Here is a 48,112-nt window from a genome sequence, read left to right on the forward strand (position 1 = left end):
CAGTGCATCCACGACAAGGCCGCGAAGACCGTGGTGGTCACCACCGACTGACCGGCCGGGCGGGGCCGCGACGCCCGGCGGCGGACAGGACCCAGCGTTGCTAGCGCTGCCGGGCGTACTCGTGTCCGGCCGGGGCCGGGGAGGTCGTTCCCGCCCTCGCCGCCGACCGGCCGGACACGGCGAGCGACAACACCGTCACCACGGTGCCGAGCGCCAGCGCGAACCCCTCCAGCACCACGACCTCCAGGACGCCCGAGGCGTCCGAAACGGCCAGCAGTGCCACCGTGGCGGCGACGACGGTGAACGAACCGAGGCAGTACTGGGCAGCGGACGGACGAGGCATGGCGGGGGGTCCTTCGCGCGTCGGGGGGAACGAGCGGGAATCGTGCCGGTCCCAGAAGTGCTGCCCGGCAAGGGAGTTCGGTAAGTCCAGGCTAACCCGCCGGACCGGGAGCACGGGGGGCGCACAGGCTCACCCCGGGGTCGTCCGCCCCTCGGTACGGTGAACCCGACCGCGCCCGCCCCACCCACCCGGGGGAACACCCGTGCCCATCCCCGCCGACTGGCCCACCACCGAAGCCCAGGCACTCGCCGAACAGGAACGCCTGCGCCCCCTCGTCCAGACCCACGACCCCGACGACGCCTACGGTTCCGGGGGCTCCGACGGTTCCGGCTCCAGCAGCGGGGTCGGGCGGCTCATCGCCGGCGTCGACGTCGCCTACGACGACGAACACGACCTCGTCGCCGCCGCAGCCGTCCTCCTCGACCACGACACCCTCGCCGTCGTCGAACAGTCCACCGCCGTCGGCCGCATCCCCTTCCCCTACACCCCCGGACTGCTCGCCTTCCGCGAACTCCCCGCCGTCCTCGACGCCCTCGCCGCCCTCACCCACACCCCCGACACCGTCGTCTGCGACGGCTACGGCCTCGCCCACCCCCGCCGCCTCGGCCTCGCCAGCCACCTCGGCGTCCTCACCGGCCTGCGCACCCTCGGCGTCGCCAAAACCCCGTTCACCTTCCACCACCACGACCCCGACACCCCCCGCGGCTCCACCACCCCGCTCACCGACCCCGCCACCGGCGAAGAAGTCGGCCGCGCCCTCCGCACCCGGCCCGGCGTCAAACCCGTCTACGTCTCCATCGGCCACCGCATCAGCCTCGACACCGCCGTCCGCACCACCCTCCAACTCGCCCCCCACTACCGGCTCCCCGAAACCACCCGGCACGCCGACTCCCTCTGCCGCCGCGCCCTCGCCGACGCCCTCCACACGAGGACGCCTGCGAACTGACCAGGTACCAGGCGGAATTCGGGCCCCGTGTGTTAGACATGAGACACCGGGGCCCAACCCCGGCAGCGACCCACGGACGCACGGGGGAGGCGCCGAAGTGGCAACAGGAACCGGCACGACCAGAGGCGCCGGCCAGGGCTACCGCGTCGAGGTCGAACAACTCCGCGCCTTCGCCGCCCAAGTCCGGCTCCTCCTCGCCGAATTCCAGCACCACGCCGACGGCACCGGCACCCACGGGCGCAGCGGCATCGGCAGAACCGCCTTCGGCACCTTCGCCGAAGCCACCGAGATCCACAACCGCTACAACACCATGCGCGACGGCCTGCGCGACGTCCTCAACCAACTCCAACAAGCCGTCGACGAAGCCCAGAAGAACGCCGAACTCACCGCCACCACCTACGAAGAACACGACCAGCACACCGCGAAGAAACTCGAACTCGGCGACGACGGCTGGTCCGTCGCCAACCCCTCCGCCGACAGCAAGGCCGCCTACGAGCACACCGTCGCCCCACCCGCCCCCTGACCCCCGGCCACCCCCGGCCGAGCCCGAACGGAGGCGAACCCCCCATGGCCTACACCGACTTCACCACCTACAGTCACGCCCAACTCCGCACCATGGCCCAGGCCCTCAACCCCGGCGAAGTCATGGCCGCCGGCGACCCCTGGCGCCACGCCGCCGACACCCTCAAGGCCATCCGCACCACCCTCACCCGCGCCAGCACCGAAGCCGCCGTCACCTGGGAAGGCGCCACCAGCGACGCCTTCCATACCCGCATGCTCCACCTCGCCGACAGCATCAACAACGCCGCCTCCTACGCCAACGACGCGGCCAACACCCTCCACAACATGTCCGAGGCCATCGCCAAGGCCAAACGCGACATGCCCGAGGAACCCAGCACCTGGGAAAAGGTCAAGGACACCGTCGGCGACGGCGTCTCCTCCGTCTTCGGCGGCGACGACGAACACATCCCCGTCGCCGACCGCCGAAAAGCCGAAGCCGCCACCGTCATGCAAACCCTCGCCATGCACTACCGCATCGCCACCCCTACCCTGAAGCCGCCGCCGAACCTGCCGGCGCTGCAGAAGTCGGATGAGACACGCGATGTGACACCACAGGATGATCCGGCCGGGGCGGCGGTGGCGAGCGCGATGATGTCGGGAACCTCGATGGGCGTCGCGGGAACATCAGGGCGGGTGACGACCAGCCCACTACCACAGAGTCCGAAGACCTCCGGACCGGAGATGCCAGCCCGCTCCACGTCGAGGAGTGCGTCTGTTCCGACCGATTCGGGGATCAGGGGTGGCACGGCGCAGACTCCGCCGAAGCCTCTGGGCTCGGTGAACTGCGGCCTGGGCACGGGCATCGCGGGCACGCCGGCGGTCGTCCCCAACAGGACCGTGGTCACCACCGTCGCCCCGGGAACTGAGGTGTCCGGGGCTGGTGTTGTGCCGCCTGGTGGCGCTGCGGGCAGCCTCCCGGGAAGCAACGGCGGGCAGGGGATCTCCAATCCCGCAGGCCCGGCGGCGGCTGGTCTACCTGTCGGTTCCGGCATCGGCGAGGCCGGGGTCGGATTCGGCGGTCGGAGACTCCCGGACGGCGCGTATCCGATGGGCGGCCCCGGACCGGGCGGGGGCATCGGGGGCCGAGGTGGCTCCGGTGCCCGGCCGATGGGTGGGTCTGCAGGACGACCTGGTGGGATCGTCGGTGGGGCCGCAGGGCCGGTCGAGGGAATGCGCGGCAAGCAGGCGTTCACGGAAGGCGGTTCCGGCCTGGGAGCTCGGAACCGGCCCTGGGGCGAACCCGGCGCTGGCGGCCCAGGCGGCATGGCCCCTGGCCTGCCGCTCACCGGCGCGCAACGGCACAAGGAGGACCGGGAGAAGGGGCGGCGGCCCGACTACCTCGTCGAGGACGAGGAGACCTGGGCGGCGGACAAGCCGGCCAATCCGAACGTGGTGGAATGAGCCCGGTCCTGAAACGGATGGGTGATCTGATCGCGTCCCGCAGATCGGTGATCTGCGGGACGCCTCGCTGAGTGGGGTGACCAGGCTTGACGAGCCGTCGGTTGGCGCGTGGTACAGCGGCCCTTGCCGCCGGGGCATTGATCTGGAGTGTCGCGGCACCAACGGCATCGGCGGATCAGATCAGAGACGAGCAGTGGGCTCTGAAGACCTTCGAGGCCGAGACGAAAGTCTGGACTGTCAACCAGGGCGAGGGGGTGATCGTCGGTGTGGTCGACAGTGGGGTCAACCAGGACCATCAGGACCTCACCGGACAGGTGCTTGCGGGGGGTGACTTCTCCGGTACGAACACGGACGGCCGTACCGACGGCGACGGCCATGGCACCGGGATGGCGAGCCTGATCGCAGGGCACGGGCACGGTGCGCAGGCGGGGATCATGGGCTTGGCGCCGAAGGCGAAGATCCTGCCGGTGAAGGTACGGACCGACGGCGAGAATCGGGATCTCCAGCAGAACGGCCTCGCCGAGGCGATCCGCTTTGCTGTGGATCACGGTGCGAAGGTCGTCAACATGTCGGTAGGGGGGACGTCGAGGTTCGACTCCCCGGCACGTGAAGCCGTCAACTACGCGGTCTCCAAGGACGTCGTGCTGGTTGCCGCCACCGGGAACAACGGCGACAGCCTGAGCGGTGTCCAGTACCCGGCGGCCTTCCCCGGAGTGGTGGCGGTCGGCGCGGTGGACCGGCAGGGGCGACTGTGGGAGAAGTCGAGCTACGGACCGGAGACCACACTGGTCGCCCCCGGGGCGGAGATCTACCGGGCCAGTGCGAAGACCTCTGCCGGCTACGGCGTGGGCAACGGCACCTCCGATGCCACCGCCTACGTCTCCGCCACCGCCGCGTTGATCCGGGCGAAGTATCCGGAGCTTTCGGCGGGGCAGGTGATCAATCGGATGATCAGGACTGCCACGCCGCCGCGGGACGGGTCGGCGGTGCCGGGGAGCAGGTACGGCTTCGGGGTGCTGGCGCCGGCGAAGGCGTTGGAGGCTGATCCGGTGGTGGACGGCGGGTCTCGGGTGAATCCGTTGGTGGGGCGGGGGGAGTCGCAGGGGGCTGCGGGGGGTGGGGTGACGGAGGAGCCGGGTGGCGAGGCCGTGGTGCCCGCGGCGGGGGCCGGTGGGGCCGGCGGGGGCGGCTGGTTCGGGGTCGGGGTTGCGGTGGGGGTGGCGTTGTGGGGGGTGCTGGTCGGCGGGGTGGTGGCGGTCGTGGTGTGGGTGGTGCGGGTGCGGCGGCGCAGGGGTGCGGGCGGCTGAGGGCGGCGGGCGGGGTGGCAGCATTTTGGTGGCGGTTGGCGTCCTTGCCGCTGGTGGGGTGGGTGGTGGGGTGGCCATGCTGGGGCCATGAGTGCTTCTGAGCGGGGTGTGGATCCGGTGGGTGTGGTCGTTCCGGACGGCAAGGACTGGACGTGGGTGTTGGAACGCCCGTGTCCGGATTGTGGGCTGGATGTTGCGGCGGTGGTGCGGGAGGACGTCGCGGGGATGGTTCGGGCCAATGCGGAGGCCTGGGTGGCGCTGTTGGCCGGGGCCGAGGAGGGTTTGCGTCGGCGGCCGCGGCCGGGGGTGTGGTCGGGGCTGGAGTACGCGTGCCATGTCCGGGACGTGTTCCGGCTGTTCCGGGTCCGGTTGGACCTGATGTTGGCCGAGGAAGCCCCGCTGTTCCCGAACTGGGACCAGGATGAGACGGCGGTCGCCGAGCGGTACGGGGAGCAGGTGCCGGCGGTGGTGGCCGGGGAGTTGGCGGCGGCCGCGGAGGTGCTGGCGGCGGCGTTCGGGCGGGTGGCGGGCGAGCAGTGGGGGCGGACCGGGGGCCGTAGTGACGGGGCGCGGTTCACGGTGGAGTCGTTCGCCCGTTATCTGATCCACGACCCGGTGCATCACCTGTTCGACGTGACGGGCGAGCGGGTCTGAGGGGGCTCACCAGCCGGAGGCCTCCCACAGCATGGTGCGCCGGAGTCGGCCGGCGACGCTGGCGGTGTCGGTGCCGATGACGTCGGCGATCTCGGGGGCGGCGAGGCCGACGACGTAGTGCAGGATCGCCAGGTCGTCGTCGGCGGGGTGGCGGTCCGGTGCGGCGGGCACGTGCCGGGTGTGGTCGGCGACGGTGCTGCGCAGGATCTGCCAGGCGTTCGCGGTGGGGTTGGAGCTGCCCAGCAACTCGCGCCATTGGACGGCGATTTCGGCGAACGCCTGTTGGACGGCGGTGGCCGCGCTGCTGTGCTCGGTCAGCCACACCCGGGCGTAGCTGAGGTACCGGGGGCGGTGGAGTTCGCAGAAGGCGGCGAACTCCAGTGGTACGTCCTCCGGTTCACCGGGCCTCGGGGGCGGCTCGGCGGAACTCGCGTGACGGTTGGTCATCTCGACTTCTCGGAAAGGGAGATGGATAGCTGACGGTCGATCATCTGCGCTCACTCTACGATATGCCCTCGGTGCGCTGGGTTACCAATCGGATTGAATGCCCGGAACCCGCCGCCGCTCGGCCGGTTCCGGTGTCGACCGGTGGGGCGCGGTGGTGCAGCGGTGGTGGGGCGGCCGGGCGGAGGATCGGTGGGGGAGGGTGGCGCAGTGGTGCGGGGGGTGTAGTTGCGAGCGCGTCGCGGCTGGTCAGGGGGTGCAGAAGGGCCGTGGTTGCAACACGGTTGATGTGCCACCGTAGGGCTTATGGAGGCTGGCGTCCACGCCCACGGCGCGAAGCTGCGGCCGCACAACCATCCGCGCAACCACACCTTCGGTCGCGCCCGTACCGGCGTGGCGCGACGGGCCGGATGGGCACCGCCGTGCATGCCTCCGCCGGGGGCGCGCAGCCCGGGTGCGGGCGGTGGATGCGGGCGGTGGATGCGGGCGGTGGGTGCGCTGCGCGCCGAGGCGGGTGTGGCGGGGGCGTGGCGGCAGGGGTGGTGGGTGGACGGTGCGCTCGCCGTGGCGGCGGCGCACCGGGTGGCCGAGGGGGCGGAGCAGGCGTTGATCCGGGTGGTCCCGCGCCTGCTGGCCGCCACCGTGTACGTCGGCCACGCCTCGGCGGCCTGGGGGCCGAGGCGCGGGCGGGGTGGTCTGCCGTCAGGGCTGCGGTCAGGGCTGCGGTCGGGCCTCCGTCGGGGAGAGGCGGTCGTCGACGGCGCTGCTCCGTTCGACCTGGGCGGGGAAGGATTCGATGGCCCGCCGCCGGGCGAGTTGGGCCGCTGCGGCCGCAGCCGCCGCAGCGGCTCCGGCGGCGGCTTCCTCGCGTTCGCACCGGTGTGCGGCGCCGGCGGGGTGCCCGGTGGAGTGCCCGGTGGTGGCGGGGTGTCCGCCGGCGGTTCGTCGGCGGCGGCCGAGCGCGGTGCGGGCGGCGTGTTCCTCGGCCGCCTGTCTCGCGGCCAGGTAGGCCTGGACGGCGGCCATGCCGTAGACCGGCTGGATGAGCTGGTGGCCTTTGAAGAAGGGTCTGGCCGGGGCGAACCCGGCGGCGACCACGAGGTCGCGGATCTCGGCTATCTCGGCCTCGCTGCGGGCGGTGAAGCGGACCTCCCAGCCCTTCTTGTACGTATGGCCCTGTTCGCCGCTGCGGCGGGCCGGGTCCGGGCGGCGGACGTATCCGGGCAGACGGCCAAGGCGGAGCTGGGCCGCGCGGAGGCCGGCGGTCTCGTCACGTGACATGACGCAAGCCTAGGCAATTCCCGGGGCGGGTTTGACGCCTGGAGGGTCTCCCGGCGTATGCCTTTGGTCACTCTGGGTCAGGCGGCCTGGTGGGCGATCGTTTTCGATCAGATATGACAACCTGACGACCGTCAATTACTCCGATTGAGTGAGGGTATGGGGACTTTAGTGCGAGCTGATCCCGGTTTCGCGACGGTTGGGTAACAGTGCGTCAGGTGGCCGGTGGCGGGTCGGGGCGGTTGGGGATGGTGTCCGCATGAGCTACCGGATTCCCACGCCGCCGCCGTCCCTGGAGGAGCTGGCGAAGCGTCAACAGAACGTCGTCACCGCGAGCCAGTTGCGCGCCCGGGGCGTGCCGGCCCGGGTCATCACCGAGCACTGCCGTAGCGGCGGGCCCTGGCGGCGGCTGCTGCCCCGGGTGTACCTGCTGCAGTCCGACGGGCCGACCCCGGAGCAGCGGATGTGGGCCGCCCTGCTGTACGCGGCGCAGAACGGTCGCGAGGAGGGTCGTCGCGAGGGCGCGGTGATCACCGGTGCGGCCGCGCTCGCGCTGTACGGCTTCGCCGCGGTGCCCCGGCTGCCGGCGGTGATCGGGGTGGACGTCCTGGTGCCCCGCCAGCGCCGGCTGAAGGACGCCGGGGAGGTGCGGATCCTGCGTACCGAACGGGAGTTGGTGGCCCGCTCGGTGCACGGCCTGGCCTGCGCACCGGTCGCCCGGGCGGTCGCGGACGCGCTGTGCGAGTGGACCGTGGAGGAGGGTGGCGCCCCGATGCCGGTGCGGGAGGTGCTGCGCGAAGCCGTCTCTCGGCCAGACGGCCCGTGCACCGTACGGGAGTTGGCGTCCGAGCTGACCGAGTCCGGGCTGACCGGCGAGCCCCGGGTGCGCGCCGCGCTGGACGAACTGCTCGCCGGTGAACGGGACTTCGTCCTGGACCGGGTCGGCGAACTGGTGGACGAGTGCCTGCTGCCCGTACCGCTGGTCGGCCCCGAGCTGCGGATGCGCGGCGGCACGTACATCGCCGTCCCGGACCTCTACTGGCCGGAGCAGGGCGTTGCCGTGGAGGTGGACTCGGACCTGCGCTGCGTCAGCGAGGGCGAGGCTGCCTGGGTGCGCGGCGGCCAGCACCGGATGGAATACCTGGGGATCCGGGTGGTGTACGTCTCCGGCGCCCGGCTCGCGGCCGACCGGGACGCGGTCGGCGCCGAACTGCGCGAGGCCCATCGGGTGGGCGGTTCGGACGTGGTGGAGTTGATGGTCGGTTAGCTCCGGATCGGATCCATCCGCACCCGGAGCCGTGGCTACCCCCGAACCGGAGTCGGAGCTACCCCCGAACCACCGGGGCGCCGACCAACTCGACCCCGGCGGCCCGCAGTTCGGCGAGCGCGGCGGCGGTGGTCGCCGGCGCGACCCCGGCAGTGAGGTCGAGCAGGACGCGGGTGGTGAAGCCGGCCCGGGCGGCGTCCAGGGCGGTGGCCCGGACGCAGTGGTCGGTGGCGATGCCGACCACGTCGATCTCGTCGACCTGCCGTTCGAGCAGCCACTCCACCAGGCCGCGGTTGTTCTCGTCCAGCCCCTCGAAGCCGCTGTACGCCGCCGAGTAGGCGCCCTTGTCGAAGACCGCCTCGACCGCGCCGGAGATGACGGAGGGGGCGAAGTTGGGGTGGAAGCCCACGCCTTCGGTGCCGGCCACGCAGTGCACCGGCCAGCTGGTGACGTAGTCGGGCTCGGTGGAGAAGTGGTCGCCCGGGTCGATGTGGTGGTCGCGGGTGGCGAGGATGTGCTGGTAGCCGGGGGAGGACTCGGCGATCAGGTCGGTGATGGCGGCGGCCACCTCGGCGCCGCCGGCGACGGCCAGGCTGCCGCCCTCGCAGAAGTCGTTCTGCACGTCGACGACGATCAGTGCCCGGTGCATGGCTCGCATCCTCGGATGTGGGGGGCGGCCGTGGTGGCGCGCCGGTGGGGGGAGCCCTCGGGAGTACTCGGCCCGCGGCGGGGCTCGGGGGTTCTCGGGGAGCTCCGGGGGAACTCTACGGTTGACTCTAGGGAGTGGCGTGCGGGGGCGGAAGGCCTGGGGCGGACCCCGGGCCGGCGCCCGGCGCGGACCGCCGAACCGCCGAACCGCCGGACCGCCGGACGGCCCCGGGCCGGCTCCCGGTCCGCGCCGGTCGGCCGGGGCGGGGTCAGAGCACGAGTTCGGTCGGCAGGACCGGGTCGCCCTTGGAGAGCTGGGTGGCCGACAGCGGCAGTGCGGCCCGGGCCCGGATGTGCCGTTCGCGCGCGGCGGTGAGCGGTTCGCGGCCGACGGCCTGGCCGGCCCGCACCAGCGGCACCTGCATCAGGTGCGGCTCCAGGTCGGCGGGGACCGCTCCGGTGCCGACCACCTCGGCCTCGGCGACGCCGTCGGCGTCGGGCCGGCGGGCGGCCCACTTGCGGCCGCCGATGCTGGTCTTGCCGCCGGCCGCGCGCTTGGCCACCGGCACCAGCGGTCCGTCCGCGCTCTCGGCGCGGGCGACCAGCTTGTAGACCATCGCGCAGGTCGGGTGGCCGCTGCCGGTGACCAGGCTGGTGCCGACGCCGTAGCCGTCCACCGGGGCGGCGGCGAGCGCGGCGATGGCGTACTCGTCGAGGTCGGAGGTGACGATGATCCGGGTCTTCGTGGCGCCGAGGTCGTCCAGCTGGCGGCGGACCCGGTGGGCCAGCAGGGTGAGGTCGCCGGAGTCGATCCGGACGGCGCCCAGTTCGGGGCCGGCCACCTCGACGGCGGTGCGGACGGCCTCGCGCAGGTCGAAGGTGTCGACCAGCAGCGTGGTGCCCTTGCCCATGGAGGCGATCTGCGCGCGGAAGGCGTCCCGCTCGCTGTCGTGGACGAGGGTGAAGGCGTGGGCGGCGGTGCCGGTGGTCGGGATGCCGTGGGTGAAGCCGGCCTCCAGGTCGGAGGTGGCGGCGAAGCCGGCCACGTACGCGGCCCGGGCGGCGGCGACGGCGGCCTGCTCGTGGGCGCGCCGGGCGCCCATCTCGATCACCGGGCGGCCGCCGGCGGAGGCGGTCATCCGGGAGGCGGCGGCCGCGATCGCGGAGTCGTGGTTGAGGATCGAGAGGATCACCGTCTCCAGGATCACCGCCTCGGCGAAGCTGCCCTCGACGGTGAGCAGCGGCGAGCCGGGGAAGTAGACCTCGCCCTCGGGGTAGCCGTGGATGTCGCCGGCGAAGCGGTAGTCGGCGAGGTAGCGCAGGGTGTCGTCGTCGACCACGCCCTGGCCGGCCAGCCAGTCGAGCTGCGGGGTGGTGAAGCGGAAGTCCTCGATGGCGTCGAGCACCCGGCCGGTGCCGGCCATGACGCCGTAGCGGCGGCCGCTGGGCAGGCGGCGGGTGAACACCTCGAACACGGAGCGGCGGTGCGCGGCCCCGCTGCGCAGGGCGGCCTGCAGCATGGTGAGCTCGTAGCGGTCGGTGAGGAGCGCGGTCGAACCGGCCGCGCGCACTGAAGTGGCGTCCATGCGGATGATGCTACTACCACTTAGCGTCAGAGTGACGATTTCTCGTGCTGCGAGCCGGGCCGGAATCGCCCGGGGGTCCCCCGGATGGCAGCATGGGGCTGAAGAGGCGTGGACGGACCGCGCAGCGAGGAGGACCCGGCGGTGAGTGTCGCGCCCGTGGAGATCGAGCGCCCGGAGGTCGAAGGACTGCCGGTGGTGGAGCCGGACACGCCCTGGGTGACCATCGTGCACAACGACCCGGTGAACCTGATGAGCTACGTCCAGTACGTCTTCCAGGCCTACTTCGGCTACCCGAAGGACAAGGCCAGGAAGCTGATGATGGAGGTGCACACCAAGGGCCGGACGGTGGTCTCCAGCGGCTCCCGCGAGGAGATGGAACGCGACGTCCAGGCGATGCACGGCTACGGCCTCTGGGCGACGCTGCAGCACGACTGACCGCAGCACGACCGACCGCAGCGCGGCGGCCGCGGCGCGAGTTGCCGCGGCCGCGGAGCCGGTACCCCACCCGAGACGACGAAGACGGGCTGACCGATAGACATGGCTGGGTTGTTCGAGAGTGCCGGCGGCGGGAGCGCGACGATCGCGCTGGACGAGCTGGAGGCCTCCATCCTGCGCTCCCTGGAGGTGGGGATCCTGCAGCTGATCGGGCCCGGCCCGGGCGGGGACGGCGGCGATCCGCTGGCCGCGCTGTTCGCCGAGGGCCCGACCGAGGCGCCGGCCAACCCGATGCTCGCCCGGCTCTTCCCGGACGCCTACGGCGACCCTGCCGGGCCGGAGGACCAGGAGAGCCGGGCCGCCTCGGGCGAGTTCCGCCGCTACACCGAGGTGGACCTGCGGACCCGCAAGCGTGAGGACGCCCTGCACGTCGTCCGGATGCTCGACCGGCTCGGCGGCGAGGGCGGGGTGCTCAAGCTGGACCCCGCGGACGGCCTGCGCTGGCTGGGCGCGCTCAACGACCTGCGGCTGACCCTGGGCGTCCAGCTGGAGGTCAGCGAGGACGACGAGGAGCTCTACGAGCTGCCGGACGAGGACGACCGCAAGCCGCTGGTGATGGCGTACGTCTGGCTGGGGGCGCTCCAGGAGACGCTCCTGGAGGCGATCGCGGACTGATCCTGCCCGCTTCCGGGCAGGCCCCGGTCGATTCGTCCAATATGTGGACGGATGGCCGGGGCATTTCTCTTTAAATCGGGCAAACCCTAGCAGGTCATGCTCAAATAACGCTCAGATGAACACCGCTATCCGAACCCTGCGTGGTACGACTTCTCCACCCCACGAGACCCACCCAGGACGGTGCACCATGGCCGAGCAGCTCTACGACGACGTGGTCGACGCGAAACCGGACGAGGAGGGCTATCACCGGGGGCTGGGAAGCCGCCAGATCCAGATGATCGCGATCGGCGGCGCCATCGGCACCGGCCTCTTCCTCGGCGCGGGAACCGCGATCTCCCGGTCCGGCCCGAGCCTGATCCTCTCCTACGCCGTCGCCGGCGTGGCGATCTTCGTGATCATGCGCGCCCTCGGCGAACTCCTCACCTACCGCCCGGTCTCCGGCAGCTTCGCCGAGTACGCACGCGAGTTCCTCGGCCCCTTCGCCGGCTACGTGACCGGCTGGACGTACTGGCTGTTCTGGGTGGTCACCGGCATGGCGGAGACCACCGCCGCCGCCGTGTACGTGAGGTTCTGGGCGCCCGACATCCCGCAGTGGGCCAGTGCGCTGACCTTCCTGGTGATCCTCTACGCGGCCAACCTGATCTCGGTGAAGCTGTTCGGCGAGATCGAGTTCTGGTTCTCGATGGTCAAGGTCACCGCCATCATCGGCATGATCCTGATCGGCATCGGGGTGCTCACCCTCGGCTTCAGCAAGGCCGGTGACACCGCGTCGATCACCCACCTGTGGCAGGACGGCGGCTTCTTCCCCAAGGGCATCGGCGCCACCGTGATGACGCTGCAGATCGTCATGTTCGCCTACCTGGGCGTCGAACTCGTCGGCGTCACCGCCGGGGAGAGCGAGAACCCCGAGAAGACCCTGCCGCGCGCCATCAACACCCTGCCCTGGCGCATCATGCTGTTCTACATCGGCGCGCTGGTGATCATCCTCTCGCTCGTGCCGTGGACCGAGTTCCAGCCCGGCGTCAGCCCGTTCGTGGCCGCCTTCGGCAAGATCGGCATCCCGGCCGCGGCCGGCATCATCAACTTCGTGGTGCTCACCGCCGCGCTCTCCTCCTGCAACTCCGGCATGTACTCCACCGGCCGCATGCTGCGCGACCTCGCCCTGCGCGGCCAGGCCCCGGGGCAGCTCACCAAGCTCAACTCCCACCGCACCCCGGCCTTCGCGATCACCCTCTCCTGCCTGCTGATGGGCGTCGGCGTGGTGCTCAACTACCTCGTCCCGGCCAAGGCGTTCGAGTACATCACCTCCGTCGCGACCGTCTGCGGCCTGTGGACCTGGGCGATGATCCTGATCTGCCAGATCCGCTACCGCAAGGCCTGGCGGGCCGGCCACCTGCCGCCGCCCACCTTCAAGGCGCCCGGCGGCGCCTGGACCAGCTGGACCGCGCTCGCCTTCCTCGCCCTGGTCGTGGTGCTGATCGCGTTCGACTCGGTCAACCGGATCTCGCTGTACGTCTTCCCGGGCTGGGCCGTCCTGCTGGTGATCGGCTACCAGGTGCTCAAGCGCCGCAACCCGCGGGCCGCCCACGGCGTCGCCCACGACCACCTGCACGTGCGCAACGGCGGCTGAACCGCCGGCGCCGGGCCGCCACGCCCAGGTGGCGGACACCCGGTGACCGCGCTCCGGACGCCCCGGCGGACACCCGCCGGGGCGTGGCTATCCTGACCGCATGCTGACCATCACCCGAGAACTCCGCGACCGGATCGTGGCCCACGCCCGCGCCGACCACCCGGACGAGGCCTGCGGCGTGGTCGCCGGACCGGCCGGCAGCGGACGGCCCGAACGGTTCATCCCGATGCTCAACGCGGCCCGCTCGCCCACCTTCTACGAGTTCGACTCGGGCGACCTGCTCAAGCTCTACCGCGAGATGGACGACCGCGACGAGGAGCCGGTGATCGTCTACCACTCGCACACCGCCACCGAGGCCTACCCCTCGCGCACCGACGTGAGCTACGCCTCCGAGCCGTTCGCCCACTACGTCCTGGTCTCCACCGCCGACGGCAACGGCGAGGACGACCCGTTCCAGTTCCGCTCGTTCCGCATCGTGGACGGCGAGATCACAGAGGAAGACGTCCAGGTCGTCGAGGCCCACCCGGCCTGACCAGCACCCACCTGGGCGCGGCCCGCCGACCGCCCGCGAGCGGTCGGCGGGCCCGTGTCGTCTCAGCCCGAGAAACGGGAGCATCCGGATCCCGAGACGGGCATGGAGGAGCGGGCCCGGGAATCTATACGATGAGCCCATGCGTTCCGTCGATGTGAGCAACCAGGCCCCGGGCACCCGCCTCGTGGCGCGCCTGCACGTCGACCTGTGCCGGCTCGCCAGTGCGATCTGTCCCGGCACGCCCGCGCGTTCGCGCTGAGCCGCCCCGCCCCACCCGGGCCCACCGCCTGCCGGCGACGCCGAGCCCCGGGACCACCCTCCCCGCCGCGCCCGTCGCGGCCCACCTCACGACTCGCACAGGAGCGCACCCATGGCCATCGAGGTCCGCATCCCGACCATCCTCCGCACCTACACCGACGGCGCCAAGGCCGTCGAGGGCACCGGCAGCAACCTCGGGGAACTCTTCGCCGACCTCGACGCCCGCCACCCGGGCATCGCCGCCCGCCTGGTCGAGGGCGGCGAGCTGCGCCGCTTCGTCAACGTCTACCTGAACGACGAGGACGTCCGCTTCCTGGAGGGCATCTCCACCGCCCTCGCCGACGGCGACAGCGTCACCATCCTGCCCGCCGTGGCCGGCGGAGCCCGCTGACCTCCCGCCCTCCCGCCCGCCCCGCGGCGGGCGGGAGGGCGCCCTTCCGCACCCTCACCGCCGTGGCCGGAGGCCTCCCTTGCGTTACGACAGCCCGCTCGAAGCCGTCGGCAACACCCCGCTGGTCCGCCTGCCGCGGCTGTCCGCGGCCGTCCCCGGCAACACCGACGGACAGGTGACGCTCTGGGCCAAGCTGGAGGACCGCAACCCCACCGGCTCGATCAAGGACCGCCCGGCGCTGCACATGATCGAGCGCGCCGAGGCCGACGGCCGGCTCACCCCCGGCTGCACCATCCTGGAACCCACCAGCGGCAACACCGGCATCTCGCTCGCCATGGCCGCCAAGCTCAAGGGCTACCGGATGGTCTGCGTGATGCCCGAGAACACCAGCGAGGAACGGCGCGAACTGCTCCGCATGTGGGGCGCCGAGATCATCCCCTCGCCGGCCGCCGGCGGCTCCAACACCGCCGTCCGGATCGCCAAGGAGATCGCCGCCGAGCACCCGGACTGGGTCATGCTCTACCAGTACGGCAACCCCGACAACGCGGGCGCCCACTACGCCACCACCGGCCCCGAGATCCTCGCCGACCTGCCGACCGTCACCCACTTCGTGGCCGGCCTCGGCACCACCGGCACCCTGATGGGCGTCGGCCGCTACCTGCGCGAGAAGGTCCCCGGCGTGCGGATCGTCGCCGCCGAACCCCGCTACGACGACCTCGTGTACGGGCTGCGCAACCTCGACGAGGGCTTCGTCCCCGAGCTGTACGACGCCGCGGTGCTCACCACCCGCTTCTCGGTCGGCTCCGCGGACGCCGTCCGCCGCACCCGCGAACTCCTCCAGCAGGAGGGCATCTTCGCGGGCGTCTCGACCGGCGCGATCCTGCACGCCGCGCTCGGCGTCGGCCGCAAGGCCGCGGCGGCCGGGGAGCGCGCCGACATCGTGTTCGTGGTCGCCGACGGCGGCTGGAAGTACCTGTCCACCGGCATCTACACCGCGGAGACCACCGAGGCGGCCGTCGAGGCGCTGCAGGGGCAGCTCTGGGCCTGAGAAAAGCCCTAGCGGTGCTGGAGGGCCGGCTTCAGACCTGAGACCCTAGCCGCGTTGCAGGGCCTGCTGCGCGCGGGACCAGACCTGCCGGTCCACCGTGCCGGCCCGGCGGCGGAAGGCCGACAGCGGCACCTCGCGCAGCTCGTCGGTCTCCAGCCAGCTGGTGCGGCCCTGCCGGTCGCCCACCGAGGCGGGCGGCAGCGGCAGCACGCCCGGGCGTTCGGTGTGGTGCTTGCTGGTGATCTTCGCGACGGTGGCGGTGCGGCCGTGCACCCGCAGCACCAGGCACGGGCGGTCCTTCGACCCCGGCCAGTCCTCGAACGGGACCTCCGCCCACCAGATCTCCTGCGGCTGCGGCCCCGGGCGGCCCTTGGCCGCCGGGCGCGGGCGCGGAGCCGTCGGCCCGGCCGGTCGCGGCGCCGGGCGGGTGCGCCGGACCAGCGCCCGCACGACGGCGGCCAGCAGCGCGACGCCCGCCACCGCCAGGACCACCCAGACCCCGGTCGAACTGTTCATGGCGCGAACCGTACCGGGCCCATGGCGGCCCCCACCACCGTGAGTGCCGGGACGGCCGGGCATTTGTCCGCAGCGTGCTCCCGGTTCGTCACGGAATGACCACGGTGCCCGTTCTGTGGTGAAGAGTCGCCAACGCCCGGACAGGCTGCCTCACGTACGCCCGCCCCGCCCCTCCGGAGGTGCCTCGTGGGGAGAAGCTCCGAGCTGTGGTCCTACGCCGAGATCGCCCGCCACATCAACGTGCAGGCCGAGACCGTCCGCAACTACCGGCGGCACGGTCTGCTGCCCGCCCCGGACGTCCTCGACGGCAGCGGCCACCCCCGCTGGTACCCCGACACGATCAAGGCCTGGGCCCGCAACCGCCCCCGCCACCGCTGACCCGACGGCACCCGAACGGACGGCACCGCCCCCGCCCCGGCGTTCTGGTGATTCCAGCCACAGCCCGGCACGGGGACGGGGGCAAAGTGCCGCTCCGCCCTTACTCTCGACACGCGAAGCAGTGCTACCGGCCGGTTTCACCGGCCCGGCCTGCCGTTTTCCAGCAGCAGCCAGGACGTGTCGGGGCGGAGGGGCTCGGATGAAACTGACCGTGGTGGGGTGCTCGGGGAGCTTCCCGTCCGCCGAATCGCCCTGCTCCAGTTACCTCGTCGAGGCCGACGGCTACCGCGTCGTGCTCGACCTCGGCAACGGCGCCCTCGGCGCCCTGCAGAAGTACGTGGACATCTACGAGGTCGACGCCGTCCTGCTCAGCCACCTGCACGCCGACCACTGCGTCGACCTGTGCGCCTACTGGGTCGCCCGCAACTACCGCGCCGAGGGCTGCCCCGACCCGATGCCCGTCTACGGCCCGGCCGGCACCGCCGAACGGCTCGCCCGCGCCTACGACATGCCGGAGAACCCGGGGATGAAGGAGGTCTTCGACTTCCACACCCTCACCCCCGGGGCCTTCGACCTCGGCCCGTTCCGGATCGAGGTGGCCCAGGTCAACCACCCCGTCGACGCCTTCGCCTTCCGCCTCGAACACGACGGCCGCGCGCTCGTCTACTCCGGCGACACCGGCGAGAGCGCCGAACTCGTCGAACTCGCCCGCGACGCCGACCTCTTCCTCTGCGAGGCCGCCTACATCGACGGCCGGGACACCTACCAGGCCGTCCACCTCAACGGCCGGGAAGCCGGCGAGCACGCCGCCGCCGCCCACGTCCGCCGGCTCGTCCTGACCCACATCCCCCCGTGGACCGACGCCGAGCACAACCGCCGCGACGCCGCTGCCGCGTACCCGGGCCCCGTCGAGGTCGCCCGGGCCGGCGCGGTGTACCGGATCTGAGCGGGCGCTGACCGGCCCGGTCGTTTCAGCGCCGGTCGTCTCAGCGTCGGCCGTCTCAGCGCCGGCCGGGGAGCGGCAGGCCGAGGTGGTCGCGCAGGGTCGTGCCGCTGTAGTCGGTGCGGAACACCCCGCGTTCCTGGAGCAGCGGCACCACGCGGTCGACGAACGCGTCCAGGCCGCCCGGGGTCAGGTGGGGGACGAGGATGAAGCCGTCGGCCGCGTCGTTCTGCACGAAGAAGTCGATCCGCTCGGCGACCGTCGCGGGGGAGCCGATGAAGGACTGCCGGCCGGTCACCTCGATCACCAGCTCGCGGCTGGTGAGCTTCTTCTCGGCGGCCAGCGCCCGCCAGCGGGCGGCGACGGCCAGTGGGTCGCCGATCCGGACCCGGCCCTGGGCCAGGGCGCTGTCCGGGTCGGGGTCGACGGCGGGCAGCGGACCGTCCGGGTCGTGGTCGGACAGGTCGATGCCCCAGACCTGTTCCAGGAAGGCGATCGTGGTCTGCGGCCCGACCTGGGACCGGCGGACCTCGGCGGCGAGTTCGGCGGCCTCGGCGTCGGTGTCGCCGAGGGCGAAGGTGACGCCGGGCATGATCTTCAGCTCGTCCGGCTTGCGGCCGTACGCGGCGAGCCGGCGCTTGACGTCCGCGTGGAAGGCCTGGCCGTCGGCGAGGGTGGAGTGCCGGCTGAAGACGATGTCGGCGGTTGCGGCGGCGAACTCCCGGCCCTCGTCGGAGTCCCCGGCCTGGATGACCACCGGGTGGCCCTGCGGCGGGCGGGGCAGCGAGAGCCGCCCCTCGACCTCGAACTGCGGGCCGCGGTGCCGGACGGTCTCCGCTCCGCCGTCCCAGAAATCCCGGGCGAGCTGCACGAATTCGGTGGCCCGGGTGTAGCGGTCGGCGCGGTCGAGGTAGCCGCCGCGGCGGAAGTTCTCCCCGGTGAAGGCGTCCGAGGAGGTGACCACGTTCCAGGCGGCGCGCCCGCCGGAGAGGTGGTCCAACGAGGCGAAGCGGCGGGCCAGTTCGTACGGTTCGTTGAAGGTGGCGTTGACGGTGCCGGCCAGCCCGAGGCGGGTGGTGACGGCGGCCAGCGCGTTCAGCACGGTGATCGACTCGGGGCGGCCGACCACGTCCAGGTCGTGGATGCGGCCCTTGTTCTCGCGCAGCCGCAGGCCCTCGGCGAGGAAGAAGAAGTCGAACTTCCCGCGCTCGGCGGTCTCGGCGAGGTGGCGGAAGGAGTCGAACTCGATGTGGCTGCCGGAGTCCGGGTCGCTCCACACCGTGGTGTTGTTGACGCCGGGGAAGTGCGCGGCGAGGTGGATCTGCTTGAGCGGGCGGTCCGTCATCGGGTCACCTCGGCGAGAGCGGCAGCGGACGGGATGGTGGACGGGGTGTTGGTGGCGGCGGCGGTGGCGTAGCGGCTGGCCGGGCGGGCCAGGCCGAGGTGGTCGCGCAGGGTGCGGCCGGCCGCGTACCCGGCGCGGAACAGCCCCTGGGCGCGCAGCACCGGGACGACCCGTTCGGCGAGGGCGGCCAGGTCCCGTTCGGGCTCGGCGGGGACGAGGTGGAAGCCGTCGACGCCGGTGCCGATCGCGGCGAGATCGGCGAGCAGGCGGTCGGCCGCGGCGTCGTCGGGCAGGGCGGCGTCGGTCCGGGCGAGGATGCGCAGGTGCTCGCCGGCGCGCAGCCGCAGTTCGGTGGCGGCGGCCAGCCGGGCGGCGTGGCCGGGGGCGTCCAGCAGCACGACGTCGGCGTACCGGATCGCCGTCGCGACCCGGGCGCGCCCGCCGGGGGAGGCGTACGGGGCGAGGTCGACGGCGGCCACCGGGACGGCGACGACCGGGCGGCCCTGCGGTGGGCGCGGGGTGATCGACGGTCCGCGGACGGAGAAGTGCGGACCCTCGAAGTCGACGTAGTGCAGCTTGTCGCGGTCGACGAACCGCCCGGTGGCGGTGTCGCGGATCTCCGCGTCGTCCTCCCAGCTGTCCCAGAGCCGGGCGGCGACCTCGACGGCGTCGGCGGCCTCGGCCCAGAGCGCGTCCGCGGGGGCGGTCGGGCGGCGGCCGAAGGCCCTGGCCTCGGCCTCGGTGGCGGAGACGCCGACCAGCCAGCCGGCCCGGCCCCGGCTCACCCAGTCCAGGGTGTTGACCGAGATCGAGGTGTGGAACGGCTCGGTGTGGGTGGTGGTGACGGTGGGCACCAGTCCGACCCGCTCGGTCAACGGCGCGATCCGGGCGAGGGTGGCGAGGGCGTCGGGGCGGCTCGGCTCGGGGGTGAAGGAGTCGTCGAGGGTGACGAAGTCGAGGGTGGCCCGCTCGGCGAGGCGGGCGAGGGCGGCGTAGTGCCCGGCGTCGACGTGGCCGGGGCTGTCCAGGGCGGCGGAGAGGTGCAGTTGGCGGGGCATGCTGAGGCCTGACTTTCCTCGTGCGGACGCGTGCGGGCGACGCCGGCGAACCCGCACAGGGTGTGTGCGGGTGCGTACGGCCGCGCGCGGGTGCGCGGTGACGGCCCGGAGGCGGGCGGGGCCCGTTCGGGCGGGAGGGGAGGAACGGCGCCGGGCGGGAGGTCAGCCGGGCGGCGGGGGGAACGGTCGGCTCAGCCGCGACACGCCGCGGACCACACGCGACCGAAGTCGATGTGGCTGCGGGTCACCAGCGGGCAGGACGCGTTCACGGCTTCAGTTGACCAGTGCCTCCGCCGGTTCGTCAACCGCCGTTCCCGCCGACCCGGGGCGGGACGCACGACGGCCCCGCCGGGATGCACGACGACCCCGCCCCGCCGCTGGGGGAGCAGCGGCGGGGCGGGGTCGTGGAGTGCGGACGGACGGGGCCTCAGGCCTTGGTCACGTCCTCGATCTCGTCCTCGTCCTCGCGACCGGGGGTCTTGAGGTTGAACTTGGTGATCGCGAAGCGGAAGAGGAGGTAGTACAGCGCGGCGAAGACCAGGCCGATCGGGATGATCATCCAGGGCTTGGTGGCCAGGTTCCAGTTGAGCAGGTAGTCGATCAGGCCGGCCGAGAAGCCGAAGCCGTCGTGCACCCCGAGGCCCCAGGTGACGGCCATCGAGAGGCCGGTGAGCAGGGCGTGGATCAGGTACAGCACCGGCGCGATGAACATGAACGAGAACTCGATCGGCTCGGTGACACCGGTCACGAAGCTGGTCAGCGCGACGGAGATCATCATGCCGGTGACGGCCTTGCGGCGGTCGGGGCGGGCGGTGTGGGCGATCGCCAGCGCGGCGGCCGGGAGGCCGAACATCATGATCGGGAAGAAGCCGGACATGAACTGACCGGCGGTCGGGTCACCGTGGAAGAAGCGCGGGATGTCGCCGGTCCAGGTGTGGCCGGAGGCGTCGGTGAAGCTGCCGACCTGCTGCTGGAAGAAGGTGTTGAGGAACTGGTGCATGCCGACCGGGATCAGACCGCGGTTGGCGACACCGTAGATGCCCGCACCGCCGGCGCCGAGGCCGGTCAGCCAGTCGCTGGCGTGGGTCAGGCCGGTGCCGATCGGGCCCCAGGCCAGACCCATGAGGACGCCGAGCAGGGTGCCGACGAACGCCATGATGATCGGCACGAGGCGGCGGCCGTTGAAGAAGCCGAGCCAGTCGATGAGCTGCTTGCGGTGGTACTTCTGCCAGATCACGGCGCTGAGCAGGCCGACCACGATGCCGCCGAAGACCCCGGGGTTCTGGGGCTTTCCTTCCGGCAGCGCCGCGGTGATGGTCCCGTCCACCGGGAAGACGGTCAGCACGTTGTGGAAGACCAGGTAGCCGACCAGGGCGGCCAGCGCGGTCGAGCCGTCGGCCTTCTTGGCGAAGCCGATGGCGACACCGACGCAGAACAGCAGCGCCAGGTTCTTGAAGACCGCGTCACCGGCGGTGGCGAAGACCTCGGCGACCTTCCCCCAGCCGAGCCCGTCCTTGCCGAAGACATCGGGCTGGCCCAGCCGGACCAGGATGCCCGCGGCCGGGAGGACGGCGACCGGCAGCTGGAGGCTGCGGCCGATCTTCTGCAGGCCCTGGAGCAGGTTCTGGCCGAATTTCTTGGCGGGGCTTGGCGTGGCCGGAGCCGAGGCGGGCGTCGGTGCCTGCGCTGACTGACTCATTGGGGTGGGTTCCTAACGGCATGGCGGTCGGGGGAGGGGCACAGGGGGCCGAACCGCGAACTGGTCTACACCACGTGTGGTGTAGACCAGTTTTGTAGCACGGGTGGAGAAGGGGGGGAACCCCGGAAAGCGCCCCTGCCGGGAAGCGCTATGAAATCGAAACCTAGTTGCGGAACGACGATCATGATTACCCGCCGTGATTGGGATTTTGGCTATTTGCGCAACAAAAAGGCCCGGCCCCGCCCGGCGGCCCCGTCGAGGCCTCGTCAGGGGTCCGTCGCGGGCCCGGCGGTGCGCGAACGGGGGCCGGGTCGGCGGGGTTCACGGGCGGACGCGGCGAGGCCCGGGCGGAGGCGGCCCCCGGAGCCCGGGTGCCCGCCCGCCGGGGTCCGGGCCGGGCGCGGCGGGCGGCGGGGAAGGGGCCCGCCGGGGTGTCGGACATCACGAACGACCGTCGGCCGGGAGGAGTCCGGGCCCCACCCCGTCCGGCTTCGGCCAATCCGCGGCTTTCCGACCCCCCGCGGCGCATGGTCGGGGCCGGCGCGGAAACGGCGGCGGCCGATTGCCGGCCACCGCCCGCGCCGGGCGGCGGCGGCCTTTCCCCACCCCCGGCGAGCCCCCGTCCGGCGGCCCGGCGGCCGGGCGGTGCGGGCCGCCCCGGCCCCGCCTGACACGGCCGACGGCCCGCCGGGGAATCCCCGGGGCGCATATCGGAATTGTTTTACCGCCCGGGCATTTGGTCCTTTCCGGAAATGCCGAAGGCCTTCGGGCCGTCGGGTCCGGAGGCCATTGCGGGTGCTGCCCGGTGACGCTCGGTTTCAGAGCTTGGTGACGTCCTCGACCTCGCTCTCGTCCTCCCGCCCGGGTGTTTTCAGATTGAATTTGACGATGATGAACCGGAAGAGCGCGTAGTACACGGCGGCGAAGCAGAGCCCGATCGGGATGATCAGCCACGGCTTGGTGGCCAGCCCCCAGTTGATGACGTAGTCGATCAGGCCGGCCGAGAAGCTGAAGCCGTCGTGCACCCCGAGCCCCCAGGTGACGGCCATCGAGGCGCCGGTCAGCAGCGCGTGCACGCCGTACAGGGCCGGGGCGACGTAGGCGAAGGAGTACTCGAGCGGTTCGGTGACGCCCGTCACGAAGGAGGTCAGGCCGACCGAGAGCATCAGGCCGTAGATCTCCTTGCGGCGGTGCGGTTTTGCCGAGTGCGCGATCGCCAGTGCGGCGGCGGGCAGCGCGAACATCATGATCGGGAAGAATCCGGACTGGAACTGGCCGGCCGTCGGGTCGCCCGCCAGGAAGCGCGGGATGTCGCCGTGCGCGATGGTGCCGTCCGGCTTGATGAACTCGCCGAACTGGAACCAGACGAATGTGTTCAGCAACTGGTGCATGCCGATCAGCAGCAGCGCGCGGTTGAACAGGCCGAAGATGCCGGCGCCGCCCGCGCCCAGGTCGGCCAGGGTCTGGCTGAAGTCGTTGAGCCCGCGGCCGATCGGCGGCCAGACCCAGAGCGCCACGCAGGCGGTGGCCAGGCCCACCACCGCGGTGATCATCGGCACCAGGCGGCGGCCGTTGAAGAAGCCCAGCCAGTCGACCAGCCTGGTGCGGTGGAAGCGGACCCAGAGCCAGGCGGACATCAGGCCGATCAGGATGCCGCCCAGGACGCCCGGGTTCTGGTACGTCGCGGCCGCCGCCTTGGCCGAGCTGTAGTCCACGCACTGGCCGGTCCAGGAGTCGGTGACCAGGACCGTCCCGCTCTTGCAGCTCTCCGGGAACGCGTGCAGGACCTTGTAGTAGACGAGGAAGCCCACCACGGCGGCCAGCGCGGTGGAACCGTCCGCCTTCTTCGCCATGCCGATCGCCACCCCGACGCAGAACAGCATCGGCAGGCCGAACGAGGAGTCCAGCAGGGCGCCGCCGGCCGCGGCGAAGACCTTGGCGACGTCGGTCCAGCCGAGGCCGTCCTGGCCGAAGACGTCGGGCTGGCCGAGCCGGTTGAGGATGCCGGCCGCGGGGAGCACCGCCACCGGGAGCTGCAGGGAGCGGCCCATCTTCTGGAGGCCGCCGTAGAAGGTGTGCCACCACACGCGCTGCGGGGCCGTGGCGCCTGCCGAACTCATCCTTCGCCCTCCGGGAGCAGTTGCCGGCCGGTGGCCCCCGGCGGGACCCCCGGGCGGGGATCCGGAACACCCGGGGTCCTTTCTGCGTTCATCGGAGTACACATATATTGGTGTAGACCACTTTGGGACGCAGGCCGCACGCCGGGCGCGAGCCCGCTGCTCGTCATCCTCTGGTGGCGGCCGGGACCGTGCGCGCCGGAATGGGCCAAAAGTGGACTAACGTGGCAGATCGGACCGGAGCAGGTGATGCTGGTCGCGCTGCCCGGCGGCGCGACCGCGGCTGAACCCGCGTCAGCACCGGTACCGACCACGCCGGCCACCGGTCGGCGGACACCCCAGCACAGCGCAGGACGGCACCCGGCAGAGCGGCCGGCGGGCCGAGACAGAGGGAGAAATCAGATGGCCAGCAAGGCTGAGAAGATCGTCGCCGGTCTGGGCGGCATCGACAACATCGAAGAGGTCGAGGGCTGCATCACCCGCCTTCGCACCGAGGTCAAGGACGCCTCCCTGGTCAACGAGGCCGCCCTCAAGGCCGCCGGCGCCCACGGCGTCGTCAAGATGGGCACCGCCATCCAGGTCGTCATCGGCACCGACGCCGACCCGATCGCCGCTGACATCGAGGACATGATGTGAGCTGAGCCACCGGGCTCACCCCACCCCCGGCCCGCCGCCCCACCCGGGAACGGCGGGCCGAGGCGCACCCGGAACACCCGCTCCGAGCGACTACGCTCAGTGCCTATGTCACGCATCGACGGCCGCACCCCCGACCAGCTCCGCCCCATCACCATCGAACGGGGCTGGAGCAAGCACGCCGAAGGATCCGTCCTCATCTCCTACGGCGACACCAAGGTGCTGTGCACCGCCAGCGTCACCGAGGGCGTCCCCCGCTGGCGCAAGGGCAGCGGCGAAGGCTGGGTCACCGCCGAGTACTCCATGCTCCCGCGCGCCACCAACACCCGCGGCGACCGCGAGGCCATCAAGGGCCGCATCGGCGGCCGCACCCACGAGATCAGCCGGCTCATCGGCCGCTCGCTGCGCGCCGTCGTCGACCACCGCGCCCTCGCCGAGAACACCATCGTCCTCGACTGCGACGTCCTCCAGGCCGACGGCGGCACCCGCACCGCCGCCATCACCGGCGCCTACGTCGCCCTCGCCGACGCCGTCGCCTGGGCCCGCGACCGCAAGCTCCTGCGCGCCAAGGGCCAGCCCATCACCGGCGGCGTCAGCGCCGTCAGCGTCGGCATCATCGACGGCGTCCCGATGCTCGACCTCCAGTACGAGGAGGACGTCCGCGCCGAGACCGACATGAACATCGTCTGCACCGCCGACGGTCGCTTCGTCGAGGTCCAGGGCACCGCCGAGGGCGCCCCCTTCGACCGCGCCCTGCTCGACCGCCTGCTCGACCTCGGCACCCTGGGCTGCGCCGAGCTCGACGAGATCCAGCGCAAGGCCCTGGAGGCCTGAACCGGTTCGGCCCACGGCGCCGTGGACCCGGATGTACCCGCCGCCGTACGGGCCGCTGTACACGCCGGGCCCGAAGCCCGTACGGTTCCCGCAGCACCCCTGCTGCGGGAACCGCGCACCCCCCGGCGCGCGTCCCGTCCCACGGAACCCGCGCGCCCCACAGGAGGACCGGATGCCGTCCAGCATCGCCCGCCCCGCCGCCCTCGCCGTGGCCGGCCTGATCGCCATCCTCCCGCTCAGCATGGTCAGTTGCTCCGCAGCCCAGAAGGCGATCGACTGCGGCAACACGGCGGTCAGGATCACCGGCGACCTCGCCGACGTCACCAGCGCCTACGGCAACGCGAGCAACGACTCGGCGGCCGCCGCGAAGGCGCTGGAGAAGCTCAGGACCGACCTCAACCAGGTCGGCAGGAACTCCAAGAACACCGACGTCGCCAAGGCCGTCGCCGACCTGCAGAAGCAGGCCGACAAGGTCCAGCAGGCCGTCGACAAGAAGGAGGTCCCCGACCTCAAGCCGCTCGGCGACGCGGCCGGCAACCTCACCTCGGTCTGCACCGGCTGACGCCGGAACGGCTGCCGATAGGGTGGGCGATATGTCCACCCGATTGATCCTCGCCACCCGTAACCAGCACAAGGTCGCCGAACTCCGCGCCATCCTCGGCGAGGCCGGCCTGGACGTCGAGCTCGTCGGCGCCGACGCCTACCCCGAGATCCCGGACGTCCCGGAGACCGGCGTCACCTTCGCCGAGAACGCGCTCCTCAAGGCACACGCCCTCGCCCGCGCCACCGGCCTGCCCGCCGTCGCCGACGACTCCGGCCTCTGCGTGGACGTCCTGAACGGCGCCCCCGGCATCTTCTCCGCCCGCTGGGCCGGCAAGCACGGCGACGACCGCGCCAACCTCGACCTGCTGCTCGCCCAGCTCTCCGACATCTCCGACCCGCACCGCGGCGCCCACTTCTTCTGCGCCGCCGCCCTCGCCCTCCCCGACGGCACCGAGCGCGTCGTCGAGGGCCGCCTCCTCGGCACCCTGCGCACCGCCCCCTCCGGCGACGGCGGCTTCGGCTACGACCCGATCCTCCAGCCCCTCGGCGAGACCCGCACCTGCGCCGAACTCACCCCCGCCGAGAAGAACGCCATCAGCCACCGCGGCCAGGCCTTCCGCGGCCTCGCCCCGGTCGTCAAGGACCTCCTGGGCTGAGAAAATCGAAGGGCCCGACCGGAATCATTCCGGTCGGGCCCTTCGATTTGAAGGTTATCCTGGTGCGGCCGAAGGGATTCGAACCCTCAAGCCCTCACGGGCCAACGGACCTAAACCGTCTGCGTCGCCTCTGCGCCACGGCCGCCTGTCCTGCTGACCATCATGTTACTGGGCCCGCGAATTGGTCGACACCTTCCTTCGGCCAAGCCGCTAGGCAGCGTGCTTCCTCGACTTCCGTTTGCAGTAGGTCGGAGTGATGGCGTGGCAGTTCGGGCAGAGCAGCCGCAGGTTGTCCGGCCGGTTGTCCGACCAGTCCCCATTGATGTGGTCCACCTCCAGCGTCATCGGGTGCCCGCGCCACTCGGGGCCGGTGCTGCAGCCCTCGCACTCTTGCGGCCTGCCGAGTTCGTTCAGCGCGCTACGGATTCGCGAGCCGGGGAGCCGTTTGGCCCCCCAGGGGCGCTGAGCGAGGAGTTGTTCGGCGGGGATTCTGGTGGGGGCATGCTTGCCGCGGCCGTGGGCCTGCCCGGTGAAGTGTGAGGTGTCGATGCCGAGTGCCTTGATGCGGCGCCCGATGTGGGCCTGGGTGCCACCGGCCTGACGCTGGTCGAGGTAGCGCACGACTCCGGCCACGCTGTGCGAGGCCACGACGGCCTCCTGGAGGAGTTCCCGGGTGTAGACGGTTCCGGGCGACGGGAAGTGGGACGTGTCGATGCCGTACGCCTTGGCCTTCCGCCGCAGGTAGGAGCGGTTGTACTGGTTGGGTTCGCGGTCGAGTGCGATCAGCATCTCGTCGAGCGTGGTTGCGGCAGCAGCGACCTCGGCCAGCACCTCCTTCGAGTACTGGCGCTGCCTGTAGGCGCGGCATCCCTCCTGGGCGAAGTGCGAGGTGTCGATGCCGTAGTGCCGGAGTCGTCGGCTCAGGTAGCTGTGCGTGCCGCCCGCCATCGGCACGCCGAGCTTTCGCATCATGTCGTTGACGTTGCTGGACTCGGCCGCGAGCGACGCGAGCAGTTCGCGGGTGTACTTGACCGGCATGGTTGTTCCCCTTCGGGCAGTGGTTCGCCCGTCCCCCGGTGTGCGAACGATCGTTGGGGGATTTGGTTACGGGTGACGGGGTTTCGGCCAGGGGGTGACTTGTTGTCGTCGGTGGGGTGACCGGCGGGGTTGGGGGTTTGATTACCAATTGGTACAGACCTATTGACCTATGTGGTTCAGACCACATAGCTTCGGCGCCAATTGCAATCCCCCACGTGCGTGCTCCCCCACAGGCACGCGCCGACACTCTCTCCCGGAGGACCGAGTGTTGATCCGAAACACGGCGGAGCGGCGTCCCACCGCCGCACTCCGCCGCAAGAGCCCGGCTGCCCGGGCGGGCGCGGTCACGCTGGCGGCGGCCGGTCTGGCCGGTCTGCTGCTGTCGACGCTGGGCGCGGTGCCCTCGCAGGCGTCCGCGACCGTCGACAACGGGGCCTGTCGCCCCGACGGCCTGTACCAGACGCCCGGCGTGGACGTCCCGTACTGCTCGGTCTACGACACCGGCGGCCGCGAGAAGATGGGCGCGGACCACCAGCGCCGCATCATCGGCTACTTCACCGGCTGGCGCACCGGCAAGAACGGCGACCAGCCCTACCTGGTGAACGACATCCCCTGGGACAAGGTCACCCACCTCAACTACGCGTTCGGCCACGTCGGCGGTGACAACAAGCTCTCCGTCGGCACCGACGGCCCGACCAACGAGGCCACCGGGATCTCCTTCCCGGGCGTGCCCGGCGCCGAGTTGGACCCGACGCTGCCCTACAAGGGCCACTTCAATCTGCTGACGAAGTTCAAGAAGCAGTACCCGAACGTCAAGACCCTGATCTCGGTGGGCGGTTGGACCGAGACCGGCGGCTACTTCGGGGACGACGGCAAGCGCGTCAACTCCGGCGGCTTCTACTCGATGACCGTCAACCCAGACGGCAGCGTCAACCAGGCCGGCATCGACACCTTCGCCGCCTCGTCCGTCGACTTCATCCGCAAGTACGGTTTCAACGGCGTCGACGTCGACTACGAGTACCCGACCTCGATGAAGGACGCCGGCAACCCGCTGGACTGGCAGCTCGCCAACTCCAAGCGCGGCTCGCTGGCGAAGGGCTACGCGGCGCTGATGAAGACGCTGCGCGAGAACCTGGACCGGGCCGGCGCCGCCGACGGCAGGCACTACCTGCTGTCGGTCGCGGCCCCGTCGTCCGGCTACCTGCTGCGCGGCATGGAGACCTTCCAGGTGGCGCAGTACCTGGACTACGTCAACATCATGTCGTACGACCTGCACGGCGCCTGGAACAAGTACGTCGGCCCGAACGCCTCGCTGTTCGACGACGGCAAGGACGGCGAGCTGGCTGCGGCCAACGTGTACGGCACCGGCCAGTACGGCGGCATCGGCTATCTGAACGCCGACTGGTCGTACCACTACTTCCGCGGTGCGATGCCGGGCGGCCGGATCAACGTCGGCCTGCCGTACTACACCCGGGGCTTCAAGAACGTCACGGGCGGCACCAACGGCCTGTGGGGCACCGCGGCGGCGACCACCTGCCCGGTCGGCTCCGGCCTGACCTCCTGCGGTGACGGCGCGGTCGGCATCGACAACATCTGGAACGACAAGGACGACGCGGGCAAGGAGTCCCCGGCCGGGTCGAACCCGATGTGGCACGCGAAGAACCTGGAGAAGGGCATCCTGCCCGACTACCTGGCCAAGTACGGCGTGAAGGACACCGCGCTGCAGGGCACCTACGCCCGCAACTACAGCAGCAGCCTGGTGGCGCCGTGGCTGTGGAACGACGCCAAGAAGGTGTTCCTCTCCACCGAGGACGAGCAGTCGGTGGGTGCCAAGGCGGACTACATCGTCAACCAGGGCGCCGGCGGCGCGATGATCTGGGAGCTCGCGGGCGACTACAAGTGGGACGCGGGCGCCAACGGCGGCAAGGGCGAGTACGTGCCGGGTTCGACGCTGACCTCGCTGATGTACGACAAGTTCAAGGCGGCCACGCCGTACGGCGCGACCCGTTCGACGGTCCCGCTGCCGCAGCAGACCCTGCCGATCGACGTGTCGTTCACCAACTTCGCGCTGGGTGACTCGAACTACCCGATCAACCCGAAGATCCACATCGTCAACAACTCGACGACGACCCTGCCGGGCGGCACCGAGTTCCAGTTCGACTACAGCAACTCGGCTCCGGGCAACGCCAAGGACCAGTCCGGCTTCGGCCTCCAGGTCATCCGGCAGGACAACCCCGGTCCGGGCAACGTGGGCGGCCTGAAGGGCACCTACAACCGGGTGTCGGTCAAGCTGCCGGGCTGGCAGTCGCTGGCGCCGGGCGCCTCGGTGGACCTGGACTTCGTCTACTACCTGCCGGTCTCGACCCCGTCGAACTGGACGGTCAACGTGAACGGCACGCTGTACGGGCTCAAGGGCGACCTGACCCGGGGCACGGTGGACGGTGGCACGCCTACCCCGACCCCGACGCCTACCCCGACGCCTACCGCGACCGCTACTGCTTCGCCGACGGCGACCGCCTCCCCGACGGCGACGGCCTCGCCGACCGCGACGGCCACCGCGACCGCCACTCCGACGACGGGGGCCTGCACGGCCGCCCCGAGCTGGGACGCGGGCACCACCTACGCGGCCACCACCAAGGTGTCGTGGAAGGGCCACTACTACCAGAACAAGTGGTGGACCAAGGGCGACGACCCAGCGGCCAGCGGCTCGTGGGGCGTCTGGAGCGACCTCGGGGCCTGCTGACGGCGCCCTGAGGTGAGAGACGGCGGTGGCGGTGCACCCGGTCGGGGGGTGTGCCGCCACCGCTTCGTTCAGCGAGGTGCCAGACGAGCGGGGCGCCGGGCGCCGGGGCGTCAGGCCGTCGAGCGTCAGGCGGTCTCGACCTTGAGGTCGCGCAGCAGCTTGGCGACGTGCCCGGTGGCCTTCACGTTGTACAGCGCGCGCTCGACCTTGCCCTGCTCGTCCACGATCACGGTGGAGCGGATCACGCCGACGTAGGTGCGGCCGTAGTTCTGCTTCTCGCCGTAGGCGCCGTAGGCCTCCAGCACCTGGTGGTCCGGGTCGGACACCAGGGTGACCTTGAGGTTCTCGGCCTCGCGGAACTTGCCGAGCTTCTCCGGCTTGTCCGGGGAGACGCCGATGACGTCGTAGCCGGCGCCGGCGAGGACCTCCAGGTTGTCGGTGAAGTCGCAGGCCTGCTTGGTGCAGCCGGGGGTGAGCGCGGCCGGGTAGAAGTAGACGATGACCTTGCGGCCCAGGTGGTCGGCGAGGGACACCTGGTTGCCGTCGGCGTCGGACAGGCTGAAGGCGGGCGCGGTGTCGCCGGGCTGGAGACGCTCACTCACGGGTAAATCTCCTGTTGCTGGGGCGGGCGGTCATAGCACGGCAAACTTACCTCCGATGGTGGGTGGGGTCGCGCGGCCCTGCTCGGCAACTGACAGACTGGGTCAGTCGCACAGGACAACATCAGCAAGTGAATGGGGTGGCCCGAGTGGGCAAGGCGAGCACGAAGGACAAGTCGGCGCGGACGACCGCCCAGATCGAGGCGGACATCTCCCGGACCCGCACCCAGCTGGCGGCCACCCTGGACGAGCTGGCCGTGCGCGTCCACCCGAGCACGATCAGCGCCCAGGTGAAGGCGAAGGCCGTGGCCGCCGTCGAGGAGAAGGCCGGCCGGGCGTACGTGGCCGCCAACGGCGTGGTGGAGAAGGTGCGGGCGCAGTTCGTGGACGAGAAGGGGCAGCCGCGTACGGAGCGGATCGTCCCGGCCGCGCTGGTCGGCGTGGGCGTGCTGCTGTTGGTGGCTTCCGCCCGGAAGCGCCGCAAGGGCTGAACGGGCGCGGGGTGAGGGCCGGGCGCGGGAGGCGTCCGGCCTTCGGTGTGCCCGGGCCCGGGAGGTGTGACCGGCTCCGGGGGGTGTGCCCGGGCCCGGGTGCGTGACCGGCCCCGCGGGTGCCGCGGCTTCCCGCATGCCGGGCCAGCGTCACGCCGCGCGCCCGGGGGCGGTACCTTCGGGATCGTGAGTACGAACGACGAACCGACCCCGCAGGCCTCCTCCGCCGCACCCGAGTACGAGGCGGCGCGGCACGACCGGCTGGGCGAGAAGCTGCCGATCCGGATGCTGCACGACCGCGTGCTGGTGCGGATCGAGGGCAGTGAGGGTGAGCGCCGCTCGACCGGCGGCATCCTGATCCCCGCGACCGCGGAGCTGTCCAAGCGCTGCACCTGGGCGGAGGCCGTCGCGGTGGGCCAGAGCGTCCGCTCGGTGGAGCCGGGTGACCGCGTCCTGTACGACCCGGAGGACAAGCTGGAGGTCGAGGTCCGCGGCGCCACCTACGTGCTGCTGCGCGAGCGTGACCTGCACGCGGTGGCGGCGACCCGCTTCGGCGACACGGAGGGCTCGACCGGGCTCTACCTCTGAACCTCTGAGCACGGGCGTGGCGTGAGCCGGTCGGGGCGGTGCCCCGGCCGGCTCCTTGCGTCCGGGCCTGCCGGTGGCGGGCGTTAGGCCGGGGCCTGTCGGTGGTGGGCGCTAGGGTCCCGGCATGACGAGGCGTGTGCCGGTGATCGGCGAGGGTGAGCGGCGGGCCCGGGTGGGGCGGCGGCAGTTGCTGGCGCCGTCGGTGCGGGTGGCGCGGGTGGAGCAGGTGGCGGACGCGCTGGTGGGGCTGCACGCGTCGGACCCGGCGACGGTGTACCTGTCGGCGTGCGCGCGGCTGCTGGAGCCGTCGGCGACGGAGGTGGACCGGGCGCTGTACGAGGACGTCACGCTGGTGAAGCTGCTGTCGATGCGGCGGACGCTGTTCGCGGTGACGGAGGGCTTTGCGCCGCACGTGAGTTCGTCGACGGCGCGGGCGATCGCGGCGAGGGAGCGGGCGACGCTGCTCAAGCACCTGCGGGACCACGCGGACGGCTGGGACGAGGCACGGCTGGCCGGGGCGGAGCGCGCGGTGCTGGCCGCCGTGGCCCGGCGCGGCGAGGCGACGACCAAGGAACTCGGGGACGACGTACCGGAGTTGCGCGAGACGATGCTGATGTCGGCGGGCAAGCCGTACGAGAGCCGGCAGAGCGTGGGCAGTCGGCTGCTGCGGGTGCTGGCCGCGGACGGGCACGTGCGGCGGGGCCGTCCGCGCGGGTCGTGGCTGAGCAACGTCTATCCGTGGGCGCCGGTGCCGCAGTGGCCGGAGGCGCCGGTGCGGGAGGCGAAGGCGGAGGTGGTGCGGCGCTGGCTGGCCGGGTACGGCCCGGCGACCGTCGAGGACGTGAAGTGGTGGACGGGCTGGACACTGGGGGACACCCGCCGGGCGTTGGCGGACGTGGGCGCCGAGGACGTGGAGCTGGCGGGCGGGGCGGCGGCGCTGGTGCTGCCGGGGGACGCCGGGCCGGTGGCGGAGCCGGAGCCGTGGGCGGCGCTGCTGCCGGCGCTGGATCCGACGGTGATGGGCTGGCGGGGGCGGGACTGGTACCTGCGGCCGGAGGACGTGCCGGCGCTGTTCGACCGGGCGGGCAACGCCGGGCCGACGGTGTGGTGGTGCGGCCGGGTGGTGGGCGGCTGGGCGCAGCGGCCGGACGGCGAGGTGGTGTGGCGGCTGTTCGGTGATGTGGGGGCGGAGGCCGGGGCGGCGATCGCGGCGGAGGCGGCGCGTCTGGCGGGCTGGCTGGGGGAGGTGCGGGTGACGCCGCGGTTCCGGTCGCCGTTGGAGCGGGAGTTGGCGGCGGGGTAGGTCACCGGCCGGCGGGGCGGTTCACCGCTCGGCGGGCGGTTCACCGGCCGATGGCGTGGTTCAGCGGCGGGTGAAGCGGCTCACTGGGCCGGCGGGGTGGCGCGCTGGGCCGGTGGTGTCGCGCTCGTCGCCGGGTTGGTGGCGGCGCCGGTGGTGCTGGGTGGCGTGGCCGGGTGGGTGGGCCGGGTCTGGGTGGGTCGGGGGGTGGGGCTGGACTGCTCCTGGGTGGTGGTGGGCTGGGGTGCCTGCGGGCTGGGCTGTTCCTGGGTGGTGGTGGGCTGCGGGGCGGGCGCGCTGGGGGCGTGGGTGGGGGTGTGGGTGGGGGTGTCGGGCACGGGGGTGCTGCTGGGGGGTTCCTCGCTGCTGCTGCTGCTGCCGCCGGTGGTGGGGGTGGTGGCGGTGGGGCTGGGGGTGGTGGTGGCGCTGCTGCTGGGGCTGAAGCTGGGAGCGGGGGTGTCGCGGCCGGTCTGGAGGTCGAACTGCTGGGTGGTGGTGCCGTCGAGGGCGGCGCTCATGTAGGCGGTCCAGATCCGGGTGGGGAAGGTGCCGCCGTTGATCCGGGCGAGTCCGGCGGTGCCGGCCAGTGGTTCCTTGGCGTGGGTCTTCGGGTTCTCGCGGAACAGGCCGACGGTGGTGGCGAGTTCGGGGGTGTAGCCGGCGAACCAGGCGGAGAGGTTGGAGTCGGTGGTGCCGGTCTTGCCGGCGGCGGGGCGGCCGAGGTCGAGGGCGGCGGCGCCGGTGCCGCGGGGGCCGATGACGTCGCGCAGGACGTCGGTGACGGTGTCGGCGTAGGGCCGGTCGATGGCGTCGACGGGGGTGTGGTCGGGCATCTTGGGGGCGTCGACGGCGCCGCCGGTGTGGACGCGTGCGAGTTTGAGGACGGACCAGGGGGCGTTCGCCTGGCCGTGGTTGGCGAGGGTGGCGTAGGCGCCGGCCAGGTCGAGGGCGCTGGGGGTGGCGGTGCCGAGGGTCATCGAGGTGTTGGCCGGGTCCATGCCGCGGACGCTGTCGGGGATGCCGAGTTTGACGGCGGTGTCGCGGACGCGGGCGAGGCCGGCGTCGACGCCCTCCTGCGCGTACACGGAGTTGACGGACTTCACCATGGCGTAGCGCAGGGTGATGTTGCCGTAGTCGACGTCGTCCTCGTTGGGCGGCGCGTAGGGGGTGGGGCCGCCGGTGACGGGGCGTTCGCTGGTGCCGTCGTAGCGGGTGTCGGGGGTGATCGGTCGGCCGTCGAGGGTGTGCTGGGCGATGAGGCCGGCGGCGAGGTCGACGGGTTTGAAGGTGGAGCCGATCTGGTTGTCCTGGCGCAGGGCGTCGTTGTAGGGCTGTTTGGCGTAGTCGGGGCCGCCGTAGACGGCGACGACGCGGCCGGTGGCGGCTTCGACGGAGGCGCCGGCGACCCGGACGTCGGTGTCGGTGGCGGGGCGGCGCTGGGGGTCGAGTTCGTCGGTGAGTTCGTCCTGGACGGCCTTGTGGAAGGCGTCCTGCTTGGGCTTGTCGAAGGTGGTGGTGATGCGCCAGCCGCCGGCCTTGAGGGTGGCGGTGTCGATGATGCCGGCGGAGACGAGGTAGTCGTCGGCGACGCCGACGAGGTAGCCGGCCTGGCCGGAGAGGCCGGTGGCGGGCTGGGGGTCGATCGGTTCGGGGAAGGTGGTGGCGGTGCGTTCGGCGTCGGTGAGGAAGCCGAGTTGGACCATGCCGTCGAGGGTGTAGTGCCAGCGGGCGATGGCCTTCTCGCGGTTGGCGGGGGTGGCGGTCTTGACGTCGTAGCTGCTGGGGGCCTGGAGGAGGGAGGCGAGGTAGGCGCCCTGGGCGAGGGTGAGGGCGGAGACGTCGACGCCGTAGTAGGCATGGGCGGCGCTCTGGATGCCGTAGGCGCCGCGGCCGAAGTAGCTGCTGTTGAGGTAGCCGGCGAGGATCTCGGGCTTGTCGCGTTGCTGGTCGACCTTGAGGGCGATGAAGAGTTCGCGGCCCTTGCGTTCGATGGTCTTGTCCTGCGTCAGGTAGTAGTTCTTGACGTACTGCTGGGTGATGGTGGAGCCGCCTTGGGTGCCCTTGCCGGTGAGGGTGTTCCAGCCGGCCCGGAGCATGCCTTTGAGGTCGATGCCGCGGTTGCGGTAGAAGGTGCGGTCCTCGGCGGAGACGACGGCGTGCTGGGTTTGCGGGGGGATCTGGTCGATGGTGACGTCGGTGCGGTTGACGGCGCCGGTGCGGGCGATCTCGGTGGTGTCGTCGGCGTAGAGGTAGATGTTGTTCTGGGCGACGGCGTGGGCGTTGGGGTCGGGCACCGGGACGATGACGTAGAGCACGGCGAAGGCGCCGGCGGTGAGCAGGAGCGCGGCGGTGAGGGCGCCGAGCGTGATGCGCCAGGTGGGCAGGAGCCGGCGCCAGCGGGGGAGGGCTCGGCGGGCCGCGCGGCGGGCGGCTCGTTTGGCCTGGCGTCGGGTGCTCAAGGTCATGCCGCGATTATGTGCTATTTGATGGCCGATCAGGGGGTGGTCGGGGGGTTGGCGTGCTCGGGGAAATCGGGTGCGGCGGCTGGTCCTCGGCGCTACGGTGAAAGGTGCAAACCAGGTAGCGCCTCGCATGGCGCACTCGCATAGCGCACCCGCACAGCGCACCCAGTTCCGTCAGCTCCGCGCGTTCGGCCCGGTACCCCCGGGTTCGGCCGGTCGGAGCCGCTGGGGTGTGCGCGGACGTCGGCGGGCATCCGTCTGCCCGTATTTGTCGACAAGGAGACAATATGCTGAATCTCGCACCCGCGGAGACGCGGACCGCACGCCCTCCTGATCCCACCGGACCCCTGCCCGTCCTCGGGCTCTACGCGGCCGTCGCCCGCGGCGCCTTCCGCCGCTACTCCACCTACCGGGCCGCCACCCTGGCCGGCACCTTCACCAACACCGTCTTCGGCATCATCCTGGCCTCCTCCTTCCTCGCCCTCTGGCAGGCCCGCCCCGGCCTCGGCGGCTACGACCAGAGCCAGGCCGTCACCTACATCTGGGTCAGCCAGGCCCTGCTGGTCACCGTCGCGGTGTGGGGCGGCGGCTTCCAGGACGACCTCCAGGACCGCTTCCGCAGCGGGGACATCGCCGTCGACCTCTACCGCCCGGTCGACTTCCAGGGCTGGTGGCTGGCCACCGACCTCGGCCGGGCCGCCTTCCAACTGCTGGTCCGCGGCACCGTGCCGCTGCTCGTCGGCGCCCTGGTGTTCCGCACCCGGATGCCCGAGCAGCCGCTGACCTGGGCGGTCTTCCTGCTCTCGGTGCTGCTCGCGCTGGTGGTCAGCTTCGGGCTGCGCTTCCTGGCCTCGATCACCGGCTTCTGGCTGCACGACTCGGACGGGGTGCGCTCGGTGATGCTGGTGGTCTCGATGTTCTTCTCCGGGATGCTGCTGCCGATCGTGCTCTTCCCCGGCCTGCTCGGCGACCTCGCCGCGGTGCTGCCCTGGGCGGCGCTGGTGAAGGTGCCGACCGACGTCTTCCTGGAGCGCTCGACCGGCGCCGGCCTGCTCGGCGCGCTCGGCTTCCAGCTCGCCTGGGCCGTCGCCCTGCTCGCCGCGGGCCGGGGCGCCCAGTGGCTGGCGACCCGCAAGGTGGTGGTGCAGGGTGGCTGAGCCGATCGTGCCCCGCACCGCGTGGGCGGTCCGCTCCTGGTGGCTGTGCGCCCGGATGTGGATGCGCTCGATGATGGCCTACCGGGCCTCCTTCGCCCTGAACCTGGTGGCCAGCCTGGCCACGCACTCGCTGGACTTCGTCGTCCTGGTGCTGATGTTCCGGCACACCGACCAGCTGGGCGGCTGGCGCCTGCCGGAGATCGCGTTCCTCTACGGCACCGCGACCTTCGCCCTCGGCGTGGCCAACCTGCTGGTCGGCTCGGTCGAGGGCCTCGGCGTGCGGATCGTCAACGGATCGCTGGACACCATGCTGATCCGGCCGGCGCCCGCACTCGCCCAACTGTGCGCCGAACGCTTCTCGCTGCGCCGGCTCGGCCGCCCGATCCAGGCCCTGGCCGTGCTCGCCTGGTCACTGGCCGCCCTGGACGTCCACTGGACCTGGGACCGCGTGCTGCTGGTGCCCGCCCTGCTGGTCTGCGGCAGCGTCATCTTCGGCGCGATCTACGTCGGCGGCGCGACCGTGCAGTTCTGGTGGGGCGAGTCCAAGGAGATCCAGAACTCCTTCACCTACGGCGGCGCGACCCTGCTGCACTACCCGCCGACCATCTTCGCCAAGGAACTGGTGGCCGGCGTGGTCTTCGGCGTCCCGCTGGCCTTCGTCAACTGGCTGCCCGCCCTGCACGTCCTCGGCCGGCCCGACCCGCTCGGCCTGCCCACCGCCTTCCAGTACGCCTCCCCGCTCGCCGCCGCGCTCTGCGTCGCCGCCGCCGGGCTCGCCTGGCGGGCCGGGCTGCGCGCCTACCGCGGCACCGGCAGCTGAACCTACCGGGGCACCGGTAGCTGAACCCCCCTCCTACGCAAGGAATCCCCATGGCACTGATCGAACTCGAGGACGTCCGCCGCACCTTCACCGTGCGGGCCCGCACCGGCCGCTTCAGCCGGGTCAAGCGCGAGGTGCGCGCGGTGGACGGGCTGAGCTTCACCGTCGAGGCCGGCGAGTGCGTCGGCTACATCGGCCCCAACGGCGCCGGCAAGTCCACCACCATCAAGATGCTCACCGGCATCCTCGTGCCCAGCGGCGGGCGGCTGCGCGTCGCCGGAGTGGACCCGGCCCGCGAACGCGTCGCGCTGGCCCGCCGGATCGGCGTCGTCTTCGGCCAGCGCACCACGCTCTGGTGGGACCTCCCGCTGTGCGACTCCTTCGAACTCGCCCGCCGGATCTACCGCATCCCCGACCGCCGATATCGCGAGAACCTCGCCCGCTGCGTCGAACTGCTCGACCTGGAAGGGCTGCTGGACACCCCCGTCCGCCAGCTCTCGCTCGGCCAGCGGATGCGCGGCGACCTCGCTGCGGCGCTGCTGCACGACCCGCAGGTGCTCTACCTGGACGAGCCGACCATCGGCCTGGACGTGGTCAGCAAGGGGAAGGTGCGCGAGTTCCTGCGCGAGGTGAACCGGGACCGGGGCACCACCGTGCTGCTCACCACGCACGACCTGACCGACATCGAGCAGCTCTGCGGCCGGGTGATGGTGATCGACCACGGCCGGGTCGTCTACGACGGCGGGCTGGACGGCCTGCACGCCACCGGGCGCAGCGAGCGCACCCTGGTGGTCGACCTGGCCGAGGCCCGGCCCGCGATCGAGGTGGCCGGCGCCCGGGTGGTGAAGGTCGAGGGGCCCCGGCAGTGGCTGGCCTTCCCGGCGCAGCAGAGCGCCGCGCCGATCGTGGCGGCGGTGGCCGCGCGCTATCCGCTGGTGGACCTGTCGGTGCGCGAGCCGGCGATCGAGGACGTGATCGCGCGGATGTACACGGAGGTGGCGATCGGCTGACCCTCCCGAACGCTGAACGTGTGTTCGGTCGCTGTCACCCGTCCGGGGAGGGCACGTGACTCCCCGGCGGGCAGCCGAGTTGACGTTGCATCGCTCGGCGAACAGCACACCGGAGGGCAGCGCTTCTCGATGACCGGACCCGATGTGACCGTGGTGGTCGCGGTCTACAACACCATGCCCTACCTCACCGCCTGCCTGGACTCGCTGGTCGGGCAGACCCTGGCGCCCGGGCGGCTGGAGGTGGTGGTCGTCGACGACGGCTCCACGGACGGCGGCGAGGCCGTCCTGGACGACTACGCCGCCCGCCACCCCGGGCTGTTCCGGGTGGTGCACCAGCCCAACTCGGGCGGCCCGGCGGCCCCCACCAACCGGGGCCTGGCGCTGACCCGAGGCCGCTACGTGCTGTTCCTCGGCGCGGACGACTGGCTCGGCGCCGAGGCGCTGGAGCGGCTGGTCACGGCGGCCGACGCCTGGGGTTCGGACGTGCTGGTGCCCAAGCAGGTCGGGGTGAACGGGCGGCTGGTGCCGCAGGGGATCTTCCACGCCAACGCCGAGTCCGTCGGCTTCACCGACTCGGCGCTGGCCTGGGCGCTGTCCGACACCAAGCTGTTCCGGATGGACCTCGTCCGGCGCCACGGGCTGCGCCGCGACGAGGAGTTGAAGGTCTTCTCGGACCAGCCGTTCACTCTGGAGGCCTGCCTGCGGGCCGGCCGGGTGTCCGTCCTCGCCGACTACGACTGCTACTTCCTGGTGCTGCGTGAGGACTTGGGCAACGTCACCCAGCGGGCCGGGGTGCTGGACCGGTTGCGCGGGATCGCGGCATTGCAGCAGGTCGCCGCCGATCTGGCCGAGCCCGGCGGGGAGTTGGACGCGATCCGGGCCCGCAGTTTCGCCTGGGACGTGCCGCGGCTGCTCCAGGACGACTTCCTGTTGCTCGACGACGCCGTGCAGGAGCAGGTCTGCGCCGAGGTCGGCCGGCTGATCGAGCGCTTCGACGCCCGAGCGGTCTACCCGCGGCTGCCCGTCGCCGAGCGGCTGCGGCTCGAACTCGCCGCCGCCGTCCGGCCGGAGGCGCTGCGGGACCTGATCCGGTACGAGGCCGCGCACGGCGACCCGCCGGTGGTCGTCGACGGGCGGCGGCACTACGCGGGCTACCCGGCGTTCCGGGACGCCCGGCTGGGCCTGCCGGACGAGTTGTTCCTGCTGGGCGAGGAGCCGGTGCGGCTGCCGGTGGAGGTCCCGCCGCTCAACCTGGCCCAGCAGGTGTGGCGCGGCGCCGTGCCGGCCCAGCTGCGGCGCGGGCTGCGGCGCTACCCGGTGTGGCGCCGGCTCGCCAACACGGTGAACGGGGGCCGGGGGTGAGCGGGGCCCCGGAGGCCGGGGCCGCCGGAGGCCGGGCGCCCCGGAGGAGAGGGGACGCGGGGATGAACGGAACGCGAGGATGAACGGGGTGCGGGGATGAGCCGGGCGATGGACGTCTGCGTGGTCGGGCTGGGCAAGCTGGGCCTGCCGCTGGCCGTGCAGTTCGCGCTGAAGGGGCACCGGGTGACGGGGGCGGACATCGCCCCCGGGGTCGTCCACAGCGTCAACCAGGGCGTGCCGCCGTTCCCCCGGGAGGCGGGTTTGGACGAGGCGCTGAAGCGGGTGGTCGCCGAGGGGCGGCTGCGGGCCACCACCGACACCACGGCCGCCGTCGCCGCCGCCGAGGCCGTGGTGCTGGTCGTCCCGCTGGTCACCGCCGCCGACGGCACCCCGGACTTCGGCCTGCTCGACGCGGCCACCGACGCCGTCGCCGCCGGGCTGCGCCGGGGCACCCTGGTCAGCTACGAGACCACCCTGCCGGTCGGCGTCACCCGGGGCCGCTGGGCGCCCCGGCTGGCGGCCGGCTCCGGGCTGGCCGCCGGGGCGGACTTCGCGCTGGTGTTCAGCCCGGAGCGGGTCCGCACCGGGCGGGTCTTCGCCGACCTGCGGCGCTACCCCAAGCTGGTCGGCGGCGTGGACGCCGCCTCGACCCGGCGCGGCGCCGAGTTCTACCGGGCCGCGCTGGACTTCGACCCGCGCCCCGACCTGCCCCGGCCCAACGGCGTCTGGGAGCTGGCCTCGGTGGAGGCGGCGGAGTTCGCCAAGCTCGCCGAGACCACCTACCGGGACGTCAACATCGCGCTCGCCAACCAGTTCGCCCGGTACGCCGACCGGGTCGGGGTGGACTTCGCGGAGATCGCCGACGCGTGCAACTCGCAGCCGTACAGCCACCTGCACCGGCCCGGCATCGCGGTCGGCGGGCACTGCATCCCGGTGTACCCGCGGCTGTACCTGTGGAACGACCCGGGTGCGACGGTCGTGCGGGCCGCCCGGGAGGCCAACCTGGAGATGCCCGGGTACGCGGTCGGGTTGCTGGACGGCGCGCTGGCGGGCGGGATCGCCGGGCAGGGCGTGCTGGTGCTCGGGGCGGCGTACCGGGGCGGGGTCAAGGAGACGGCGTACTCCGGGGTGTTCCCGCTGGTCGAGGCGGTGCGGGCGGCGGGGGCGCGGCCGTACGTCAGCGATCCGCTGTACGGGGGCGGGGAACTGGCGGCGCTCGGGCTGCCCCCGTACGAGGGGGAGCCGGTGGTGGCGGCGGTGCTCCAGGCGGACCACCCGGAGTACCGGGGGCTGGCACCGGAGGACCTGCCGGGGGTGCGGGTGCTGCTGGACGGGCGGCGGTGCACGGATCCGGCGGTGTGGGCGGTCGAGGGGGTGCGGCGGATCGTGCTGGGCGGGGCCTGATCGTGCTGGGCCTGATCGTGCTGGGCGGGGCCTGAGGGGGCTGCGGTTCAGGGCCCGAGGACGCGTGGTGCGGGGCGTGCGGGGCGTGCGGCTCGCCGCGTCGGCGGGCACGGCGTACCGCACGCGGCGTGAGTGGGCGGGCACAGGGCGTGCGCCTGGCTGTGCGCGAGGCGTGCCCGGGCGCGCAACCAGGCGCGTGATCGCGGGGCGCGCTCTCACCCGCGCCGGGCAGCGGGCAGACTGGCGGGGTGAGTGACGAAGCCTTCAGCGGTACGGGCCCCGGGGTCCGGTTCACCGCCGCCGACGAGCAGAAGAGACATGGCGTCCGCCGGATGAAGACCATCGCGACCGGCCTGCTGGCCTTCGCGAGCCTGGTCTTCGCCCTCGCCACCTGGGCCAAGGCGGCCGGCGCCGGCTCCTGGGCCGGGTACGTGGCGGCGGCCGCCGAGGCGGGCATGGTCGGCGCGCTGGCCGACTGGTTCGCCGTGACGGCGCTGTTCCGCCGCCCGTTGGGCCTGCCGATCCCGCACACCGCGATCATCCCGACCAAGAAGGACGCCTTCGGGCGCTCGCTCGGCGACTTCGTCGGCGACAACTTCCTCTCCGGTCACGTGGTGCGCGGCCGCCTCGCGTCGCTGGGCATCGCCCGGCGGCTGGGGGAGTGGCTGGCCGCGCCGGGCAGCGCCGAGCGGGTCACCAAGGAGGCCTCGGCGGCGCTGCGCGGGGTGCTCGCGGTGCTCCGGGACGACGACGTGCAGGCGGTCGTCGCCGAGGCGGTGACCAGGCGGGCGGCGGCCACCTCGGTGGCCGAGCCGATGGGCCGGATGCTGGGCAAGGTGGTCGCGGACGGCGGGCACCACGGCGTGGTCGACCTGGTGGCCGTCCGGGCGCACGGCTGGCTGACGGCCAACCACGAGGAGGTGGTCCAGCGGGTCACCCAGAAGACCCCGGGCTGGACGCCCAAGTTCCTCGACAACCAGGTCGGCGAGCGGGTCTACAAGGAGCTGATGCGGTTCGTCACCGACATCCGGGACGACCCGGACCACCCGGCCCGCGGCGCCATCGACAACTTCCTCGCCGACTTCGCGACCGAACTGCAGACCGACCCGGAGACCATCGCCCGGGTGGAGCGGGCCAAGGTGGAACTGCTGGCCCGGCCCGAGGTGCAGGACCTGATCGCCTCCACCTGGGCGGCCGTCCGCACCCTGGTGGTGAACGCGGCCGAGGACGAGGACAGCGAACTGCGCCGGCGCATCCGCGAGGGCGTGAGCAGTTTCGGCGCGCGCCTGGCCACCGACGCCAAGCTCCAGGCCAAGGTGGACGGCTGGCTGCAGGACGCCGCCCAGTACCTGGTCGACACCTACCGCGCCGAGATCACCTCGCTGATCTCCGAGACGGTGGCGGGCTGGGACGCCGACGACGCCTCCCGCAAGATCGAGGCCAACGTGGGCCGCGACCTGCAGTTCATCCGGATCAACGGCACCGTGGTCGGCGCCATGGCCGGGCTGCTCATCCACACCGTCGCGACCGCCCTCGGAGGCTGACCCCGGGGCGGCCTATCCTTGCCAGCACCTGTCGGTACGCGCGTAGAGGAAGTAGGGAACCACCGTGGTCCAGCCGGACGGAAGTCGGATCGGAAACCCCAGTGGCCAGGGGGGCATCGAGGCGTTCATCGCCGGGATGCCCAAGGCGGAGCTGCACGTCCACCACGTGGGCTCGGCCTCGCCGCGCGTCGTCGCCGAGCTGGCGGCCCGCCACCGCGGCCGCTCGAAGGTGCCGGTCGACCCGGCGGCGCTCGCCGAGTACTTCACCTTCACCGACTTCGCGCACTTCATCGACGTCTACCTGAGCGTCGTGGACCTGATCCGCGACGCCGAGGACGTCCGCGCGCTCACCTACGGCGTGGCCGAGGACATGGCGCGCCAGAACATCCGGTACGCCGAACTGACCATCACCCCGTACTCCTCGGTCAAGCGGGGCATCCCGGACGTCGCCTTCATGGAGGCGATCGAGGACGCCCGGCTGCGCGCCGAGAAGGAGCTCGGGGTCGTACTGCGCTGGTGCTTCGACATCCCCGGCGAGGCCGGCCTGGAGGCCGCCGAGGAGACCGCCCGGCTCGCCGTCGACCTGGCCCCCGAGGGCCTGGTCAGCTTCGGCCTCGGCGGCCCGGAGATCGGCGTGCCGCGCCCGCAGTTCAAGCCCTACTTCGACCGGGCGCGGGCGGCCGGCCTGCGCAGCGTCCCGCACGCGGGCGAGACCACCGGGCCGGAGACGGTCTGGGACGCGATCCGGGTGCTCGGCGCCGAGCGCATCGGGCACGGCACGCAGTCGGTGAAGGACCCGGCGCTGCTGGACCACCTGGGCGAGCACCGGATCCCGCTGGAGGTCTGCCCGACCTCCAACATCGCCACCCGGGCGGTGGAGCGGATCGAGGAGCACCCGATCAAGCGGATGGTGGACGCCGGGCTGCTGGTCACCATCAACAGCGACGACCCGCCGATGTTCGGCACCGACCTCAACGCCGAGTACGCCGTCGCGGCGCGGCTGCTGGGCCTGGACGAGTCCGGGGTGGCGGCGCTGGCGCGCAACGCGGTCGAGGCGTCCTTCCTGGACGTGGCGGGCAAGGCGCGGCTGGCGGGCGAGATCGACGCGTACCTGGCGGGCTGGAAGGCCTGATTCCCGGCGTCCGCCCTGGTGGACGCCCTGTGAAGTGCCCCGTGAACCGCCCCGCCGGCAGCTGCCGGCGGGGCGGTTTTCTGTCCCCATTCGGACATGGTGCCAAAGTGGCGCCATTAATGGCTCGACATGGCACCACTGCTGTGCCATGCTGAAGCCATGGACCTCACGCCGTACGTCGAAAACCTTCGGAACGAGCTCGCGGTGGCCGCGGGCACGGGCGGGGACGAAGCCCGCGCGCTGGCCGAGCGGCTGACGCTGCCGCTGGATTCGGCCGTGCGGCTCACCCTGCTCAACGCGCTCTCGGCCGCGATGGGCGAAGTGACCCGCGAGCTCGCCCCCGGCTCGGTGGACGTGCGGCTGCGCGGGCTCGATCCCGAGTTCGTGGTCACCGTACCGCCCGGCACCGACGCCTTCCACGGTGATGTGCCGCCCGTGGTGCCACCGATGGCGCCGATGGTGGCATCGGTGGTGCCAGTGGCGCCGCCAGTGGTGCCGGAGTCGGACGAGACGGGCACCGCCCGGATCAACCTGCGCCTGCCCGCCCACCTCAAGGCCCGGGCGGAGGAGGCCGCCGGGCAGGAGGGCCTCTCCCTCAACGCCTGGCTGGTCCGGGCCGTCGCCGGCGCGCTGGAGGCCGGCGAGCCGGCCGCCCGCCCGGCCGCCGCACCGGCCCCCCAGCCGACGGTCCGCCCGCGCCGCGGCGGCCAGGGCTTCACCGGCTGGGTCCACTGACGCTTCCGCCCGCTCCATCCGCTCCGCCTGCCAGACCCGCTCCATCCGCTCCATCCGCGCTCCATCCGCAACGACGTCACCCCCGCTCCGACCAGCGGGAACACCCATCAGAGTCAAGAGGACGGGACAGCCATGCCTACGTACGAGACCGACGGACCGATCTCCGCCACCCTCGAATTCGAGATCGGCTCGGTGCGGATCAGCGCGAGCAAGCGCACCGACACCGTGGTCGAGGTCAAGCCCGCCAACCCCGCCGAGGAGGCGGACGTCAAGGCCGCCCAGCAGACCCAGGTCGACTACGCCGGCGGCCGGTTCACCCTCAAGGGCCCGAAGAAGCGCTCGCCGTTCGGCCGGATCGGCTCGATCGACATCCTGATCGAGCTGCCGGCGGGCTCCGAGGTCAACGCCGACGCCCCGATGGCCACCTTCGTCGCCGAGGGCCCGCTCGGCGACTGCCGGCTGAAGACCTCGCTCGGCCGGATCCAGGTCGAGCAGGCTGCGAGCGCGCGGCTCAAGACCGACCACGGGGAGGTCCGGGTGGACTCGGTCGCCGGGGACGCGGAGGTCTCCGGGCTCGGCCGGGTCGCGGTCGGCACGGTCGGGGGCACGCTGACGGTCAAGAACAGCAACGGCGACACGGAGGTCCGCGAGGTCCACGGGGCGCTCAAGGCCAGCTCCTCCTTCGGCCGGATCGAGGTCGGCACCGCCCACGCCGGGGTGGACGCCAAGACGGCGCACGGCCCGATCCGGATCGGCCGGGTGGAGCGCGGCCAGGTCACCATGCAGACCTCCCTGGGGGACTTGGAGGTCGGCATCGCGGAGGGCACGGCGGCCTGGCTCGACGTGCACAGCAAGGTCGGCACCGTGCGCAACGCCCTCGGTGCGACGCAGGGCCCGGGCGACGCCCGGGAGACCGTCGAGGTCCGCGGCCGCACCCAGCTCGGCGACGTCGTGATCCGGAGGGCGTGATGGCGGCGATCTCGGCAGTCGGACTGACCAAGTCCTACGGCGACAAGGCCGTGCTGAACGGCATCGACCTGGAGATTCCGGCGGGCAGCGTGTTCGCCCTGCTCGGGCCGAACGGCGCCGGCAAGACCACCACCGTGCAGATCCTCTCCACCCTGATCCCGGCCGACGGCGGGGTGGCCCGGGTGGCCGGGCACGACGTGGTCGAGCAGGCCTCCGGGGTGCGGGCGGCGATCGGTGTCACCGGCCAGTTCTCGGCGGTGGACAACCTGCTCACCGCCGAGGAGAACCTGCTGCTGATGGCGGACCTCAACCACCTCCCCCGTCGGGAGGGGCGGAGGCGGGCCGAGGAACTGCTGCGGCGGTTCGACCTCACGGAGGCGGCGCGCAAGCCGGTCGTCACCTTCTCCGGCGGCATGCGGCGCAAGCTCGACCTGGCGATGACGCTGGTCGGCGATCCGCGGGTGATCTTCCTCGACGAGCCGACCACCGGGCTGGACCCGCGCAGTCGGCGGACGATGTGGGAGATCATCCGGGGACTGGTCGCCGACCACGGGGTGACGATCTTCCTCACCACCCAGTACCTGGACGAGGCCGACGAACTCGCCGACCGGATCGCCGTCCTGGACGGCGGGCGGATCGTCGCCGAGGGCACGGCGGACGAGCTGAAGCGGATCGTCCCCGGCGGGCGGATCCGGCTCCAGTTCGCGGACGCGGCCCAACTGGGGGCTGCCGCCGGGCTGTTCGACTACGCGGCGGTCGACACCGAGGCGCTGCGGCTGGACATCCCGGGGGACAACTCCGTGGTCACCGTGAAGGCGGTGCTGGACGCGCTCGACAACGCCTCGGTCCGGGCCGAGTCGCTGGTCGTGGAGACGGCCGATCTGGACGACGTGTTCCTCACCCTGACCGGGGAGAGCGTCCGATGAGCGCTTCGGTGAGCTACGCGGTCAGTGACTCGCTGACCATGCTGCGACGCAACCTCAAGCACGCGCTGCGGTACCCGTCCCTGACCTTCGCGGTCGTGATCATGCCGGTCATGATGCTGCTGCTGTTCAACTACGCCTACGGCGGCGCGCTCGGCGCGGGCATCGGCGGCGGCAGCTACATCGACTACGTGACGCCCGGCATCCTGCTGATGGCGGCCGCCTCGGGGTCGCTGGTCACGGCGATCGGGGTCTGCGTCGACATGACGGAAGGCATCGTCAACCGCTTCCGCACGATGGCGATATCGCGCTCGGCCTTCCTGGCCGGGCACGTGGTCGGCAGCGTGATACAGACCATGCTCGGCCTGGTCCTGGTGGTCGGCGCGGCCCTCGCGATGGGCTTCCGGCCCAACGCCGGGCTGGTGGAATGGCTGGCGGCCGTCGGACTGCTGCTGTTCGTCACCATCGCGCTGACCTGGATATCGGCGGGCATCGGGCTGGTCGCCAAGACGGTGGAGAGCGCCAGCAACCTGCCGATGCCGATTCAGTTCCTGCCCTTCATCGGCAGCGCCATCGTCCCGCCCGACTCGATGCCGACCGCCCTGCGGTGGTTCGCCGAGTACCAGCCGTTCACGCCGATCATCGAGACCCTGCGGGGGCTGCTGATGGGCACCCCGATCGGCAACAGCGCCTGGAGCGCGCTGGCGTGGTGCACCGGGCTGACGCTGATCGGCTACTTCTGGTCGAGGAGCGTCTTCTACCGGCGGTGACGGGGGTACGGCCGGTAGCGGGAGGCCCGGGTGGACAGCGATGTCCGCCCGGGCCTCCCGGCGTCGTGGCCGGTCCTGAGTCGTGGCCGGTACCGGTGGACGCCCCAGGCCTGGGCCGGAGCCGACCGGAGCCCCAACCGCCGGACATCCGGTAGTAAAGTCCGGGCAAAGGCTCACCCTGGGGAGGGGCGCATGACGGCGGCACGTCGCAAGCGGATCGTGTGGTGGCTCAGAGGTGTGGCGCTGGCGGCGCTCCTCGTCTATCTGCCGGGCTATCAGGCCTCGTTCTCAGGTGGGCTGGTGGAGGTCGAGCGCTGGCTCAACCACCCGCTGCCGCTGCTCGGCGCCACCGTCGCGCTGGCCGTGGTCTCGCTGGTGATCCAGTTCGAGTTCCGCACCTGGTGGTCGCAGGTCGGCTGCGCGGCCGCCCTGGTGTCGCTCGTCTTCCTCGGGGGGTTGGCCGTGCTCCTGTCGCTGCTGCTCGACCGCGACGGGCAGCCCGTCAGCCGGAAGAGCCACCCGGAGCGCCCGGACCGCGTGCTGACCGTGACCGACGTCGCCTTCTCGATCGACCCGATCTACCGGGTCGAGCTGTTGACCGGCAGCGGCTGGTCCGCCCGCCACTGGGAACTGGGCGAATGGGACATCCGTGGCGGCGAGTTCGGCAGGGTCGACTGGTCCGGGCCGGACCGGATCGCTGTGACCGGGGTGAAGGGGACCGAGACCGTGGTGTTCACCCTCGACCCGGACGGCCGGCCGAGCCGGCAGGGCCCGGCGCCCCGGTAGGCCGGGAGGCCGGTAGAGCTGAGGGGAGCGGTGGGGGCGGGCGCGGGCCGGGGGGGCCGCCCGCGGCCCCCCCGCCGCCCGCGCCCGGGGGGGGGGGCAACGGCCCGGCCTGGCACCCAAGTTGGACTAGACCACTGAAGTGGATTCGGCACT

Annotated in this window: 49 protein-coding genes and 1 tRNA gene (1 of these 50 running past the window's edge); 36 read left to right on the forward strand and 14 right to left on the reverse strand. The window is 72.2% G+C overall.

What is annotated here, in order from left to right:
* Positions 1 to 51: the 3' end of an RDD family protein gene (locus tag ACFWPT_RS04850; protein WP_380479592.1), read on the forward strand. The gene continues 705 nt to the left of window position 1, outside the view; only the last 51 of its 756 coding nucleotides appear in the window; its start codon lies beyond the left edge, outside the window; the stop codon is at positions 49 to 51.
* A 49-nt stretch (positions 52 to 100) separates the two neighbouring features.
* Here the strand turns inward: ACFWPT_RS04850 and ACFWPT_RS04855 are convergent, their stop codons facing one another.
* On the reverse strand, positions 101 to 343 hold the full coding sequence (locus ACFWPT_RS04855; RefSeq protein ID WP_380479594.1) for a hypothetical protein: 243 nt from the start codon (positions 341 to 343) through the stop codon (positions 101 to 103).
* Between the two features lie 202 nt (positions 344 to 545).
* On the opposite strand from ACFWPT_RS04855, the gene ACFWPT_RS04860 reads away from it, so the two are divergent.
* The 5 genes from ACFWPT_RS04860 to ACFWPT_RS04880 all read left to right on the forward strand — a co-directional run bounded on the left by ACFWPT_RS04860 (position 546) and on the right by ACFWPT_RS04880 (position 5,212).
* Entirely contained in the window at positions 546 to 1,289 is a 744-nt protein-coding gene (locus ACFWPT_RS04860; RefSeq protein ID WP_380425617.1) for an endonuclease V, read from the forward strand.
* 97 nt (positions 1,290 to 1,386) lie between these two features.
* Positions 1,387 to 1,812 carry a hypothetical protein gene (locus tag ACFWPT_RS04865; RefSeq protein ID WP_380479596.1) on the forward strand — a complete coding sequence of 142 codons (426 nt, stop codon included), beginning with the start codon at positions 1,387 to 1,389 and terminating at the stop codon, positions 1,810 to 1,812.
* A 44-nt stretch (positions 1,813 to 1,856) separates the two neighbouring features.
* The gene (locus ACFWPT_RS04870) at positions 1,857 to 3,251 is read left to right on the forward strand and encodes a WXG100 family type VII secretion target (protein ID WP_380479598.1); all 1,395 of its coding nucleotides are present in this window, start codon (positions 1,857 to 1,859) and stop codon (positions 3,249 to 3,251) included.
* A gap of 86 nt (positions 3,252 to 3,337) precedes the next feature.
* Entirely contained in the window at positions 3,338 to 4,558 is a 1,221-nt protein-coding gene (locus ACFWPT_RS04875; protein ID WP_380479600.1) for a S8 family serine peptidase, read from the forward strand.
* Between the two features lie 123 nt (positions 4,559 to 4,681).
* Entirely contained in the window at positions 4,682 to 5,212 is a 531-nt protein-coding gene (locus tag ACFWPT_RS04880) for a DinB family protein (protein WP_063349203.1), read from the forward strand.
* Positions 5,213 to 5,218: 6 nt separating this feature from the next.
* Here ACFWPT_RS04880 and ACFWPT_RS04885 read toward each other — a convergent pair whose 3' ends face one another.
* On the reverse strand, positions 5,219 to 5,659 hold the full coding sequence (locus ACFWPT_RS04885; protein WP_063349204.1) for a hypothetical protein: 441 nt from the start codon (positions 5,657 to 5,659) through the stop codon (positions 5,219 to 5,221).
* 711 nt (positions 5,660 to 6,370) lie between these two features.
* Positions 6,371 to 6,937, reverse strand: a complete 567-nt coding sequence (locus ACFWPT_RS04890; protein ID WP_380479603.1) for a hypothetical protein — start codon at positions 6,935 to 6,937, stop codon at positions 6,371 to 6,373.
* Between the two features lie 256 nt (positions 6,938 to 7,193).
* On the opposite strand from ACFWPT_RS04890, the gene ACFWPT_RS04895 reads away from it, so the two are divergent.
* Complete coding sequence (locus ACFWPT_RS04895; protein WP_363370286.1) at positions 7,194 to 8,201, forward strand: hypothetical protein; 1,008 nt, start codon at positions 7,194 to 7,196, stop codon at positions 8,199 to 8,201.
* Positions 8,202 to 8,259: 58 nt separating this feature from the next.
* Here ACFWPT_RS04895 and ACFWPT_RS04900 read toward each other — a convergent pair whose 3' ends face one another.
* Complete coding sequence (locus ACFWPT_RS04900) at positions 8,260 to 8,850, reverse strand: isochorismatase family protein (RefSeq protein WP_380479605.1); 591 nt, start codon at positions 8,848 to 8,850, stop codon at positions 8,260 to 8,262.
* A gap of 268 nt (positions 8,851 to 9,118) precedes the next feature.
* Positions 9,119 to 10,435 (reverse strand): nicotinate phosphoribosyltransferase, encoded by a 1,317-nt coding sequence (locus ACFWPT_RS04905; RefSeq protein WP_079135851.1) that lies wholly within the window; start codon positions 10,433 to 10,435, stop codon positions 9,119 to 9,121.
* A 141-nt stretch (positions 10,436 to 10,576) separates the two neighbouring features.
* Between ACFWPT_RS04905 and clpS the strand changes: the two genes are divergently transcribed.
* The 7 genes from clpS to ACFWPT_RS04940 all read left to right on the forward strand — a co-directional run bounded on the left by clpS (position 10,577) and on the right by ACFWPT_RS04940 (position 15,404).
* Positions 10,577 to 10,870: an ATP-dependent Clp protease adapter ClpS gene (gene clpS / locus ACFWPT_RS04910; protein ID WP_063351371.1), complete on the forward strand. Its 294-nt coding sequence runs from the start codon at positions 10,577 to 10,579 to the stop codon at positions 10,868 to 10,870.
* A gap of 102 nt (positions 10,871 to 10,972) precedes the next feature.
* Complete coding sequence (locus ACFWPT_RS04915; protein ID WP_363370280.1) at positions 10,973 to 11,545, forward strand: DUF2017 domain-containing protein; 573 nt, start codon at positions 10,973 to 10,975, stop codon at positions 11,543 to 11,545.
* A gap of 187 nt (positions 11,546 to 11,732) precedes the next feature.
* Entirely contained in the window at positions 11,733 to 13,175 is a 1,443-nt protein-coding gene (locus tag ACFWPT_RS04920; protein WP_363370278.1) for an amino acid permease, read from the forward strand.
* A 100-nt stretch (positions 13,176 to 13,275) separates the two neighbouring features.
* Positions 13,276 to 13,707, forward strand: a complete 432-nt coding sequence (locus ACFWPT_RS04925; protein ID WP_063349211.1) for a Mov34/MPN/PAD-1 family protein — start codon at positions 13,276 to 13,278, stop codon at positions 13,705 to 13,707.
* Positions 13,708 to 13,846: 139 nt separating this feature from the next.
* Positions 13,847 to 13,966 carry a putative leader peptide gene (locus tag ACFWPT_RS04930; protein WP_347878546.1) on the forward strand — a complete coding sequence of 40 codons (120 nt, stop codon included), beginning with the start codon at positions 13,847 to 13,849 and terminating at the stop codon, positions 13,964 to 13,966.
* A 111-nt stretch (positions 13,967 to 14,077) separates the two neighbouring features.
* Positions 14,078 to 14,356, forward strand: coding sequence for a MoaD/ThiS family protein (locus ACFWPT_RS04935; RefSeq protein ID WP_363370276.1), 279 nt, complete (start codon positions 14,078 to 14,080; stop codon positions 14,354 to 14,356).
* A 79-nt stretch (positions 14,357 to 14,435) separates the two neighbouring features.
* On the forward strand, positions 14,436 to 15,404 hold the full coding sequence (locus ACFWPT_RS04940; RefSeq protein WP_063349213.1) for a PLP-dependent cysteine synthase family protein: 969 nt from the start codon (positions 14,436 to 14,438) through the stop codon (positions 15,402 to 15,404).
* Positions 15,405 to 15,449: 45 nt separating this feature from the next.
* Here ACFWPT_RS04940 and ACFWPT_RS04945 read toward each other — a convergent pair whose 3' ends face one another.
* On the reverse strand, positions 15,450 to 15,920 hold the full coding sequence (locus ACFWPT_RS04945) for a type II toxin-antitoxin system PemK/MazF family toxin (protein ID WP_380479608.1): 471 nt from the start codon (positions 15,918 to 15,920) through the stop codon (positions 15,450 to 15,452).
* A gap of 186 nt (positions 15,921 to 16,106) precedes the next feature.
* Here ACFWPT_RS04945 and ACFWPT_RS04950 point away from each other — a divergent pair, with 186 nt between their 5' ends.
* Positions 16,107 to 16,298 (forward strand): MerR family transcriptional regulator, encoded by a 192-nt coding sequence (locus tag ACFWPT_RS04950; RefSeq protein ID WP_208869099.1) that lies wholly within the window; start codon positions 16,107 to 16,109, stop codon positions 16,296 to 16,298.
* Between the two features lie 199 nt (positions 16,299 to 16,497).
* Positions 16,498 to 17,244, forward strand: coding sequence for an MBL fold metallo-hydrolase (locus ACFWPT_RS04955; protein WP_350881195.1), 747 nt, complete (start codon positions 16,498 to 16,500; stop codon positions 17,242 to 17,244).
* Positions 17,245 to 17,299: 55 nt separating this feature from the next.
* On the opposite strand, the gene ACFWPT_RS04960 is transcribed toward ACFWPT_RS04955, so the two are convergent.
* The 4 genes from ACFWPT_RS04960 to ACFWPT_RS04975 form a co-directional block, all read right to left on the reverse strand.
* Positions 17,300 to 18,586, reverse strand: coding sequence for an LLM class flavin-dependent oxidoreductase (locus ACFWPT_RS04960; protein WP_380374613.1), 1,287 nt, complete (start codon positions 18,584 to 18,586; stop codon positions 17,300 to 17,302).
* A complete protein-coding gene (locus tag ACFWPT_RS04965; RefSeq protein ID WP_380479610.1) occupies positions 18,583 to 19,644 on the reverse strand; it encodes an LLM class flavin-dependent oxidoreductase in 1,062 nt (353 codons plus the stop codon). The genes ACFWPT_RS04960 and ACFWPT_RS04965 overlap by 4 nt, the downstream gene beginning before the upstream one ends.
* 427 nt (positions 19,645 to 20,071) lie before the next feature.
* Complete coding sequence (locus tag ACFWPT_RS04970; protein WP_380335149.1) at positions 20,072 to 21,343, reverse strand: PTS transporter subunit EIIC; 1,272 nt, start codon at positions 21,341 to 21,343, stop codon at positions 20,072 to 20,074.
* A gap of 818 nt (positions 21,344 to 22,161) precedes the next feature.
* The gene (locus ACFWPT_RS04975) at positions 22,162 to 23,463 is read right to left on the reverse strand and encodes a PTS transporter subunit EIIC (protein ID WP_063349219.1); all 1,302 of its coding nucleotides are present in this window, start codon (positions 23,461 to 23,463) and stop codon (positions 22,162 to 22,164) included.
* A 399-nt stretch (positions 23,464 to 23,862) separates the two neighbouring features.
* Between ACFWPT_RS04975 and ACFWPT_RS04980 the strand changes: the two genes are divergently transcribed.
* The 4 genes from ACFWPT_RS04980 (at position 23,863) to rdgB (ending at position 26,126) form a co-directional block, all read left to right on the forward strand.
* Positions 23,863 to 24,096, forward strand: a complete 234-nt coding sequence (locus tag ACFWPT_RS04980) for a glucose PTS transporter subunit EIIB (protein ID WP_063349220.1) — start codon at positions 23,863 to 23,865, stop codon at positions 24,094 to 24,096.
* A 105-nt stretch (positions 24,097 to 24,201) separates the two neighbouring features.
* The gene (gene rph / locus ACFWPT_RS04985; RefSeq protein ID WP_380479612.1) at positions 24,202 to 24,927 is read left to right on the forward strand and encodes a ribonuclease PH; all 726 of its coding nucleotides are present in this window, start codon (positions 24,202 to 24,204) and stop codon (positions 24,925 to 24,927) included.
* Positions 24,928 to 25,099: 172 nt separating this feature from the next.
* A complete protein-coding gene (locus tag ACFWPT_RS04990; protein ID WP_063349222.1) occupies positions 25,100 to 25,489 on the forward strand; it encodes a hypothetical protein in 390 nt (129 codons plus the stop codon).
* A 31-nt stretch (positions 25,490 to 25,520) separates the two neighbouring features.
* Entirely contained in the window at positions 25,521 to 26,126 is a 606-nt protein-coding gene (gene rdgB, locus ACFWPT_RS04995) for an RdgB/HAM1 family non-canonical purine NTP pyrophosphatase (protein WP_063349223.1), read from the forward strand.
* 60 nt (positions 26,127 to 26,186) lie between these two features.
* Here rdgB and ACFWPT_RS05000 read toward each other — a convergent pair.
* Both ACFWPT_RS05000 and ACFWPT_RS05005 read right to left on the reverse strand, forming a co-directional pair.
* Positions 26,187 to 26,271 (reverse strand) — tRNA-Leu (locus ACFWPT_RS05000).
* A 65-nt stretch (positions 26,272 to 26,336) separates the two neighbouring features.
* On the reverse strand, positions 26,337 to 27,164 hold the full coding sequence (locus tag ACFWPT_RS05005) for an HNH endonuclease (protein ID WP_380479614.1): 828 nt from the start codon (positions 27,162 to 27,164) through the stop codon (positions 26,337 to 26,339).
* A gap of 271 nt (positions 27,165 to 27,435) precedes the next feature.
* Between ACFWPT_RS05005 and ACFWPT_RS05010 the strand changes: the two genes are divergently transcribed.
* Positions 27,436 to 29,907, forward strand: coding sequence for a chitinase C-terminal domain-containing protein (locus ACFWPT_RS05010; protein WP_380374628.1), 2,472 nt, complete (start codon positions 27,436 to 27,438; stop codon positions 29,905 to 29,907).
* Between the two features lie 125 nt (positions 29,908 to 30,032).
* Here ACFWPT_RS05010 and bcp read toward each other — a convergent pair whose 3' ends face one another.
* Positions 30,033 to 30,509, reverse strand: a complete 477-nt coding sequence (gene bcp / locus ACFWPT_RS05015; protein ID WP_063349225.1) for a thioredoxin-dependent thiol peroxidase — start codon at positions 30,507 to 30,509, stop codon at positions 30,033 to 30,035.
* A gap of 146 nt (positions 30,510 to 30,655) precedes the next feature.
* Between bcp and ACFWPT_RS05020 the strand changes: the two genes are divergently transcribed.
* The 3 genes from ACFWPT_RS05020 (at position 30,656) to ACFWPT_RS05030 (ending at position 32,888) form a co-directional block, all read left to right on the forward strand.
* Positions 30,656 to 30,997, forward strand: a complete 342-nt coding sequence (locus ACFWPT_RS05020) for a DUF3618 domain-containing protein (protein WP_380479616.1) — start codon at positions 30,656 to 30,658, stop codon at positions 30,995 to 30,997.
* Between the two features lie 285 nt (positions 30,998 to 31,282).
* Complete coding sequence (locus tag ACFWPT_RS05025; RefSeq protein WP_079136310.1) at positions 31,283 to 31,585, forward strand: co-chaperone GroES; 303 nt, start codon at positions 31,283 to 31,285, stop codon at positions 31,583 to 31,585.
* Between the two features lie 124 nt (positions 31,586 to 31,709).
* A complete protein-coding gene (locus tag ACFWPT_RS05030) occupies positions 31,710 to 32,888 on the forward strand; it encodes a winged helix DNA-binding domain-containing protein (protein WP_380479618.1) in 1,179 nt (392 codons plus the stop codon).
* A gap of 80 nt (positions 32,889 to 32,968) precedes the next feature.
* Here the strand turns inward: ACFWPT_RS05030 and ACFWPT_RS05035 are convergent, their stop codons facing one another.
* Positions 32,969 to 35,350, reverse strand: coding sequence for a transglycosylase domain-containing protein (locus ACFWPT_RS05035; protein ID WP_380479620.1), 2,382 nt, complete (start codon positions 35,348 to 35,350; stop codon positions 32,969 to 32,971).
* A gap of 284 nt (positions 35,351 to 35,634) precedes the next feature.
* Here ACFWPT_RS05035 and ACFWPT_RS05040 point away from each other — a divergent pair, with 284 nt between their 5' ends.
* The 12 genes from ACFWPT_RS05040 to ACFWPT_RS05095 all read left to right on the forward strand — a co-directional run bounded on the left by ACFWPT_RS05040 (position 35,635) and on the right by ACFWPT_RS05095 (position 47,959).
* Positions 35,635 to 36,504, forward strand: coding sequence for an ABC transporter permease (locus ACFWPT_RS05040; RefSeq protein WP_380374606.1), 870 nt, complete (start codon positions 35,635 to 35,637; stop codon positions 36,502 to 36,504).
* Positions 36,497 to 37,324 (forward strand): ABC transporter permease, encoded by an 828-nt coding sequence (locus tag ACFWPT_RS05045; protein WP_380479622.1) that lies wholly within the window; start codon positions 36,497 to 36,499, stop codon positions 37,322 to 37,324. The genes ACFWPT_RS05040 and ACFWPT_RS05045 overlap by 8 nt, the downstream gene beginning before the upstream one ends.
* 50 nt (positions 37,325 to 37,374) lie before the next feature.
* Positions 37,375 to 38,334, forward strand: coding sequence for an ATP-binding cassette domain-containing protein (locus tag ACFWPT_RS05050; protein ID WP_063349230.1), 960 nt, complete (start codon positions 37,375 to 37,377; stop codon positions 38,332 to 38,334).
* Between the two features lie 129 nt (positions 38,335 to 38,463).
* Positions 38,464 to 39,696, forward strand: a complete 1,233-nt coding sequence (locus ACFWPT_RS05055; protein WP_380479625.1) for a glycosyltransferase family 2 protein — start codon at positions 38,464 to 38,466, stop codon at positions 39,694 to 39,696.
* Between the two features lie 108 nt (positions 39,697 to 39,804).
* Entirely contained in the window at positions 39,805 to 41,100 is a 1,296-nt protein-coding gene (locus tag ACFWPT_RS05060) for a nucleotide sugar dehydrogenase (RefSeq protein ID WP_380479686.1), read from the forward strand.
* 248 nt (positions 41,101 to 41,348) lie between these two features.
* Positions 41,349 to 42,644, forward strand: coding sequence for a DUF445 domain-containing protein (locus tag ACFWPT_RS05065; RefSeq protein ID WP_063349233.1), 1,296 nt, complete (start codon positions 41,349 to 41,351; stop codon positions 42,642 to 42,644).
* A 64-nt stretch (positions 42,645 to 42,708) separates the two neighbouring features.
* Positions 42,709 to 43,776: an adenosine deaminase gene (locus tag ACFWPT_RS05070; RefSeq protein WP_380335122.1), complete on the forward strand. Its 1,068-nt coding sequence runs from the start codon at positions 42,709 to 42,711 to the stop codon at positions 43,774 to 43,776.
* Between the two features lie 159 nt (positions 43,777 to 43,935).
* Positions 43,936 to 44,511 (forward strand): YlcI/YnfO family protein, encoded by a 576-nt coding sequence (locus ACFWPT_RS05075; RefSeq protein WP_380335120.1) that lies wholly within the window; start codon positions 43,936 to 43,938, stop codon positions 44,509 to 44,511.
* A gap of 132 nt (positions 44,512 to 44,643) precedes the next feature.
* Positions 44,644 to 45,480 carry a DUF4097 domain-containing protein gene (locus ACFWPT_RS05080; RefSeq protein WP_380374598.1) on the forward strand — a complete coding sequence of 279 codons (837 nt, stop codon included), beginning with the start codon at positions 44,644 to 44,646 and terminating at the stop codon, positions 45,478 to 45,480.
* Positions 45,480 to 46,406: an ATP-binding cassette domain-containing protein gene (locus ACFWPT_RS05085; RefSeq protein ID WP_380479628.1), complete on the forward strand. Its 927-nt coding sequence runs from the start codon at positions 45,480 to 45,482 to the stop codon at positions 46,404 to 46,406. Before ACFWPT_RS05080 ends, ACFWPT_RS05085 begins: the two co-directional genes overlap by 1 nt.
* The gene (locus tag ACFWPT_RS05090) at positions 46,403 to 47,173 is read left to right on the forward strand and encodes an ABC transporter permease (RefSeq protein WP_380335114.1); all 771 of its coding nucleotides are present in this window, start codon (positions 46,403 to 46,405) and stop codon (positions 47,171 to 47,173) included. Before ACFWPT_RS05085 ends, ACFWPT_RS05090 begins: the two co-directional genes overlap by 4 nt.
* Positions 47,174 to 47,365: 192 nt before the next feature.
* On the forward strand, positions 47,366 to 47,959 hold the full coding sequence (locus tag ACFWPT_RS05095) for a hypothetical protein (RefSeq protein WP_380374595.1): 594 nt from the start codon (positions 47,366 to 47,368) through the stop codon (positions 47,957 to 47,959).
* The last annotated feature ends 153 nt before the right edge of the window (positions 47,960 to 48,112 follow it).

This window comes from Kitasatospora sp. NPDC058478, assembly GCF_042720345.1.
In the GTDB taxonomy this organism is placed as follows: Bacteria; Actinomycetota; Actinomycetes; order Streptomycetales; family Streptomycetaceae; genus Kitasatospora.

Bases quoted from the DNA above. Each gene is read 5' to 3' on its own strand.
- ACFWPT_RS04855 (WP_380479594.1), bottom strand. From the start codon at position 343: ATGCCTCGTCCGTCCGCTGCCCAGTACTGCCTCGGTTCGTTCACCGTC.
- ACFWPT_RS04870 (WP_380479598.1), top strand. From the start codon at position 1,857: ATGGCCTACACCGACTTCACCACCTACAGTCACGCCCAACTCCGCACC.
- ACFWPT_RS04885 (WP_063349204.1), bottom strand. From the start codon at position 5,659: ATGACCAACCGTCACGCGAGTTCCGCCGAGCCGCCCCCGAGGCCCGGT.
- ACFWPT_RS04890 (WP_380479603.1), bottom strand. From the start codon at position 6,937: ATGTCACGTGACGAGACCGCCGGCCTCCGCGCGGCCCAGCTCCGCCTT.
- ACFWPT_RS04895 (WP_363370286.1), top strand. From the start codon at position 7,194: ATGAGCTACCGGATTCCCACGCCGCCGCCGTCCCTGGAGGAGCTGGCG.
- ACFWPT_RS04900 (WP_380479605.1), bottom strand. From the start codon at position 8,850: ATGCACCGGGCACTGATCGTCGTCGACGTGCAGAACGACTTCTGCGAG.
- ACFWPT_RS04905 (WP_079135851.1), bottom strand. From the start codon at position 10,435: ATGGACGCCACTTCAGTGCGCGCGGCCGGTTCGACCGCGCTCCTCACC.
- ACFWPT_RS04915 (WP_363370280.1), top strand. From the start codon at position 10,973: ATGGCTGGGTTGTTCGAGAGTGCCGGCGGCGGGAGCGCGACGATCGCG.
- ACFWPT_RS04920 (WP_363370278.1), top strand. From the start codon at position 11,733: ATGGCCGAGCAGCTCTACGACGACGTGGTCGACGCGAAACCGGACGAG.
- ACFWPT_RS04925 (WP_063349211.1), top strand. From the start codon at position 13,276: ATGCTGACCATCACCCGAGAACTCCGCGACCGGATCGTGGCCCACGCC.
- ACFWPT_RS04930 (WP_347878546.1), top strand. From the start codon at position 13,847: ATGCGTTCCGTCGATGTGAGCAACCAGGCCCCGGGCACCCGCCTCGTG.
- ACFWPT_RS04935 (WP_363370276.1), top strand. From the start codon at position 14,078: ATGGCCATCGAGGTCCGCATCCCGACCATCCTCCGCACCTACACCGAC.
- ACFWPT_RS04945 (WP_380479608.1), bottom strand. From the start codon at position 15,920: ATGAACAGTTCGACCGGGGTCTGGGTGGTCCTGGCGGTGGCGGGCGTC.
- ACFWPT_RS04955 (WP_350881195.1), top strand. From the start codon at position 16,498: ATGAAACTGACCGTGGTGGGGTGCTCGGGGAGCTTCCCGTCCGCCGAA.
- ACFWPT_RS04960 (WP_380374613.1), bottom strand. From the start codon at position 18,586: ATGACGGACCGCCCGCTCAAGCAGATCCACCTCGCCGCGCACTTCCCC.
- ACFWPT_RS04965 (WP_380479610.1), bottom strand. From the start codon at position 19,644: ATGCCCCGCCAACTGCACCTCTCCGCCGCCCTGGACAGCCCCGGCCAC.
- ACFWPT_RS04970 (WP_380335149.1), bottom strand. From the start codon at position 21,343: ATGAGTCAGTCAGCGCAGGCACCGACGCCCGCCTCGGCTCCGGCCACG.
- ACFWPT_RS04975 (WP_063349219.1), bottom strand. From the start codon at position 23,463: ATGAGTTCGGCAGGCGCCACGGCCCCGCAGCGCGTGTGGTGGCACACC.
- ACFWPT_RS04980 (WP_063349220.1), top strand. From the start codon at position 23,863: ATGGCCAGCAAGGCTGAGAAGATCGTCGCCGGTCTGGGCGGCATCGAC.
- rph (WP_380479612.1), top strand. From the start codon at position 24,202: ATGTCACGCATCGACGGCCGCACCCCCGACCAGCTCCGCCCCATCACC.
- ACFWPT_RS04990 (WP_063349222.1), top strand. From the start codon at position 25,100: ATGCCGTCCAGCATCGCCCGCCCCGCCGCCCTCGCCGTGGCCGGCCTG.
- rdgB (WP_063349223.1), top strand. From the start codon at position 25,521: ATGTCCACCCGATTGATCCTCGCCACCCGTAACCAGCACAAGGTCGCC.
- ACFWPT_RS05005 (WP_380479614.1), bottom strand. From the start codon at position 27,164: ATGCCGGTCAAGTACACCCGCGAACTGCTCGCGTCGCTCGCGGCCGAG.
- ACFWPT_RS05025 (WP_079136310.1), top strand. From the start codon at position 31,283: ATGCTGCACGACCGCGTGCTGGTGCGGATCGAGGGCAGTGAGGGTGAG.
- ACFWPT_RS05030 (WP_380479618.1), top strand. From the start codon at position 31,710: ATGACGAGGCGTGTGCCGGTGATCGGCGAGGGTGAGCGGCGGGCCCGG.
- ACFWPT_RS05035 (WP_380479620.1), bottom strand. From the start codon at position 35,350: ATGACCTTGAGCACCCGACGCCAGGCCAAACGAGCCGCCCGCCGCGCG.
- ACFWPT_RS05040 (WP_380374606.1), top strand. From the start codon at position 35,635: ATGCTGAATCTCGCACCCGCGGAGACGCGGACCGCACGCCCTCCTGAT.
- ACFWPT_RS05050 (WP_063349230.1), top strand. From the start codon at position 37,375: ATGGCACTGATCGAACTCGAGGACGTCCGCCGCACCTTCACCGTGCGG.
- ACFWPT_RS05055 (WP_380479625.1), top strand. From the start codon at position 38,464: ATGACCGGACCCGATGTGACCGTGGTGGTCGCGGTCTACAACACCATG.
- ACFWPT_RS05060 (WP_380479686.1), top strand. From the start codon at position 39,805: ATGGACGTCTGCGTGGTCGGGCTGGGCAAGCTGGGCCTGCCGCTGGCC.
- ACFWPT_RS05075 (WP_380335120.1), top strand. From the start codon at position 43,936: ATGGACCTCACGCCGTACGTCGAAAACCTTCGGAACGAGCTCGCGGTG.
- ACFWPT_RS05080 (WP_380374598.1), top strand. From the start codon at position 44,644: ATGCCTACGTACGAGACCGACGGACCGATCTCCGCCACCCTCGAATTC.
- ACFWPT_RS05085 (WP_380479628.1), top strand. From the start codon at position 45,480: ATGGCGGCGATCTCGGCAGTCGGACTGACCAAGTCCTACGGCGACAAG.
- ACFWPT_RS05090 (WP_380335114.1), top strand. From the start codon at position 46,403: ATGAGCGCTTCGGTGAGCTACGCGGTCAGTGACTCGCTGACCATGCTG.
- ACFWPT_RS05095 (WP_380374595.1), top strand. From the start codon at position 47,366: ATGACGGCGGCACGTCGCAAGCGGATCGTGTGGTGGCTCAGAGGTGTG.